The sequence below is a fragment of the Eggerthella lenta DSM 2243 genome, assembly GCF_000024265.1.
GTDB lineage: Bacteria > Actinomycetota > Coriobacteriia > Coriobacteriales > Eggerthellaceae > Eggerthella > Eggerthella lenta.
On record NC_013204.1, the window covers coordinates 230,686 to 288,356 of the forward strand.

Annotated in this window: 44 protein-coding genes (1 of these 44 running past the window's edge); 22 read left to right on the top strand and 22 right to left on the bottom strand. The window is 64.3% G+C overall.

Annotated features, from left to right (window positions below):
- A protein-coding gene (locus ELEN_RS00870; protein ID WP_157666242.1) for a DmsC/YnfH family molybdoenzyme membrane anchor subunit crosses the window boundary here: on the top strand, positions 1–489 show its 3' portion. The gene continues 297 nt to the left of window position 1, outside the view; the window shows 489 of its 786 coding nt (coding positions 298–786); the start codon falls outside the window, past its left edge; it ends in the stop codon at positions 487–489.
- A 107-nt stretch (positions 490–596) separates the two neighbouring features.
- Here ELEN_RS00870 and ELEN_RS00875 read toward each other — a convergent pair whose 3' ends face one another.
- Positions 597–2,342, bottom strand: a complete 1,746-nt coding sequence (locus ELEN_RS00875; protein ID WP_015759853.1) for an FAD-dependent oxidoreductase — start codon at positions 2,340–2,342, stop codon at positions 597–599.
- A gap of 295 nt (positions 2,343–2,637) precedes the next feature.
- Here ELEN_RS00875 and ELEN_RS00880 point away from each other — a divergent pair, with 295 nt between their 5' ends.
- The 4 genes from ELEN_RS00880 to ELEN_RS00895 all read left to right on the top strand — a co-directional run bounded on the left by ELEN_RS00880 (position 2,638) and on the right by ELEN_RS00895 (position 7,224).
- A complete protein-coding gene (locus tag ELEN_RS00880; RefSeq protein WP_015759854.1) occupies positions 2,638–4,119 on the top strand; it encodes a response regulator transcription factor in 1,482 nt (493 codons plus the stop codon).
- Positions 4,120–4,269: 150 nt separating this feature from the next.
- Positions 4,270–5,520 carry an Nramp family divalent metal transporter gene (locus ELEN_RS00885; RefSeq protein ID WP_015759855.1) on the top strand — a complete coding sequence of 417 codons (1,251 nt, stop codon included), beginning with the start codon at positions 4,270–4,272 and terminating at the stop codon, positions 5,518–5,520.
- A gap of 84 nt (positions 5,521–5,604) precedes the next feature.
- Complete coding sequence (locus tag ELEN_RS00890) at positions 5,605–6,387, top strand: protein-ADP-ribose hydrolase (RefSeq protein ID WP_233789526.1); 783 nt, start codon at positions 5,605–5,607, stop codon at positions 6,385–6,387.
- Positions 6,388–6,450: 63 nt separating this feature from the next.
- Complete coding sequence (locus tag ELEN_RS00895) at positions 6,451–7,224, top strand: carboxymuconolactone decarboxylase family protein (RefSeq protein ID WP_015759857.1); 774 nt, start codon at positions 6,451–6,453, stop codon at positions 7,222–7,224.
- Positions 7,225–7,293: 69 nt separating this feature from the next.
- Here ELEN_RS00895 and ELEN_RS00900 read toward each other — a convergent pair whose 3' ends face one another.
- On the bottom strand, positions 7,294–8,748 hold the full coding sequence (locus ELEN_RS00900; RefSeq protein ID WP_015759858.1) for a response regulator transcription factor: 1,455 nt from the start codon (positions 8,746–8,748) through the stop codon (positions 7,294–7,296).
- 223 nt (positions 8,749–8,971) lie between these two features.
- On the opposite strand from ELEN_RS00900, the gene ELEN_RS00905 reads away from it, so the two are divergent.
- On the top strand, positions 8,972–10,654 hold the full coding sequence (locus tag ELEN_RS00905) for an FAD-dependent oxidoreductase (RefSeq protein ID WP_015759859.1): 1,683 nt from the start codon (positions 8,972–8,974) through the stop codon (positions 10,652–10,654).
- Between the two features lie 344 nt (positions 10,655–10,998).
- Here ELEN_RS00905 and ELEN_RS00910 read toward each other — a convergent pair whose 3' ends face one another.
- The 6 genes from ELEN_RS00910 to pxpB form a co-directional block, all read right to left on the bottom strand.
- Positions 10,999–11,763: a LamB/YcsF family protein gene (locus ELEN_RS00910; RefSeq protein WP_009608977.1), complete on the bottom strand. Its 765-nt coding sequence runs from the start codon at positions 11,761–11,763 to the stop codon at positions 10,999–11,001.
- Positions 11,764–11,886: 123 nt separating this feature from the next.
- Entirely contained in the window at positions 11,887–12,726 is an 840-nt protein-coding gene (locus tag ELEN_RS00915; protein ID WP_015759860.1) for a putative hydro-lyase, read from the bottom strand.
- 671 nt (positions 12,727–13,397) lie between these two features.
- Positions 13,398–14,747: an acetyl-CoA carboxylase biotin carboxylase subunit gene (gene accC, locus ELEN_RS00920; RefSeq protein ID WP_009305746.1), complete on the bottom strand. Its 1,350-nt coding sequence runs from the start codon at positions 14,745–14,747 to the stop codon at positions 13,398–13,400.
- A 13-nt stretch (positions 14,748–14,760) separates the two neighbouring features.
- A complete protein-coding gene (gene accB / locus ELEN_RS00925) occupies positions 14,761–15,234 on the bottom strand; it encodes an acetyl-CoA carboxylase biotin carboxyl carrier protein (RefSeq protein WP_009608973.1) in 474 nt (157 codons plus the stop codon).
- Between the two features lie 74 nt (positions 15,235–15,308).
- Complete coding sequence (locus tag ELEN_RS00930) at positions 15,309–16,478, bottom strand: 5-oxoprolinase subunit C family protein (protein WP_009305751.1); 1,170 nt, start codon at positions 16,476–16,478, stop codon at positions 15,309–15,311.
- 1 nt (position 16,479) lies between these two features.
- Entirely contained in the window at positions 16,480–17,208 is a 729-nt protein-coding gene (gene pxpB, locus ELEN_RS00935; RefSeq protein WP_009305753.1) for a 5-oxoprolinase subunit PxpB, read from the bottom strand.
- A 92-nt stretch (positions 17,209–17,300) separates the two neighbouring features.
- Here pxpB and ELEN_RS00940 point away from each other — a divergent pair, with 92 nt between their 5' ends.
- Positions 17,301–18,014, top strand: coding sequence for a sulfite exporter TauE/SafE family protein (locus ELEN_RS00940; RefSeq protein WP_015759861.1), 714 nt, complete (start codon positions 17,301–17,303; stop codon positions 18,012–18,014).
- Positions 18,015–18,085: 71 nt separating this feature from the next.
- Entirely contained in the window at positions 18,086–18,526 is a 441-nt protein-coding gene (locus ELEN_RS00945) for a universal stress protein (protein ID WP_009305757.1), read from the top strand.
- 159 nt (positions 18,527–18,685) lie between these two features.
- Here ELEN_RS00945 and ELEN_RS00950 read toward each other — a convergent pair whose 3' ends face one another.
- Entirely contained in the window at positions 18,686–20,488 is a 1,803-nt protein-coding gene (locus tag ELEN_RS00950) for a helix-turn-helix transcriptional regulator (protein ID WP_015759862.1), read from the bottom strand.
- A gap of 240 nt (positions 20,489–20,728) precedes the next feature.
- Here ELEN_RS00950 and ELEN_RS00955 point away from each other — a divergent pair, with 240 nt between their 5' ends.
- Complete coding sequence (locus ELEN_RS00955) at positions 20,729–22,495, top strand: FAD-dependent oxidoreductase (protein WP_009608969.1); 1,767 nt, start codon at positions 20,729–20,731, stop codon at positions 22,493–22,495.
- A 198-nt stretch (positions 22,496–22,693) separates the two neighbouring features.
- Here ELEN_RS00955 and ELEN_RS16090 read toward each other — a convergent pair whose 3' ends face one another.
- Together ELEN_RS16090 and ELEN_RS00960 are read right to left on the bottom strand one after the other, a co-directional pair.
- Positions 22,694–22,903: a hypothetical protein gene (locus ELEN_RS16090; protein WP_143924729.1), complete on the bottom strand. Its 210-nt coding sequence runs from the start codon at positions 22,901–22,903 to the stop codon at positions 22,694–22,696.
- Positions 22,904–23,502: 599 nt separating this feature from the next.
- A complete protein-coding gene (locus ELEN_RS00960; RefSeq protein WP_015759863.1) occupies positions 23,503–25,281 on the bottom strand; it encodes an FAD-dependent oxidoreductase in 1,779 nt (592 codons plus the stop codon).
- A 196-nt stretch (positions 25,282–25,477) separates the two neighbouring features.
- Here ELEN_RS00960 and ELEN_RS00965 point away from each other — a divergent pair, with 196 nt between their 5' ends.
- Complete coding sequence (locus tag ELEN_RS00965; protein ID WP_226844516.1) at positions 25,478–27,046, top strand: response regulator transcription factor; 1,569 nt, start codon at positions 25,478–25,480, stop codon at positions 27,044–27,046.
- 576 nt (positions 27,047–27,622) lie between these two features.
- Here the strand turns inward: ELEN_RS00965 and ELEN_RS00970 are convergent.
- A complete protein-coding gene (locus tag ELEN_RS00970) occupies positions 27,623–28,051 on the bottom strand; it encodes a DUF2871 domain-containing protein (protein ID WP_015759865.1) in 429 nt (142 codons plus the stop codon).
- 200 nt (positions 28,052–28,251) lie between these two features.
- On the opposite strand from ELEN_RS00970, the gene ELEN_RS00975 reads away from it, so the two are divergent.
- From ELEN_RS00975 to ELEN_RS00995, 5 genes are all read left to right on the top strand, one after another.
- Complete coding sequence (locus ELEN_RS00975; protein ID WP_015759866.1) at positions 28,252–29,433, top strand: pyridoxal phosphate-dependent aminotransferase; 1,182 nt, start codon at positions 28,252–28,254, stop codon at positions 29,431–29,433.
- A gap of 212 nt (positions 29,434–29,645) precedes the next feature.
- Positions 29,646–31,046 (top strand): APC family permease, encoded by a 1,401-nt coding sequence (locus tag ELEN_RS00980; protein WP_009305765.1) that lies wholly within the window; start codon positions 29,646–29,648, stop codon positions 31,044–31,046.
- 162 nt (positions 31,047–31,208) lie between these two features.
- Positions 31,209–32,117, top strand: a complete 909-nt coding sequence (locus tag ELEN_RS00985) for a PfkB family carbohydrate kinase (RefSeq protein WP_015759867.1) — start codon at positions 31,209–31,211, stop codon at positions 32,115–32,117.
- A 173-nt stretch (positions 32,118–32,290) separates the two neighbouring features.
- Complete coding sequence (locus ELEN_RS00990) at positions 32,291–36,592, top strand: EAL domain-containing protein (protein WP_229026876.1); 4,302 nt, start codon at positions 32,291–32,293, stop codon at positions 36,590–36,592.
- Positions 36,593–36,811: 219 nt separating this feature from the next.
- Positions 36,812–38,689: an MFS transporter gene (locus ELEN_RS00995; protein WP_015759869.1), complete on the top strand. Its 1,878-nt coding sequence runs from the start codon at positions 36,812–36,814 to the stop codon at positions 38,687–38,689.
- 532 nt (positions 38,690–39,221) lie between these two features.
- On the opposite strand, the gene ELEN_RS16095 is transcribed toward ELEN_RS00995, so the two are convergent.
- Positions 39,222–40,433 carry an endonuclease domain-containing protein gene (locus ELEN_RS16095; protein WP_157666241.1) on the bottom strand — a complete coding sequence of 404 codons (1,212 nt, stop codon included), beginning with the start codon at positions 40,431–40,433 and terminating at the stop codon, positions 39,222–39,224.
- A gap of 198 nt (positions 40,434–40,631) precedes the next feature.
- On the opposite strand from ELEN_RS16095, the gene htpG reads away from it, so the two are divergent.
- Positions 40,632–42,572: a molecular chaperone HtpG gene (gene htpG, locus ELEN_RS01005; RefSeq protein WP_015759871.1), complete on the top strand. Its 1,941-nt coding sequence runs from the start codon at positions 40,632–40,634 to the stop codon at positions 42,570–42,572.
- Between the two features lie 264 nt (positions 42,573–42,836).
- Here htpG and ELEN_RS01010 read toward each other — a convergent pair whose 3' ends face one another.
- Entirely contained in the window at positions 42,837–44,780 is a 1,944-nt protein-coding gene (locus ELEN_RS01010) for a bifunctional metallophosphatase/5'-nucleotidase (RefSeq protein ID WP_015759872.1), read from the bottom strand.
- Positions 44,781–44,900: 120 nt separating this feature from the next.
- Between ELEN_RS01010 and ELEN_RS01015 the strand changes: the two genes are divergently transcribed.
- The 3 genes from ELEN_RS01015 (at position 44,901) to ELEN_RS01025 (ending at position 47,254) form a co-directional block, all read left to right on the top strand.
- Positions 44,901–45,659 (top strand): MerR family transcriptional regulator, encoded by a 759-nt coding sequence (locus ELEN_RS01015; protein ID WP_015759873.1) that lies wholly within the window; start codon positions 44,901–44,903, stop codon positions 45,657–45,659.
- A 73-nt stretch (positions 45,660–45,732) separates the two neighbouring features.
- A complete protein-coding gene (locus tag ELEN_RS01020; protein WP_015759874.1) occupies positions 45,733–46,524 on the top strand; it encodes an ABC transporter ATP-binding protein in 792 nt (263 codons plus the stop codon).
- Positions 46,511–47,254, top strand: coding sequence for an ABC transporter permease (locus ELEN_RS01025; protein WP_015759875.1), 744 nt, complete (start codon positions 46,511–46,513; stop codon positions 47,252–47,254). Before ELEN_RS01020 ends, ELEN_RS01025 begins: the two co-directional genes overlap by 14 nt.
- A gap of 61 nt (positions 47,255–47,315) precedes the next feature.
- Here ELEN_RS01025 and ELEN_RS01030 read toward each other — a convergent pair whose 3' ends face one another.
- The gene (locus tag ELEN_RS01030; RefSeq protein ID WP_015759876.1) at positions 47,316–47,837 is read right to left on the bottom strand and encodes a gamma carbonic anhydrase family protein; all 522 of its coding nucleotides are present in this window, start codon (positions 47,835–47,837) and stop codon (positions 47,316–47,318) included.
- Positions 47,838–48,070: 233 nt separating this feature from the next.
- On the opposite strand from ELEN_RS01030, the gene ELEN_RS01035 reads away from it, so the two are divergent.
- Positions 48,071–48,856, top strand: a complete 786-nt coding sequence (locus tag ELEN_RS01035) for a glucose 1-dehydrogenase (RefSeq protein ID WP_015759877.1) — start codon at positions 48,071–48,073, stop codon at positions 48,854–48,856.
- Positions 48,857–48,865: 9 nt separating this feature from the next.
- On the opposite strand, the gene ELEN_RS01040 is transcribed toward ELEN_RS01035, so the two are convergent.
- From ELEN_RS01040 to ELEN_RS01060, 5 genes are all read right to left on the bottom strand, one after another.
- Positions 48,866–49,147 (bottom strand): type II toxin-antitoxin system RelE/ParE family toxin, encoded by a 282-nt coding sequence (locus ELEN_RS01040; protein ID WP_015759878.1) that lies wholly within the window; start codon positions 49,145–49,147, stop codon positions 48,866–48,868.
- A complete protein-coding gene (locus ELEN_RS01045; RefSeq protein ID WP_015759879.1) occupies positions 49,148–49,408 on the bottom strand; it encodes a prevent-host-death family protein in 261 nt (86 codons plus the stop codon).
- 166 nt (positions 49,409–49,574) lie between these two features.
- Positions 49,575–50,618 (bottom strand): acyl-CoA dehydratase activase, encoded by a 1,044-nt coding sequence (locus tag ELEN_RS01050; protein ID WP_009305777.1) that lies wholly within the window; start codon positions 50,616–50,618, stop codon positions 49,575–49,577.
- Positions 50,615–51,841 carry a 2-hydroxyacyl-CoA dehydratase gene (locus ELEN_RS01055; RefSeq protein ID WP_035578732.1) on the bottom strand — a complete coding sequence of 409 codons (1,227 nt, stop codon included), beginning with the start codon at positions 51,839–51,841 and terminating at the stop codon, positions 50,615–50,617. Before ELEN_RS01055 ends, ELEN_RS01050 begins: the two co-directional genes overlap by 4 nt.
- Entirely contained in the window at positions 51,831–52,850 is a 1,020-nt protein-coding gene (locus tag ELEN_RS01060) for an acyl-CoA dehydratase activase-related protein (RefSeq protein WP_009305779.1), read from the bottom strand. The genes ELEN_RS01055 and ELEN_RS01060 overlap by 11 nt, the downstream gene beginning before the upstream one ends.
- Positions 52,851–53,519: 669 nt before the next feature.
- Here ELEN_RS01060 and ELEN_RS01065 point away from each other — a divergent pair.
- Complete coding sequence (locus ELEN_RS01065) at positions 53,520–54,632, top strand: LysR family transcriptional regulator (protein ID WP_233946856.1); 1,113 nt, start codon at positions 53,520–53,522, stop codon at positions 54,630–54,632.
- Here ELEN_RS01065 and ELEN_RS01070 read toward each other — a convergent pair.
- Positions 54,595–55,971, bottom strand: a complete 1,377-nt coding sequence (locus ELEN_RS01070) for an FAD-dependent oxidoreductase (RefSeq protein WP_009305781.1) — start codon at positions 55,969–55,971, stop codon at positions 54,595–54,597. The two genes, ELEN_RS01065 and ELEN_RS01070, sit on opposite strands and share 38 nt — an antisense overlap.
- Positions 55,972–56,211: 240 nt before the next feature.
- Here ELEN_RS01070 and ELEN_RS01075 point away from each other — a divergent pair, with 240 nt between their 5' ends.
- Complete coding sequence (locus ELEN_RS01075; RefSeq protein WP_009305782.1) at positions 56,212–56,643, top strand: universal stress protein; 432 nt, start codon at positions 56,212–56,214, stop codon at positions 56,641–56,643.
- A gap of 345 nt (positions 56,644–56,988) precedes the next feature.
- Here ELEN_RS01075 and ELEN_RS01080 read toward each other — a convergent pair whose 3' ends face one another.
- Positions 56,989–57,504: a rhodanese-like domain-containing protein gene (locus ELEN_RS01080; RefSeq protein WP_015759882.1), complete on the bottom strand. Its 516-nt coding sequence runs from the start codon at positions 57,502–57,504 to the stop codon at positions 56,989–56,991.
- Positions 57,505–57,671 lie beyond the last annotated feature (167 nt).

Genomic DNA, 57,671 nt, shown 5'->3' on the forward strand with positions numbered 1-57,671 from the left:
CTTGCGGTGGCGAAGGCGAAGGGCGCCGCGGTGCGTCCGATCCGCTGGGCCGGAGGGCTGGTTGCCGTGGGGCTCATGGTGGTCACGGGACTGGCGTACTACCAGAGTTTGGGCCTGCCGGCTTGGAGCGGCGCTGCGACTGTGCCTCTGTTCCTGGTGGGCGACCTCGCGCTGGGCGCGGGTCTGTGCGCGCTGCTCGACCGGTCGGCGCTGGCGGGCGGCGTCCTGGCTGCGGCGAACGTGGCCGCCGGCGTTGCGTTCGCCGCGGTGCTGGGCGCGTTCGGGCTGCATCTGGCGCGCATCGGCCTGGACGCGACGGGGCTGCTGGTTGCCGCCGGCATCGTGGGGCCGCTGGCCGCAAGCGCCGTGGCTGCGGCGACCCGCGCGGGAAAGCTCCCCGCGCAGGCGGGCGGCGTGGCCGTGTGCGCCCTTGCGATCGTGGGCGTCGTGCTCGCCCGCTACGCCTTCTTCGCCGCGGGCATGATGTAGGTTCGCTGGCGTACCGAGGAAGGGCCCCTCTCGCAGCTTGGCGAGAGGGGCCCTTCGTGTCGGAGGCGTCCGGAGGGGAGGAGGGGACGCCTCGCGGGGGGAGGCGCTTACACCGCAGCGGCGGCGTTCTTGCCGGCCAGGCGGCCGAAGCTGAGGGCGGTGGCCAGGCTGATGCCGGCCACGACCACGGGGTAGTCCACCTGGAGGCGGCGGCCCATCGTGTTGCCGGCCACGTACAGGCCGGGGATCGGGTCGTTCGTGCCGTCCTTCGTCACCTGCAGGTCGTGGTTGCACTCGAGGCCGCCGAACATGACCAGCATGCCCGCGTTGCCGAACTTGCACGCGTAGTACGGCGGGTTCTCGACGGGGAACATGCGCTTCGACATCTTGCCGAAATCCTCGTCCAGGCCGTTGTGGCACAGCTCGTTGTAGCGCTCGATCTCGGCCTTCATCGTGTCGTAGGGCAGGCCCGTCTTCTCGGCCAGCTCCTCAAGCGTGTCGCATTTGACGTCGGCCGCTTCGTCCACCATAGCCTGCGTCGTGTAGCCCAGACCGAAGCCGGACAGCACGGTCTCGTACTCGGCGATCTTGTCGTCGGGAACGAAGTAGGTGGTGTAGCCGTGGCCGTCGGGCATGTGGATGATCTGCTCGGGCCACTTGCTGTCGAAGATCTGCCAGGACTTCACGCCCGCCTTGGCAAGCTCGGGGTCCTTGGCGACCGGCTGGCGCGTGTGCTCGTCGGCGATGTTCTGGCCGGGCACGTCCTCGTTCATGAAGCGCTTGCCCTCCATGTTGAGCTGCAGGAAGCTGTCCACGCCCAGGGCGCCGCCCATGTGGTGCGTCATCGGCGCGTGGGGGCCCAGCTCCATCCAACCGCCGGCCCAGATGCCCATGAGCTGGCCGCGGCCGTCATCCACGCCGCCCATGAACTCTTCGGTCCACGGCGCGTAGTAGTGGCGCATCTCGGTGTTCGCGCCGTAGTCGCCACAGCACAGCACGGTGGCTTTGGCGTTCACCTTGAGGTAGCCGTCCTTCGTCTTGGCGTAGGCGCCCACCACGGCGTCGCCTTCCTTGATGAGCTGCTCGCCCTCGGCCTCGTAGATGAGCTCGGCACCGGCGGCTAGGGCGGCGTTGAAGGCCGCCTCGCACGCCCACTGCATGTTGGGGTTCGTGGTGATGGTGCCGTGGAAGTACGGGTACACTTCTTCCTTGTAGTCGTACGTTTCCAGCTTGGGGAAGCACTTCGGGCGGATGAAGTTCGGCTTGTCGGTCTCGCGGTTGGCGGCCGTGGACTTCAGCACCTCGTAGTCGGCGCCCTCGATGAACCAGTCGAAGTCCTCGCCGGAGTGGTCGTACCAGTAGCTCATCATCCACGTGTCGCAGCGACCGCCGGTCTCCTTGACGTACTCGTTCATGATGTCGGCCTTGGGCGCCCATTCGATGCCCAGGTCCTTCTGGATCTGCGAGCCCACCACGCCGAAGTCGCCGGCCATGGAGATGACGGAATAGCTGTCCTCGGGCTGCTTCTCCAGCACGATGACCTTCTTGCCGGCCTCGGCGGCTTCCTTGGCGGCGGCGGTGCCGGCCAGGCCCATGCCGATGACGAGGACGTCGCAGTCCTTCTCCTCCTTGATGTCGGTGGGAACCTCCGGCGGCGTGAGGAAGTCGGGGGTGTAGTTGGTGGGGGAGACGCTCGACGCTGCGGCGCTGCCCGAACCGCCGTTGCCCTCGGCCGACGCGGTGCCGGCACCCTGCTGCGGTGCGCAGCCGGCAAGCCCGGCGGCTCCGGCGGCGACGGCCGCGGTGGCACCGAGGCCCAGGAATGCGCGACGACTCAGTTTGGTTTCTTTCATGTCCCTCTCTCCTTTCGATGAGAAGCGCGACGGCCCCAGACCGCCCGCTTCATCGTGAGGATTTCCGTGACGGAATCCTCCCCTGCGCCACCAACCATACGTGCCTGCGTGCTCGCCTGCCATACCTCCGCGCGGGTAGTTTTTCGCATTTCCCCCGGTGAACGCCCTACCTGATACGGGTGGGTAGCCGAGGTGGGACGCGAAAAACCGTCGATCGGACGGCAAACCATGAGCAAAAGACGAATTGATGGGGATGGGATATACTGGCAGGGAAACAGACGGAGGGTAGGGGCCGATGAGCTGTTTGAAGGATTTGGTTGCGGGCATGCGGGCGCGCGATGTCGTGTTCATGAGCGGGTATGCGCTGTATCTGACGTTCGGCTACATGTCGTTCGAGTCGCCGACGGTGCTCACCTCGCTGGGCGAGTCGGGCGCCCTCGTGCAGTCGCTGTTCCTCGTGGCGGTGATCGCGGCGCGCATGGTGGTGTACGCGGCGATGATCGCGCTGGCGCGGCGCGCGGGCCGCGGGTTTCCGCCCGCGGTGATTCTCGTGTGCGCGGGCGTTGCGGCCACGGGCTTCATCGTCACGCGCATGGCGTTCCAGTTCGCGGGGTTCGTGCCGTTGGACGAGCTCGTGCCGTGGCTGGTGGCGGGCGGCCTGTGCTTCGGCGCGGGCGACGCGCTGATCAACCTGCTGTGGGCGCGCTTCTCGGGCACGTTCGACCTGCGGCGCGTGTACCTGTTCGTGCTGATGAGCAGCGGGCTCAGCCTGGTGGTGTACCTCGTGGTGACGCTGCTGCCCTCGGCGCTCATGCTGCCGGTGGGCGCGGTGCTGTTCTTCGCGTCCGTGGTGTTCTGCCGCCAGTGCCTCGCCGCGCGCGAGCCCATCGCCGAAGAGTACTCGGCACCGGTGTTCAAGGGCGCGCTGTCCGCGCTGTGGCGCCCCGTGCTGGGCACCGCCATCCTCTCGTTCATGAGCGGCCTCATGCTGCAGCTGTCGCTGTCGGAGGCCATTCCGCTGGGGACGTTCCAGTCCACGTCCCTCATCACGCAGGCCATCGTCATCGTGGCGCTGCTGCTGCCGGCGCTGCTGGTGAAAAGCCAGCCCAGCTTGGGATCGGTGTACCGCATGGCGCTGCCGCTGTCGGCGGCGGGCTTTCTGCTGCTGCCGCTCATCTGGAACGGCGTGGGCGGTCTGGCGAACGCGTGCGCCCAGCTGGGAACGCTGGTGGCGGGCATCATCCTGTGGTGCATGGTGGCGCATACCGTGCACGACACGAAGCTGCCGGCGGCGCTGCTGTTCTCGTGCTCGCTCATCTGCACGAACGCGGCGCAGATGGCGGGAACGCTGGTGGGCATGCTTAACGCGCACACGCTGGGGCAGGGCGACATCACGCTGACGGCGGTGGCGCTCGTGGCCATCTACCTGCTGGCGATGGTGTCGATGTTCCTGTTCAAGGACAAGAACCTGCGCGGCGTCGACGTCGTGCCCGAGGGCGGCGCGCCCACGGCCGAGCAGCAGGGCGATGCGCTCGAGGCGCGGTGCGCGCACGTGGCCGAGACCTACGGCTTCACGCCGCGCGAGTCGGAGATCCTCGTGCACTTGGGGCAGGGGCGCACGGCGCGCGCGATTTCCGAGAAGCTGGTCGTGTCGGAGAACACGGTGAAGTACCACATCAAGTCCATTTACCAGAAGCTCGACGTGCATTCGCGCGACGAGGTGATCGACCTCATCGAGCGGTCGGAATGCGTCGTGCCGCACGACTCGGCCGAGTAGGCCCGCGCGCGCTGCGACCGCCGAAAGCCTTGGCCGCTCTATAAGCCCAGCGTATACGCGGGACCTTTATTCTGCTAAAGTACAGGCATCGTAATGGGGAAATGCGGGCGCGTTCGCGTCCGCTGACTGAGAGTTGGGAAAGGAGTGGGTATGAGCAGTTCTATCGCTCAGAAGTTCAAGAACATCGGACCGGGCGCGCTGGTCGCTGCGGGCTTCATCGGCCCCGGCACCGTCACCACCTGTACGGTTTCGGGTGCGAGCTACGGCTATACCATGCTGTGGGCGCTGCTGTTCGCCACGGTGGCCACCATCATCTTCCAGGAGATGGCGTCGCGCGTGGGTATCGTTTCGGGCAAGGGTCTGGGTGAAAACATCCGCGATCGTATTCCTAACAAGACGCTTATGTGGATTGCAATCGTGATTGTTATCATCGCCATCTTCGTGGGCAACATCGCGTATGAGACGGGCAACATCACGGGCGGCATCCTGGGCATCCAGGCCGTCACGCCCGACATCCCGATGATCCCCATCGTCGTGGTGCTGGGACTGCTGGCGTTCGCCGCCATGTGGATTGGCTCGTACAAGGTGGTCGAGGTCATCCTCACCGGCATCGTCGTGTTCATGGGCGTGGTGTTCCTCGTCACGGCGTTCGCGTCGAGCCCCGACTGGGGCGCCATCGCGCACGGCCTGTTCGTGCCGGCGCTGCCCGAAGAGGGATCGAAGGGCATCCTGACCGCGGTGGGCCTCATCGGCACCACCATCGTGCCGTACAACCTGTTCCTGCATGCCTCCGGTGCGTCCGAGCGCTTCAAGGACCCCGAGCAGGTGTCCGACGCCCGCTTCGACACCATCCTGAGCATCGGCCTGGGCGGCATCATCTCCATGGCCATCCTCGTGTGCGCCGCCGCGAACATCTACGGCACCGAGAACGTGGTGACGAACGGCAAGGACATGGCGCTGGCGCTGCAGCCGCTGCTGGGCTCGTGGGCAACGTGGCTGATCGGCCTGGGCCTGCTGGCTGCCGGCTTCTCGAGCGCCATCACGGCGTCGTTCTCGGCCGCGTACGCGGTGAACGGCGTGCTGGGCTGGAAGAAGACGGTCAAGGACCTGCGCTTCAAGATCATCTGGATCATCGTGCTGGTGGCCGGCTGCGTGATGGCCGTCGTGCTGGGCAAGAGCCCGACCGAGCTCATCCTGGTGGCGCAGGCGGCGAACGCCATCCTGCTGCCCATCATGGCGTTCTTCGTGCTGTACTGCGCGAACGGCAAGGACCTGGGCAAGTGGAGGAACCACGCGTTCGCGAACTGCGCGGGCGTGGTGATCATCGTGATCACGCTGTTCATGTGCTGGCGCAACATGTCCAGCTTCATCTCGTCGCTGCAGGCGCTGGTAGGCGCGTAGGCGCGACGACGGTGCCGATGAGGTTATGAGCGTTCGTGCGCCCGCCGGTTTCGGCGGGCGCACGTGTTTCGAGGGAGGTTGAATGTGGACGAGGCGGCGATGCACGAGGCGGTGGGGCGGCTGGTGTCGTTCCTGGTCGAGGAGCGGGTGGAGCTTGCCGGGCTGGCGGTGCCGGACGACCCTGCCGAGCGCTGGGCGCTCGCGCGCTCGCTCATGAACATGCGGCTTCCGCGTCCGGTGCCTGTCGCGGTGTTGGAAGAGCAGGATGCCGTGCTGCGCGCGCTGATCGCGCGGGCGGGCGTGACGGACGCGAGCGCGCTGGCGCCGGTGGGCGACGGCGGCGTCGACGGGCGGCTGGCGCTGTGGCGCGGCGACATCACCACGCTCGCGGTGGACGCCATCGTGAACGCCGCGAACAGCAAGCTGCTGGGCTGTTTCATTCCCGGGCACCACTGCATCGACAACGCCATCCACACGTTCGCCGGGATGCAGCTGCGCCTGGTGTGCGACGAGCTCATGCGCGCGCAGGGGCACGACGAGCCGGTGGGGCGCGCACAGGTGACGTCCGCGTTCAACCTGCCGTCGCGCTTCGTGGTGCACACGGTGGGGCCGCAGGTTCCCACCGGAGAGCCGACCGCCGCGCAGGAGGAGCAGCTGGCGTCGTGCTACCGCGCGAGCCTCGACGCCGCGGCCGCTGCGGGCGTCGCGTCCCTTGCGTTCTGCTGCATCTCGACGGGCGAGTTTCGCTTCCCGCGCGAGCGCGCCGCCCGCATCGCGGTGGGGGAGGTGCGGGCGCGGGGAGGGGCCGCCGCGCGCTATTCGGCGCGGTTGCTTTCGGTAATATGTTTCTTTATTGGTAACAGTTGACTTGGAGCCAACTCGAAGAGGTACTATGACCTCAATACAACAAGCAGGTGAGAAGGAGCAAGCATGACTACGATCAACGAGCAAGCGCAGGCCTACCGCAAGCGTCTCTTCCCCGGGTTCGATTCGCCGCTCGCGAGCACCGATCCCGAGTTCGTCGAGCGCCTCGATCGCTTCGCCTTCGGCGAAGTGCCCGCCAGCGACGACCTGGACGACCGCACGCGCATGATGGCCATTTTGGCATCGCTCGTCGGCGCGCAGGCAATCGACCTGTTCAAGGCCATGGCGAAAGGCGCGTTCAACGTGGGCCTCACGCCGGTTGAGATCAAGGAGATCGTCTACCAGGCCACGCCGTACGTGGGGATGGGGCGCATGCTGCCGTTTCTGTACGCGGTGAACGAGCTGCTGGAGCATCGCCTCGTGTCGCTGCCGCTGGAGGGGCAGGCCACCACGACCGAGGACACGCGCCTCGAAGCCGGCGCGCAGAAGCAGGTGGACCTCTTCGGGCCGCACATGGCCGACTTCTACCAGTCGGGTCCCGAGGAAACGCGCCACATCAACCGCTGGCTGGCCGAGAACTGCTTCGGCGACTACTACACGCGCACGGGCCTCGACGACGCGCAGCGCGAGATGATCACGCTGTGCTTCCTGGCCGCTCAGGGCGGGTGCGAGCCGCAGCTGGTCAGCCACGCGCAGGCGAACATGCGCGTGGGCAACGACCGCGCGTTCCTCATCAAGGTGGTGTCCCAGTGCGTGCCCTACATCGGCTACCCGCGCAGCCTCAACGCGCTGCGCTGCATCGACGAGGCCGTCGAGGCGCTCGAGGCCGACGCCGAATAGCCGTGCGCTAGCCGGCCCGTCATAGCGCCCGTATTCGCCCGAATACGGGCGCTCGCATGCTTCCGGGCGCTAAGCCTGACGCTCTACCAGGTCGATCAGCTCCTGGTGCGAGTGCACGTCGAGCTTCGCGTAGATGTGGCTGACGTGGGTTTTCACCGTGTTGTACGACACGGTCAGCTCGTCCTGGATGAAGCGGACGTTGCGTCCGCGCGCCAGGTACTCGAAAATCTCCTGCTCGCGATCGGTGAGCCCGGCGGCCGTGCCGATGGCCGCGCACCGGTCGGCGACGGGGGACAGCGGGCCGTCGCCCGCGCTTGACGACACGAGCGGCGTGAGCGGCTTGATGCCCTGGATGGTGTGCGAGAAGCTGAACGATTTCTGCACGAGCACCACGTATGCCACGATGCCGAACACGATGCAGGCCGAGATGATGGACGTCGTGGTGGCGTCGGCCGCCATCTCGTTCGTGAACCGTCCGAAGTTGGCGCCCAGCAGCGTGCCCCATGACGCCATGGCATTGCCCCAGGCCAGCATCGGCAGCGCGCTCACCGTGTTCTTCGCCCCCAGCGCGATGAGCACGAAGTACATGAGAATCTCGAAGAACCCCGTGCCGCACGACAAGAGCGTGCTGATCAGCGTGCCGTTCACCGTGGCGATGGACAGCACGAGGAACCCGGCCACCGAGCACAGGATGGACAGCTGGAAGAACGCGTCGGGCGAGAAATCCTTGCGGCTGAGCATCACGTATCCCAGCACCAGCACGAGCGGCGCCAACGCGCCGAGCGCCAGCAGCGGCACGCGGCCCACCTCGCCGAACGTGAGCGTGTAGCCGTAGATGAAGCGGAACAGCAGCAGCGTGACGAACAGCTGGTGGCCGAACGGCAAGAACGACGACGGCGCCGTGACCGCGGCCTGCGCAGGCGAGCCTTCGGCGTACACCTGGTCGAGCAAAGGGCGCGCGTACGGCGCGACCAGCGTCACCGTCAACAAGGGGATGAAGCAGAACAGCACCAGGTTCGCTTCCCACGGCAGCAAGGCGAACACGCCGCGCAGGGCGTAGGCCAGCACGTACGCCGCCGTGACGCTGATGCCGAGGCGGCGCATGTCCAAACCGATGCACCCGATGCCCACGATGATGTTCGCCAGCCCGGTACCCACGGTAACCAGCGCCGCGCCGCACACCAGCACGGCGGGCAGCGAGGCGAAGATGCCCGCCGTCATCACTAGCGATCCGGCGATCATCGTGGACACGGCTGCCGCGAAGAACCTTCTGCTGGTGAACAGGCCGGGATGCCAGTACGACGCGAAGGCGAGCGCGGTGAGCGTGATGCCGCCCACGACGGCGCTGGCTTCGCGCGTCCAGAAGTACACGGGATCGAACAGGGGGAAGGCGCTGTAGTTGAGCAGCCAGTAGCCGACGAACGAGCCGGCGAGCGCAAGGGTGCACGCGAGGAAGCGCAGGGGATGCGCCGGAGCGGTCGTGCTCGCGCTCGCGGACGCGATATGTGGGAACGCGGCAACCATGCTTGCACCCCTCCCCGGATCTGCATCGTGCGGTGTTTCCGGAGGCTATTCTATCAGGAGCGCACGGCGCATAAGGGGTCGGAAGGCAAAATCACCCGACCCGTATGAGGCGCTTCACTCGGCTCGCGTGACGCTTTTCCGCCGGACGACCCGTAGAGTTGAAAGCGTACCAACGAGGCGTTCCAACGCTTCGACGATATTCGCAACAAGGAAGGGGAGAGTCATGACGAAAGCAACCAAGGGATTGAGCCGTCGCGCGTTTCTGGGTTTGGGAGCCACGGCCGCCGCGCTGGCCGGGGCCGGGCTGGCGGGATGCGCGCCGAGCGCCGCGCCGACGAAGGACGAGGAGGCCGCCGCGGCCGTGAACGACTGGCTGGGCGCAGAGCCGGAGATTCCCGAGGACAAGATCGTCGAAACCATCGACACCGAGATCCTCGTGTGCGGCGCCGGCACGTCCGGCCTGTTCGCCGCTTGCTCGGCCGCTGAGGAGGGCGCGAAGGTCGTCTGCCTCGAGAAGGCCGCCATCGGCGGCGGCGTCCGCGACAACCTGGGCTCGCTCAACAGCCGCCTGCAGAAGGAGGCCGGCTGCGAGATCGACGAGAACGAGATATGCAACGACCTCATGCGCTACGCCGACGGCTACTGCAACCCGCGCCTGTACCACATCTGGGCGCAGAATTCGGGCGAGGCCATCGATTGGTATCAGGATCGCCTGGAGGAAGCCGGGTTCCAGCTGTTCTTCGAGGCGGCGAACGATGCCAAACCGTCCATCTACAAGCACTGGGCCACTGGTCATATTCCCAGCTGGCCGGCCGATGCCGAGTTCGCGGGCCTCAAGGATGTGACGAACGGCAAGATCGTCCTGGGCGATTACGCCAAGAAGGTGGGCGTGGACTTCCGTTTCACCACGCCGCTTGTGAAGCTCGTGCATGAGAACGGCAAGGTGACCGGTGCCATCGCCAAGGGCTCCGACGGCTACATCAAGATCAACGCCAGCAAGGGCACTGTGGTGTGCACGGGCGGTTACGCGCGCAACGAGGACATGTTGAAGGCACTGCAGCCGCAGACGCTGAACAAGTACTCGCTGTCCATCGCCATCGACGGCACCACGGGCGACGGCATCAAGTCGTGCCTGTGGGCGGGTGCGCGCATGGACGAGGTGCACACGGCCATGGTGTTCGACCGCGTTGCCGTGAAGCCCGACGAGTTCGGCGGCGCGCAGACCACGGGGTCGCTGTTCTGGATGGGCTCGAACCCGTGGCTCAAGGTGAACCTCAACGGCGAGCGCTTCGCCAACGAGTCCGGCCCGTACGACTACATCCTGAACGCGGCGCTCACGCAGCCGAACCACACCGTGGTGGACATCTGGGATTCGGATTACGAGACCTACCTCGAGCAGTTCGACATCCACGGCTGCGCGCGCGTGTACCCGTTCGAGAACGGCGCGCCCACGAACATGACGCTCGAGACGGTGAAGGGCATCAACGAGGGGCTGCTGGCCGACGGCTACATCGTGAAGGCCGACACCATCGAGGAGCTGGCCAAGGGCTTGGGGCTTCCGGTCGAGAACCTCAAGAAGACGGTCGATCGCCAGAACGAGAACTACGACAACCAGGTTGATCCTGACTTCGGCAAAGAGGCCTTCCGCCTGTCGCCCGTGCGCAAGGCGCCGTTCTACGGCGTGCGCACCTCGGGCTACATGCTGTGCACGCTCGACGGCATCACCATCAACGAGAACTTCCAGGCCGTGAACGAGGAGGGCGAGGCCATCGAGGGCCTGTACGTGACCGGCGTCGACTCGGGCTCGTACTATGCGCACACGTACCCGAACATGTCCACGGGCAACTGCTGCGGCCGTTCGGTGACGTTCGCCCGCATGATCGGCAAGGCGCTGGCCGCCAAGTAGCGCCAGGCGGCGCGATGCCGCCGCAATCGACTATCCCGGGGCCGTTCGCCGCACGGCGCGGCCCCTCATTCGCCCGGCCCCGCGCAACCCTTCCCTCTCTTGCGCGGGGCCGTTTTGCGCAATCGAGCTCGGATTCCGCTGTTTGGCGGCGGGGTGCGGTCGCCAAGGCGAAACGTGGCAAGTCCGCGTCGAAATGTGCATGTCGAGAGGGGTCGCGAAGCGTTCATCTTTGCCTCGATATCCGAACGACCAGGTCAAACGAACGCATCGTTGCTTTATTTTCATGTGAGGATAGCCATGGCGATGCGAACTTGCCATGTTTCGTCCAGCGGTAGGAGCAGGGCTTATTCAGCTCCCACTGCTTTGATGGCGATGTCGTCTTGTTCCAGCTCCTGGCGGATGCGGCTGACGAAGGCCAGCGCGCTGGGGGAATCTCCGTGCACGCACAGCGTGTCGGGGTGGAGGTCCACCAGCTTGCCCGTGACGGACAGCACGGCGCCTTCGCGGATGGCGTTCTTGACGCGCTCGATGGCGTGTTCTTCGTCGCGTATGAGCGCGGCAGGATCGTTGCGGCTGACCAGGCGGCCCTCGTCGGTGTAGTTGCGGTCGGCGAAGAACTCTTCGGCCGTGACCAGCCCCAGCTTGCGGCCTTCGTCCACAAGCGCGCTGTTGGCCAGGCCCACCAGCACTAGCTTGGGGTCCACGTCGCGGACGGCCTGCGCCAGCGCAGCTGCCAACTCGGAATCGATGGCGGCGTGGTTGTACAGCTGGCCGTGCGGCTTCACGTGCGCGAGCTGCACGCCCTGCGCCGAGCAGAACGCCTGCAGCGCGCCGATCTGGTACAGCATGTAGGAGTACGCCTCGTCGGGCGACAGGTGCATGTCGCGGCGCCCGAAGCCCTGCAGATCGGGATAGCCCGGATGCGCGCCGATGGCGATGCCGGCGTCCTTCGCCATGCCCACCGTCTTGCGCATGACCACCGGATCGCCCGCATGCTGCCCGCACGCGATGTTCGCGCTGGACACAAGCGGGATGATCTGGTCGTCGAGCCCCAGCGTGTAGCGCCCGAAGCTCTCGCCCAGGTCGCTGTTCAAGTCGATGCGGTACATAGGCAGCCTTCTTTCCTGCGTGGTTTCAACCTATTGTAAAGCAACGCCCCGCGCCAGGTGAAGAGCGCGGGGCGTTGGGTGCGAGTGTTTCACGTGAAACACTCGTTCGTGGGGTGAACGAGCCTATTCCTTCAGGTTGATGTTCTTGGTGTCGGTGATGAGCATGCAGCCGGGAGCGTGGGTGATGGCGAAGGGCGGCTTGCTGTTCATGACGATGGACTGGGGCGTGACACCGCAGGCCCAGAACACGGGAACTTCGCCGTCGCGGATTTCCACAGGGTCGCCGAACTCGGGATGCATGATGTCGCGCACGCCGATGGCATCCGGATCGCCGATGTGGATAGGGGCGCCGTGCACCTTCGGGATGGCACCGGAGATCTGCACCGCCTTCACCACCTGGTCGTAGGGGATGGGGCGCATCGACATCACCATGTTGCCGCTCATGGAGCCCGCCGGGGTGCACGGCACGCCCGTCAGGTACATGGGCACGTTGCAGCCCATGGTGTTGTGGCGGATCTCGATGCCGGCCTCGATGAGCTCGGACTCGAACGAGAACGAGCAGCCGATGACGAACGATACGAGGTCGTCGCGCCAGTAGTCCTCGACATTCTCCACTTCGGCCACCAGCTTGCCGTGCTCGTAGATGCGGTAGCGCGGGAAGTCGGTGGCGATGTCGCAGTCGGTTGCGCAGATGGCAGCCTCGCGTGCGCCCACCTCGGTCACTTCCAGCAGCGGGCACGGCTTGGGGTTGCGCTGCGCGAACAGCAGGAAGTCGTAGGCCTGCTCCTTCGGCAGCACGATGAGGTTCGCCTGCGCATACCCGGGACACAGCCCGCTCGTCGGCGCCGTGAACTCCCCCGAGCGAATGAGATGCCGCGCCTCGACCGGAGAAGCGGAAAGCATCTGCGCCCAGACGTCGTCAGCCACGCCCTCGGGCTTGACGGGAACTTGAGCATCCATCATAAGAGAACCCCTTTCCTCGGTGTCGCCATAATTATGGCACGTTGATGATCGCTTTCGAGCAGCGTCTTTATGACCGCCATGTTGTTTCCGAGTCACGTGTTCCGTGCCTTGGCAGAGATCGCACGCTATGCACGATTTTGCGCGCGAATCGCAGAAGCCGACCAGCGATTTCTCCGAGATGACGGACTGGTTACCCGAAAAAATCGTGCATAGCGTGCGATCTCTGCCAAGGCGGGGTGTGGCCGATGCTTTTCCGTTGCCGAACCGGGTGGCCGATCGCGGGTTCGAGGGGTTGAGGACGGCGGCGCCTTTTGCTGGCGCCACACGGGATCCTTCGACTCTGCGCCTGGCGGCGCTCCGCTCAGGATGACAACCTGCGGGGCTCGGCCTCTGCTCAGGATAGCAACCAGGTAGCCCATCCCTTCCTCTCTCAGAACGGCGAACCTCGCGCCCCGCACAAAAGGGCTTTTCGAGCCTACGTCCGACGCCGCCCTCGCCGCCCGCAAGCCCCTCGCCGGTCCATGAAGGGCGACATCAGACGTGCGAAGGATCCGTTCGGGGCGTGCCCACCAAGCGAGTTCCGCACGAGCCAAACAGCCCAGTGGGCTGTTTGTGCGAGCCAGGACTGTCTGAGCGACTGGGCATGCCCCGAGCGGATCCGCCAGAAACCCCTACACTTCGCCCTTCATGAAGCGCTCGATGAAGCTGGTGTCGGCGTGGCCGGCGGCGAACGTCTCGTTCTCCATGATGGCGTACTGGAAGTCCAGGTTCGTCTTCACGCCCACCACCACCATCTCCTCCAGCGCGGTGCGCATCTTCGCGATAGCCTCGGTGCGGTCGCGTCCATGCACGATCACCTTGGCGATCATGGAGTCGTAATACGGCGTGATCTCGTAGCCGTCGTACGCCGCCGTGTCCACGCGCACGCCGTTGCCGCCGGGCAGGTGCATCTGCGAGATGGTGCCGGGCGACGGCAGGAACCCGCGCTCGGGCTGCTCGGCGTTCACGCGGCATTCGATGGCGTGGCCGCGGTACGTGATGTCGTCCTGCGTGAACGTCAGCGGGTCGCCCGCCGCCACGCGGATCATCTCTTCCACGAGGTCGGTGCCCGTGACCATCTCGGTGACGGGGTGTTCCACCTGGATGCGCGTGTTCATCTCCATGAAGTAGTAGTTCAGCTTATCGTCCAGCAGAAACTCGATGGTGCCCGCCGACGTGTAGCCCACGGCCTGCGCCGCGCGCACGGCGGCTTCCAGCATCTCGTCGCGCACGCGCTCCGTCATCACGGGCGAGGGGCTTTCCTCGATCATCTTCTGGTGGTTGCGCTGCACCGAGCAATCGCGCTCGCCCAGGGCCACCACGGTGCCGTACGTATCGGCGATGATCTGCACCTCCACGTGGCGCGGGCTCAGCACGCAGCGCTCCAGGTACATGGTGTTGTCGCCGAACGCGCCCACGCTCTCGCGCTGAGCGATGGAGAACTGCTCGGAGAAGTCGTGCTCGTCGTGGCTGATGCGCATGCCCTTGCCGCCACCGCCCGACGACGCCTTGATCATGATGGGCCAGCCGATCTCGCGTGCCATCGCCAGCGCTTCCTCCGGATGGTGCACGGGCTCCTTCGTGCCGGGAACCACGGGCACGCCCGCCTCCATCATGGTCTTGCGGGCCTGGCTCTTGTTGCCCATGCGGTCCAGGACCTCGGGCGCGGGGCCGATGAACACGATGTCGTTCTCGCGGCACAGCTTCGCGAACGTCGAGTTCTCCGACAGGAAGCCGTAGCCGGGATGGATGGCCTGCGCGCCGGTGCCCTTCGCGGCGGACAGGATGGCGGCGATGTTCAGGTACGAGTCGCGCGCGGCGGGCGGGCCGATGCACACGCTCTCGTCGGCCAGGTACACGTGCAGCGAATGCTTGTCGGCCGTGGAGTACACGGCCACCGTCTTGATGTCCATGGCGCGGCAGGCGCGGATGATGCGGACGGCGATCTCGCCGCGGTTGGCGATGAGTATCTTGTCGAACATGGCGCGCGCCGCCCTAGTGCGTTTCGCCGGCGGCGGTGGCCACGCGGAACAGCGGCTGGTCGTATTCGACCTGCGTGCCGTTGGCTGCCAGCACCTCCACGACGATGCCGGGGGCGGGCGTGGTGATCTCGTTCATCATCTTCATGGCCTCGACGATGGCCAGCGTCTGGCCGGACAGCACTTCCTGGCCCACCTTCACGAAGGGATCTTCGTCGGGGCTGGGCGAGATGTAGAACATGCCCACCATGGGGCTGCGCACGAGGATGGAGCTTTCGTCGGCGTCCTCGACGGCGGCCGCTTCGTGGCTTTCGGTCTTGCCGGCCAGCAGCGCGCTCACGCGATCGGCCATGAGCGGCAGCGCGGTAGACGAGAGCGGGCCGTGGTTGCGCTCCAATTCGATTTTCGTTTCGCCGTCATCCACGCGCAAGGCCGTGAGCTCGGCCTTGTCCATGATGGCGATCAGTTCTTCGATGGCTTTCGTATCCATGGCGGTTCTCCTACGTTTGTGACGGGGTTCTGTGACGGCCGGCTTCGGCGAACCCCTACCTACTTCTTCTTCGTCTACGTCGTTGCGCGTTCGGTGGTGTCGGTTGCGTCGGGCGGTTGTTTCTTTGGCGGGACGGTTCCCAGGGCGTTGCGGTTGCCGACGCGCTGGGAGCGATCGGCTCGGTCGATCCACAACATGTCGGCCTGCGACTTGCGTGCCTGTTCCTCCAGGATGGGGGTCAGGCGCCGCGCCGTGCGCCGGGGCGATATGCCGTCGGCGCTGGGCCGCCTCACTTTCAACGCCAGCATTTCGAACAGGTGCGCCTCTTCGCGCAGCAGCGCTTGGGCCTCCTGCACGCCGATGGACTCGAAGCGGATCTTGCCGCCCGGCGGACGTTGCACCAGCTTCGGGATGTCCACGCTGGCGATGGTGCCGATTTTCGCGTAACCGCCGGTAGTTTGCCGGTCGGCCAGCATGATGATGGGCCGTCCGTGCGACGGTACCTGCACGGCGCCGAACGCCACGCCGTCGGAGATGATGTCGGACCCGTGCTTCGTCTCGATTTCCGGTCCGTCCAGGCGGTACCCCATGCGGTCGCATTTCGTGGTGGTGGTGTACGCCTGCCCGTAGAACGTAGCCAGGCCTTTGTCGGTGAACATGTCCTGCTGAGGCCCGGGCACCACGCGCACGGTGATTTCGTCGCGGTCGAAGCCGTAGAACTCGTTGTCGCCGTCGATGCGGTGCGACCCTAGGTTGGGCAGGAAGTCCACGCTCTTCGTGGAAAACGGCAGGTAGTCGCCGACGATGAGCGTGCGACCCTTCCATCCGCCGAACTCGCACTTGAGGTTCGTCGAGCGACTGCCCATCACTTCGGGCACGCGCACGCTGTTGCCCGCGATGGCCAAGTAACCGTAGCAGCCGGTGCGCGACGCCTTGAAGCGCAGGATGGAGCCGCGCCGCACCATGACGGCCGCGTACATGGGCACGGGTTCGCCGTCCAGCGTCGGCGCGAAGTCGCCGCCCGTGATGGCGAAGCAGGTGTTCGTGGTGAAGCGCACCGTGGGTCCCGCCAGCGCGAATTCCAGCACGGGTGCGCCGGGGTCGTTCTCCACCAGGAGGTTCGCGATGGCGAACGCGCGATGATCCATCACGCCGTTCGTGGAGAAGCCGCTGCCCTGATAGCCGAAGCGCCCCACGTCCTGGATGGTGGTGATCACACCGGGTTTTTTGACGACCAGACCCATGCTACTCGCCTTCCACGAAGATGCCGTACGAATACGTGCCCGCGGCCAGCTGCGCTTCGATGGCGGTGTACTCGTCGGGCGTGATGGGCACGAAGCGCAGGTACTCGCCCGCTGCGTACAGGATGGGTTCCTCACGATCGGGATCGTAGGGTTTGAGCGGCGTGCGCCCGATGATCTGCCAGCCGCCGGGGGAGGCCAGCGGGTAGATGCCCGTCTGCGCGCCGCCTATTCCGACGCTGCCCGGCTCGATGCGCGTGCGCGGCACGGCCAGGCGCGGCGTGTGCAGGCGCTCGTCGAGGCCGCCCAGGTAGGCGAAGCCGGGAAGGAAGCCCAGCATGTCGATGAGGTAGTCGCGCTCGGTGTGGATGGCGATCACTTCGTCTTCGGAAAGGCCTGCCAGTTGCGCCACGTTCGCTAGGTCGGGGCCGAACTCGCCCCCGTAGCACACGGGGATGGGCACGATTTTGCGGATGCTGAGGTCGGCCTCGCCCACGTCGCGCAGCTTGGAGCGCAGCTTCGTGGACAGCTCGTCGAACGTGATGACCAGGGGGTTGTAATACACCATAAGCGAGCAGAACGTGGGCACCAGCTCGGTGATGCCCCGAATGGGATCTGCGGTAAGGTTGTCTGCGGCCATGCGGATCTTGGCGCTCGTCTCCGCGGATATCGCATGGGCGAATTCCAAGTTGAGCGCCGAGTCTCCTGCGATGGTGATGGTGAATCCCGCCATGCAATTCCGTCCTCTGGCGTGTGCGTCGTCTTATGATGTGCGCCCCGTGCTACACTTGTAGGCTGGTCACATAGATAAGGATTGTAGCATATATGGAAAAAGCGCTTTTCCTGGCCGCGTTCTTTTTCGCATACACGGTCCAGGCCATCACGGGATTCGCAGGGAACATCTTCGCCATGCCGGTGGGCACGACGCTGCTGGGCCTGGAATCTACGGTGTCCATCCTCAACGCGATGGGCTTTTTCGCCTGCGGCTTGCTGACGGCACTCAACATCAAGAGCGTGAATTGGCGCGAGCTTGGCAAGATCCTGGGCGCGATGATCGTGTTCATGGTGCTGGGCATTTGGCTGGATACCCTGGTGCCCCTGCATATCCTGTTGAAGATCTACGGCGTGATCATCGTGATCATCGGTATCAAGAACCTGGCGGTGCCCCAGCAGAAGTTCATGCCGGAATGGGCGCTGTGGATCATTCTCGCTCTGGCCGGCCTGATCCAAGGCATGTTCGTGTCGGGCGGCGCGCTGCTGGTCATCTACGCGGTGCAGAAGCTGCGCGATCAGCAGCAGTTCCGCATCACGCTGTCCGCCGTGTGGACCGTGCTCAACCTTATTTACGCAGGCATCGCGTTTCAGCAGGGGCACTTCACGGGCGACGTCGTCCAGATCATCGTGTTCTGCGTGCCGTTGGCCGTGCTGGCCACGTTTCTGGGCAGCAAGCTGCAGAAGAAGATCAGCCAGGAAAGGTTCCTCAAACTCACGTACGTGCTGTTGTTGTGCGTCGGCGTCATCTTGCTGGTTACGTCGTAGCGTTCGGCGGCGCGCGGAGGTGCTGCTTGGGGTACAATGACCCCAGATGCAATCGAGGGAAAGGAACGACCATGGCGCAGGAATACGCTCGTATCTTCGCCGCGCTCGACGGCGCGTCGACGCAGGAAGCGGTCGCGCAGCGCGCGGTGACGCTTGCGGCGGACAACCACGCGAAGCTCATGTTCGGCCACGTGATCGATTCGGTTCCCTACGAGGCTTCGGGCGTCGATTTCGAAGCGTTGTGCGCCGAGGGCAAAAAGCGCATCGAAGCCGACCTGGCCGACGTGCTGGCTGCGGCGCGCCAGAACCCGGACATTCCGTCCGTGGAAGTGTCTGTGCACGCGGGGCGCATCGCCGACACGCTGGAGCACGAGCTGATCGAGCCGTTCGAGCCGAACCTCGTGGTGTGCGGCGAGCGCGGGCTGTCGAACATCAAGTACGTGTTCGTGGGCAGCGTGTCCACGTTCCTCATCCGCAACCTCCGCTGCGACGTGCTGGTGGTGAAGCAGTAGGGAACGAGGCAGAATGAGACAGGTGAACGGGGCCGATGGCTCGCTCCGTTTTCTGCGAGAAGAAGCGAATCGCCCGATCGGTTGAAGCCGGTCGGGCGATTCTCGTTTTAGCCCGCCGAAAGGGGGGTAGGGCTTGACGACGGCATCGTGCGCTGTCGGCTACCCCTCGCGGCACAGGTCGATGATGTCCTGCTTGGAGTGGACGTCGAGCTTCCGGTACACGCGCTTCGTATACGTCTTCACGGTGTTCTCCGAGACGTCGAGAGCGCGCGCGATGGCGGCCACCGTTTCCCCGAGGGCCAGCAGCTCGAGCGTTTGACGCTCGCGGTCGGTCAGGCCGTGTTGGAGGGCTAAGCGCTCGCACGGGTTCGCGCGGGTGACCGCGAGGGGCGCTGATGCCGGCTGGTCGTCTCCGACGGCGCATTGTCGCCCGAAAGCCTCGGTTTCGGGTGTAAAAGCGCGGCTTTCGGGCGACAACGCGTCCGTGGAGCGCGCGGGCGCGACGTCGGCCAAGCGAGGCTGGCGCATGAAGGCCGCCAGTTCCGCACGGGTATGCACGTCGAAGGCTCGGTAGATCTTCTGCGTATGGTATTTCACGGCGCTCGGCGAGAGGTAGAGATCCTGCGCGATGCGCGCGATGGTGCGACCCTCTAGAAGCTGTTTGAAGACGGTAGTCTCCAGATCGCTCAGCCCGTAGGCGGCGGCGACGAGATCGGGTTCGGGCGCGGCGACGATCTGGATCGGCGCGGAGGCAAGCCGGGTTGCGTCGGCGGGTTCCGAGGCGGCGCCGCCGGATGGTCGCGCGTCTTGCTCGGGCGGCGGTGAAGGCTGCGGATCGCTGCGGCGCGGGATGCGCTCGCGGCCAAGGAGCCAGGAAGCACCCAGCATGACCAGGTACAACGTTCCCAACCCGATGAGGGCGAACCCGGCGTTCGTCCCCGGAAGGTACACGCGGGTCAGCGCACCCGCTTCCGTTCCCGCCAGCAGGCACAGCAGCGAAACCGTATCGCTTGCGGCGAATAGCGGCATGACGGGTATGCGCGCAGCCTTTCCCACTTCGGCGATGGTGCAGGCCAGCACGATGCCGCACATCATGTAGCCCGTGGTGGCCAGCGTGCCGGCAATAGCGGGAGGGACGGCTTCCGTCAGCCCTGGCAGCACCAGCAGGCCCAGCGCGGAAAGCGGCAGGGCCACGCGGTAGCTGCTTTCCAGCTTGAACGGCTGGCGAAACAGCAGCGCGGGCACCGACATGATAACCAGCACGCAGGCGGAAATCCCCAGCACGAGGTACTGCATGAGATCGGGATCGATGTCGGGTTGCCCCGATAGGCTGGTGACGAACCCGCTGAGCAGGGCGAACAATCCTACGGCAAGCACGCCTTTGCCCACGAGCGGCGCGACGTCGGCTATCTGGCTGGAGAAGGTGCGCTCGATGGGCCGTGCGACGCGCAGCCGGGTGGCGCAGGCGCATGCCGCCAGCAGCGATGCCAGGGTGATGGGGATGTACCATTCCTGCGGGCATTGCAGCACGATCGCGCACAGCGCGGTGGCGGCCGCATGGCTGCCCAGCAGGAACAGGTAGCTGGTGCGGTAGGAAAACATCGGCAGCGCCGACAGCCACAGCAAGCTGAGCACCGCCTGGCCGACGCCGATGAGCACCGTGCCCGCCACGAACCCGGGCTGCATGCCTACGCTGCATGATCCCAGCACCAGCGCGAATCCTATGCACAGCGCTACGGCGGCGAAACCGGCCGCCTTTGAGCCAAGGGGCTCGTGCGCGACGTTGCGGTACCGCAGGGCGACGGCTACGAACGCTGCTGCGTGCGTCGCGCCGAGCACCGGCATGTACGTGCCGTCGTCGAATGAGGGCACGCTGGCGAACGCGGTGGTCGCATGGTAGCTGAGGATATTGGCAAGCAGGAGAAACGCATATCCTGCGTAGCATGCTGCGCGCGTAGCCATGTTCGATCTCCCCTCCACGCCCCGAGCGATCCGCTTCCCGTGCGGATGCCGCGCCCTGCCCTACATGATACCCGTCGCGAAGCGCTGCGCTGCTCATTTTGGCCGTTTCGGGTGACAGAAAACCGGGTCTTGGCGGCTCTGGGTGATGCCCGTTTGCCTGCCGCTTCGTATGCTGGAGGCGTGGTTGGCGGCCTTTCGGCGGTCGGCCATTTCGTCAAAGGAAGAGGGAAGGGGATCATTATGAGAGAGCAGAAACTCACCCGTCGCACGTTTCTCGGCTTGGGCGCGACAGCTGCGGTGGCCGGGGCGGCCGGCCTCGCGGGATGCGCGCCGGGTGCGAAAAGCGATGCGGGCGCGGACGCTGGCGCGGCCGAGGGCGGCGCGGCAGGTGCGGGCGGCGCAGCGGCGGGCGGCAACCCTACGGAGTTCGTGCCGTCGTTCATGAACCCGCCGGCGCCCGTCGACGAGTCGAAGGTGACCGAGACCGTCGACGTCGATGTGTGCGTGGTGGGCCTCGGCCTGGCGGGCGTGTGTGCGTTGCGCGAGGCCGCGGAGTCGGGCGCGAAGACGTTCGGCTTCGATAAAGGTTCCGACGTGGGCTACCGCTCGGGCGAGTTCGGCACGTTCGGCAGCGAGATCCACAAGCAGCTGGGCATCGAGCAGCCTGAGACGCAGGAAGTGGTCAACGAGCTGATGAAGGTCATGGGCAACCGCCCCAATGCGCAGCTGCTGAACTATTGGATCGCGAACTCCGGCCCGGACTTGGACTGGTACATCGGCACTGCCGAGCACGAGCTGCTGACCAGCGATCACGACGTGCCCACCGACCCCGAGAAGCCCTACGTGTTCCCTGAGCGCTTCCCGGTGAACGAGAACTACAATTGGCGCGAGGAGAACTACCCGTGCTTCCCCGGCATGGTGCACCTGCTGCCCGACCACGGCTGGGCCATGCACGGCACGCTGGAGGCCGCGCAGAAGGCCGGCGCCGAGGCGCGTTTCAACCTGAAGGGCGAGCAGCTCATCAAGGAAGGCGACAAGGTGGTGGGCGTGTACGCGTCCGACGAAGACGGCAACATCGTGCGCATCAACGCGAAGAAGGGCGTCGTGCTGTCGTGCGGCGACATGTCCAGCGACACCGAGATGCTGACGTACTACGCGCCCCAGGCCACGAAGTACGGCTGCTTTTTCAGCACCATGGACAAGAGCGGAAAGCCGGTGAACACGGGCGACGGCCACAAGATGGCCATGTGGGCCGGCGCGGTCATGGAGGACGGCCCCTATGCCCCGATGACGCACAGCCTGGGAACGAACTCCGTCGGCATCGACCCGTTCCTCATGGTGAACCAGGACGGCAAGCGCTTCGCCAACGAGGACGTGGGAGCGCAGGAGCTGCAGAACGCCATCAAGCGTCAGAAGGGCGGCGTGTCGTACCAGATCTTCGACAGCAAGTGGAAAGAGCAGCTGTCGGCGATGCCCCAGTGCTTCGGCGGCGTGACGCACTACATCCCGCCCGAGCAGGAAGCCGAGTACGAGCACGCCATCAACCACTTCGCTGCGGGCTACGCCTCCGACACGTACTTCCAGGGCGAGATCGAGCAGGGCTCCATCATCCCGGCCGATTCCATCGAGGAGTTGGCGAAGGCCGTGAACATCCCGGCTGACGCGCTGGTGGAGACGGTGGAGCGCTACAACGAGCTGGCGCACGCGGGCAAGGACGCGGACTTCTCCAAGGTGTCCACGCGCCTGTTCCCCGTGGAGAACCCGCCGTACTATGCGGTGCCGTTCGGCGACTCGGGCATGTTGGTGCTGATTGGCGGCATCGACTGCGACGTCGACTGCCGCGCGCTCGATGCCGAGAAGAACCCGGTGCCCGGCCTGTTCGTGGCGGGGAACACCATGGGCGGCCGCTTCCTGGTGGACTATCCCGTGACGGTGGCCGGCGCCAGCCACTCGATGGCCATGTCGTTCGGTCGCCTGGCCGGTCGCAAGGCGGCAGAAGGCAAGTAGCGCGAAGCCCTGCGGCGCGCATCGCGCGCGCCGCAGGGTGCCGGGCGGCGTTGCCGCCCGGCACCCTCGCGCGGCTGCGCTGCGCGAGGCCTCCTGTACCGTACCGCCCAAGGCCGCTCGCCTCCCTCCCCGAGCGGCCTTGGTCTTGCACGGCGCTACTGCGGCAGCGCTGCGTGAAGCTTTGCAATCGTCCAAAATCTACCGAGGATCTACCAGAATCTGCCAAAATCTACCAATCGGCACATAACGAGACAGGGGGCGGGGTTGATGGCTGTTTTTGAAAGCAGGATGAGGCAGCAGCCATTTTTTTTCTCGCCGATCTTCTGTTCCGTTCTTGTTGCGGTTGCTTGCGGCGGTCTCGCCTGCCTTCGTAGCGCGCTCCTGAAATTCAATAAGCAAAACCATCATGGACAAAAAGTGCCTCCATTCAGTAGTTTTTGACCCCGAATTCCGCAAGCCCGGAATGGCGTTTTTTATAATGCCAGGTGAGAGGCTTGTCATTCGATCTATCCTCGGAAAAGATTACTGAATCGAGGCGGTTTTTGTCCATGACGCTATCGGTAATGGAAAGCTGTCGCCAAGCGGAAGGAGCATGAGGCAGGGGACGGGCGGTCGGTCGGCGACCCGTTGGGGGCAGGGGGGCGGCCGGTGACTCGTTGGAGCCAGGGGGCGGGCGGGCGACGGTGACTCGTCGGAGGCAGGGGGGCGGCCGGTCGGCGATCCGTCGGGTCTCGGCCGTACCGAACCAAAAGCCGGCGGGGCGTCCGATCCGGCGGAGCCGTTGCGCTCCGGCCGCGTTCGATCCGGCGAAACCGTCAAGCTCCGGCTGCGTCCGATTCGGGCCGGTTCCTACCGTAATGGGCTGTCAGCCCCGTTCCCCCTGCCGCGCTCCCGTTTCCTGCGAGAAGAGGGAACCGCCCGATCGGTTGGAGCCGGTCGGGCGGTTCTCGTTTTCCAGCTCGCCAAGGGGGAGGGGAGGTCGGCGAGTGTGGACGGGGTTGTTCGGTTTACAGCTGCGCCAGGATGCGGCCGACCAGCATGCCGTGCGTCAGCGCCATGCCATGGCTGATGCCGGGAGCCGGCAGGGGGTAGTCGACGAGGAAGCGGCCGCCTTGGGCGTTGCCCACAGCGTACAGGCCCTCGATGACCTCGTCCTCGGTGTCCATCACGTTGAAGTCCACGTCGGTTTGCAGGCCGCCCATGTTCACGAGGATCACCGTGTCGGTGAGCGGGTAGGCGTAGAACGGACCTTCCTCTACGGGGAACAGACGGTCGGCGCGCTTGCCGAAGTCCTCGTCGTTGCCGGCGGCCGCCAGCTCGTTATAGCGCTCGATGGTGGCGGTGAGCGCGGCTTCGTCGACTTCCATGAGCTTGGCCAGCTCGGCGATGGAGTTCGCCGTCACGCCCAAGGCCTTCTCGCCCTCGAAGTAGCTCAGGAAGCCCGGCGTGTTGCCGTCTTCGTTATCCTCGTCGGAGATGTAGGCGTTTTTGCCGTACGAGCCGTTGGGCACGTCGGCGCCCGACTCCACGTACCAGTTCACGTTGCCGTGGCCGGTGTCCATGTACTTGATCTGGTCTTTCCACTTGCTGTCGAAGATCTGCCAGGCCGTCTTCTTCGGCAGGCGCGAAAGCTGGTTCTGGAACGGCTGGCCTCCCACGTCCTCGTTCATGAAGCGCTCGCCGTTGATGTCCACCAGCAGGAACGCATCCATGCCCAGAGGCCCGCCCAAGTGGTGCGTCATGGGAGCGTGCGGGCCATCCTCCATCTTCGCGCCGATCCACATGCCCATCTGCTGGCCGTCGCCCGTGTTCGTCTTCTCGCCCTTGGCATCGACGTTCGGGAAAATGCTCATGAAGCGGTCGGACCACGGCACGTAGTAGCTCATCATCTCGGCGTTCGAGGCGTAGTCGCCCGTGGCAAGAAGCACGGCCTTGCTAGCGGTGATCTTCTTGTAATCGCCGTTCTCGTCTTCGACGATGACGCCTTCCACGCGTCCTGCGTTGTCCGGACGCACCAGCTGGCGGGCGAACGTGGAGTACAGGAACTGCACGCCGGCCTTTTCGCAAATGTCCACCATGTTCTGGATGTAGGGGCCGTTGTCGGGCAGGCAGATCTGGCAGTCGTCGAAGATGGGGTAGAAATCGTCGGCGATGTTGGCCTCGGCGGGATGCGGCCAGTGCATTTTGCGGACGCTCATGGACTTGCCGTCGTAGGTGTCGGATTCCGCCTCCACCACGTACTGACCCTCGCTGGCGGCCAGGAACCAATCGAACGCCTCGCCGGAGTTGTCGGCCCACAGGTTCAGGATGCGCTGGTTGGGGCGGTAGCCGCACTCTTTCATGATCTGGCCGACTGCGGCGTTCTTGTCGATGTGGATGCCCAGGTCCTCTTGGATTTTGCCGCCGATGCAGCCCACCTGGTTCGAGCGGTACTGCCACGTGGTGGCCTTCTCCACGACGACGATGTTCTTCGCGCCGCTTTCCACGGCTGCGCGAGCCGCGCTGATGCCGGAGAGTCCGGCGCCCACGATGACGATGTCGGCTTCGACGGTCTCTTTGATGTCGCTTTCGGCAATGGGACTCGGCTCGGTCAGGAAGCTCGGTCCGCCGGCGGCGGTGGAGCCGGATGCGGCGCCGGCGTCCGATGCGCCTGCGCTTGCCGCGTCGCTGCTGGCTTGCGGCGAGCAGCCGGCCAGCCCTGCGGCTCCGGCGGCCATGGCGGCTGTGGCGCCCAAGCCTAGAAACGCGCGGCGGGACAGCCCTCGTTCATTGCGTGACATGGTCATGTCGTCCTCCCTGTTCGAAGTGTTCTCGCGTCATCCCTCATGTGACGCTGGCATGACGATACGTCGCAGCGCGTGGTTTGCCGCCGACCCAAAGGGTTGATTCCGAAGGAGGTGGGTTGATATCGTCTCAAAGGGTTGATGCTGGCGTGCGTTCGCGCTCCGGGTGAAAAAGTCCGGTACAATGACGGAAGTTTTCATGGACGTGCGAGGGGCAAGTGGTCGCCTGGAGGGAGGAGGGTCGGTGAAGGCTACGTTCTCGTCGACGGATCGCGGGTTCACTTTGCGCTACGTCGGTCTGAGTTTCTACTACGCCTGGGTGTTCTTGTCGTTCAATTCTCTTGATATCGTGGGAGGAGACGGACGGGCTATCTCGATGGTGCACATCGTGTCGTCGGCCACCGCCATGGTGATGTTTGCGGCGTGCGCGTTAAATTGGCGCTCGGTGATGGGGTGGGCGGCCGGGCGCGTTCGGTCTGTGCTGCTGGCGTGCGGCGTGACGGCGCTTGCCGGAACCTGCCTGTACGCGCTTCCCGCGTTTTCTGCTTTGCCTGCGGTCATGGGCGTGGGTGCGTTTGCCACGGGATTCGCCTGCACGCCCATCGTCTTGGCATGGGGCGTGATATACCGCGATCTCGATGCCCGGCGCGCTGTGCTGTTCACATCCATGACGTTTCTGGGTGCGGCCTTGCTGCACGGGGCGATCATGCTGCTTGGTCCGACGCTGGCACCGGTGGCGGTGTCGCTGTTGCCCTTGGCTGCGGCGGTTGCCGCAACGGCCAGCCTGCGTGATTGGAAGGCCGAGCGCGTGCCGGATGCCGAAACGCGCCGTCGCGCGCGGGGCGAGATACGCGATCTGGTTCGTACGGCGTTGTCGTGGCGCGTGCTGGCGGGGCTGATCGCGGCGTTGTTCGCGTATGGCGGGTTGCGGGTGTATTTCGGCTCGGTTGCGCCGAGCGTGTTCTCGAATCCTGCGCTTATGGCGGGCACCATTGCGCTGGCAGCGTTCGTGTTCTTCGTATACGGCGCTTTGGTGTCGCGCACGAGCCTCAACCTCGGCGTGCTGTACCGTATTGCCATGTCGGTATGGGCGTTGGCGTTCGTGTTGATCGCGCTGGTGGGGCACGACAACATGACGATGGTGTTCTTCATGGCATCGCTCAGCTCGGTGTTGTTCGAAGTGCTCACCTGGGCGCTGCTGGTCGAGATCGCGCGCACGACCCATTTTGCTGCGCTGCTGGTGTTCGCGGTGGGCCGTTTGGCCGTGCATGTGGGAATAGTAGTCGGCGAGGTGGCTGCGTTCGCGTTGATCGACGATATGCTGCTGTTTGCGGTCGTGGCCGTGTTCGTGCTGGTGGCTTCGACGGGCTTCGCGTTCGCCGACCGCGACACCACGTTCGCATTTGAGAGCCCGACGCCGGCCGAGTTGGAGCGACTTTCCGGTGGGGACGGGCGTTCGCATGCCGACGAGCCGGTTTCGTCTGGCTCGGGGGTTGCGGGCTCTGCGGTTGAGCCGGCGGATGCGAGCCTTGTTCCTGTCGCCGCGGACGTTGGGGCGCGCATCGAAGCGCTGGCGAAAGCGTATCAGCTATCGCCGCGCGAGAAGGAGGTGTTCGCTCTGTGGGTGACGGGACATGGCTCGAAGTACATCCAGGAGAAGTTCGTCATCTCGCCGGCAACGGTGAAAACCCACGTGCGCCATATTTACGAGAAGTGCGATGTCCACAACCGCGCCGAACTTATGCGCAAGCTGGAAGAGGCCGGTTAAAAGAGCGACGTGCGTTTAACCGAGGTTCATCAACCATTTTCTCGCCGATCTTCTGTCCCGTTCTTGTTGCGGTTGCTTGCGGCGGTCTCGCCTGCCTTCGCAGCGCGCTCCTGAAATTCAATAAGCAAAACCATCATGGACAAAAAGTGCCTCCATTCAGTAGTTTTTGACCCCAAATTCCGCAAGCCCGGAACGGCGTTTTTTATAATGCCAGGTGAGAGGCTTGCCCTTCGATCTATCCTCGGAAAAGATTACTGAATCGAGGCGGTTTTTGTCCATGATCCTATCGGTAATGGAAAACTGTTGCCAAGCGGGCGGAGAATGAGACAGGGGACGGGCGGTCGACGGCGACCCGTTGGAGCCAGGGGGTGGCCGGCGATCCGTCGGGTCTCGGCCGTACCGGATCAAAAGCCGGCTGGGCGTCCGATCCGGTGGAGCCGTCAAGCTCCGGCTGCGTTCGATTCGGGCCGGTTCCTCCCGTAATGAGCCGTCAGCCCCGTTCCCCCTGCCTCATCCAAAAACGACGAAGCCCTCCGGGTGTCGGAGGGCTTCGCGGCGGTCGCAGGGGGCGTGCTTTTAGGCGCGGGCGGCCGCCTTGCGGTTCACCACGCGCTTGAACATCACGGTGAGCAACACGAGGCCCACGCCGATGAGGATGTGGCCGATGCCGGCGATGCCCGAGATGGCGGCGTCGGGCATCGCAAGCGGTGCGCCGGTGACCTCCACGACGCCGCGCACCAGCATCATGCACACGGTGACGACCAGGCCTACGTTGTACACGATGTAGAACGGCTTGAACAGCTTGTCGCCGGTGAAGTCGTCCTGCAAAGCGAACAGCGTGGCGATCAGGAATACCGCGAACCCGAGCACCAGCAGGTGCGGGTGCATAAGTCCCAGTGTGGTCTGCCCGGTGAACTGCGCGAAGTTCGTGAACTCGCGGAAGAATACGCCTGCCGCCGCCCCGGCGATAAGGTATACGAGCGCGGTGTTGATCAGTTTCTTCATAAGGATCCTCCCTGGTCCGTATGGTCAAATATGAACGTTGTTCATTATCCGAGGTTTCTTTTTCCGAAGGGGATATGTCACCAAATCGTCATCAATTGCCGTTTCCCTGCGGGCGATCCACGAGCGCGAGCGGTTGTGCTACTCTGTTCCTCATCGAAATCAACGGCGGAGCCGGGCGACAAGACGAGGACGTGGTGCATATGGTGAACGAGAGAATGTACGGCTTGGGAGCCGAGCCGAGCGCGATTCGCGAGTTGTTCGCGTACGGCATGGTGCGCAAGGCGGAAATCGGCGCCGAGAACGTGTTCGACTTCAGCATCGGCAACCCTAGCGTGCCGGCGCCCGATGCCGTGAAGCAGGCGGTGCTCGAGCTCATGGACGAGGAGCCTAGCGCCTTGCACGGCTACACGCCGGCAGCGGGCGATCCGCGCGTGCGCCAGGCCGTGGCCGACCATATTCGCCGTCGCTACGACGTGCCCGCCCAGCCCGAGCAGGTGTACCTCACGGCAGGTGCCGCCGCAGGCTTGGCCATCTCCATCTCGGCCGTCACCGAGCCTGGCGACGAGGTCATCATCATCGCCCCGTTCTTTCCCGAGTACAAGGTGTGGATCGGCACGGCGGGATGCACGTGCGTGGAGGTGCCGGCACATGTGCCCGACTTCCAGCTGGATATCGACGCGCTTGCGCAGGCTATCGGGCCGAAGACGGCCGCTATCATCCTCAACTCGCCGAACAACCCGGTGGGCGCCGTGTACTCGCGCGAGAACCTGGAGGCGTTCGCCGCGCTGCTTGCCCGCAAGGAAGAAGAGCTCGGCCGCAAGCTGTACGTTATCAGCGACGAGCCGTACCGCGAGATCACGTACGGCGCCGAGGTTCCCTACGTGCCGTGCGTGTGGCCGCGCACCATCGTGTGCTACTCGTACTCGAAGTCGCTGTCGCTGCCGGGCGAGCGCATCGGGTATCTGTACGTGTCCGACCTGATGGACGACGCGCGCGAAGTGTCCACGGCGGTGGCCGGCGCGGGCCGCGCGTTGGGCTTCATCTGCGCGCCAGTGCTGTTCCAGCGCGTTATCGCGCGCTGCATCGACGAGCCGTCCGACGTGGCGGCCTACGCGGCCAACCGCGAGCTGCTGACGACGGGCCTCGGCGAGTTGGGATACGAGTTCGTGGAACCGCAGGGCGCGTTCTACCTGTGGGTGCGCGCGCTCGAGGACGACGCGCAGGCGTTCAGCGATCGCGCGAAGGCTCATGAGCTGCTGCTGGTTCCATCTGACAGCTTCGGCGTCGGCGGCTGGGTGCGCGTGAGCTACTGCGTCTCGCGCGAGGTCATCGAGCGCAGCATGCCCGCGTTCAAGGCTCTCAAAGAATCGTACGAAGGCTAAGGGCTTGCCGTGAAGGGCCGGCGACGCGGCTTCGGCCGTCGTTGCCGGTTTTTTGTTTTGCCGAACCGGAAAGGTCGGGAAAAAAGTGTTGCCCTCCTCGAACTAATGATGGCGCTCTCGTCCTCGACGCGCGATAATATCGCTAGATCGCTTTGCTGCGATAAAGCAGCATAGCGGTGCAGACGGTATAGGTTCGAACAAGGGGACACACGATGGCTCAGCAAGACGGTTCTCCGGCGAAGGCGTCCGGAGAGAACATCGAGCAGTTCGGCTACAAGCAGGAACTGCGAAGAGGTATGGGACTATGGGACGTGGTATTGTACGGCGTCCTGTTCATGGTGATTATCGCGCCGCAGTCCATTTTCGGCACCATCCAGCAGAACAGCCACGGCATGACGCCGCTGGTGTACATCATCGGCTTCGTGGCCATTCTGTTCACGGCTATGAGCTACATGCGCATGAGCAAGCGGTTCCCCATTGCGGGTTCGGTGTACTCCTACGTGCAGCGCGGCATCAACCCGCACGTGGGCTTCATGGCGGGCTGGCTGATCCTGCTCGACTACGTGCTAGTTCCCTCCTTGCTCATCGTCATGGTGATGAACTGGGGCGTGGCGCTGGTGCCGGGCAGCCCGGCCTGGCTGTGGGCTGTGGCGTTCATCGCGTTCAACACGTTCGTCAACATTCGCGGCATTCAGATGAGCCGCGGCGTTGACTGGGTCATCTTCATCGTCGAGATTGTGGCCGTGGTCGCGTTCATCGCTCTTGGCACCAACTTCGTGTTGGGCGGCGGCGGCGCGGGCGGCTTCGTCCTCGACCCGATCTACCAGCCGGGTCAGGTGGACGCGCACTTCGTGGCGGCGGGCATCTCCATCGCGGCGCTTTCGTTCCTGGGCTTCGACGGCATGTCCACGCTGGCCGAGGAAACGCACGAGCCTGAGAAGAACATCGGCAAGGGCATCATCATCGCACTGTCCATCATCATCGTCGTGTTCGTGGCGCAGACCTACATCGCCGCCATCGTGCAGCCCGATTGGGCGGCCACCGATCCCGACATGGGCTTCTTCGATTCCGTCTACCTAGTGGGCGGGCCGGTGTTCTACAAGATCATGTTGCTGGTCAACATCGTCGCGGTGGGCATCGCCAACATCATCAACGCGCAGATGGCATCCTCGCGCCTGCTGTACAGCATGGGCCGCGACGGCGTGATCCCGCGCGTGTTCGGCAAGGTGCATCCGAAGTTCCAGACGCCGTGGTTCGCCTCCATCTTCTTGGGCGCGATCACGCTGTGCCTGGCGCTTCCGCTGCAGGACTACATGGGTACGCTGGCGGGCTTCGTGAACTTCGGCGCCCTGTCGTCGTTCATCCTGCTGAACTTCGCCGTGTTCTGGTTCTTCTTCGTGAAGGAAAAGAAGCGCGCGTCGTTCAAGGACATCCTGATGTACCTCATCTGCCCGTTCATCGGCATAGCCATTTTGGGCTACGTGTTCACCGGCTTCGAGTGGGCCACGTATGCCGTGGGCGTCACCTGGCTGGTCATCGGCCTGATCATCGGCGCGGTGAAATCCAAGGGTTACAAGGAAGTGCCCGAGGCGTTCAAGAACCTGGAAGTGTAAGGACGCATTCGTTGATTGAAGGGACGGCCGCGGCGTATTTGCCGCGGCCGTTCGCGTTTTCGTTCCCCGCAACGCATCATCGCCCGAAAAACACGCCTCAGCTTCGATTTCCGTGTTTTTCGGGCGATGATGGTGCGCAAGCCGAATGAGAAGGAGATGACGATGGGCGAAGGAAAGGCCGTGCTGGCCGTCGGAGCCATCATGGTGGACATGCTGTGCCAGGTTCCGCGCCTGCCCCGATCGGGCGAGGGGATCGTGGTGGAGGAGTCGCGCGCGGTCGTGGGCGGTTGCGCGTTCAACGCGGCGAACGTGCTGCGGCAGCTGGGTGCTCCGTACGAGCTGTTCGCGCCGGTGGGGTGCGGCATCTTCGCCGGGTTCGTGGAACGCGAGCTGCGCGAGCGCGGGCTCGAGGCGCCGCGGTTCGATGATCGCGACAGCGGCGGCTGCATGTGCTTCGTGGAGCCGGGCGGCGAGCGCACGATGGTCACGCTGCCGGGCATCGAGCGCCATTTCGTGCGCGCATGGTTCGACCGTGTCGAGGCCGCGCGCTTCGGTTGCGGGTTCGCGAGCGGCTACGAGGTGGAAGGGCCGGGCGGCGACGCCATCATCTCGTTCTTCGAGGATCATCCCTCTATAGAGCTGTATTATGCGCCCGGTCCGCGCGTCTGCGGCGTAGGCGCGCAGAAGACGGCGCGCATCAACGCGTTGCATCCGGTATGGCACCTGAACGACCAAGAGGCGCTTGCGTATACCGGGAGCGCCACGCTTGAAGAGGCGGGCGCCGCCATCGTCGAGGAGTGCGGCAACGCAGTGGTGATCACGGCGGGCAAGGACGGCGCGCATCTGTTCGTCGATGGGCGGCATGCGGTGATTTCTGCCGGGCTTGTGGATGTGGTGGACACCGTCGGCGCGGGCGATGCGCATCTGGGCGCGCTGACCGCGGCGCGCGCGGCTGGACGCTCATGGGAAGACGCGCTGGCGTTGGCGAACCGCGTGGCCGGAGCGGTGTGCGGCGTGGAAGGGTCGACGCTGGCCGACGAGGCGTTCGCGAGGACGGGTGCGCGGCTGTAGGGCGCGTTGTCTGATGGCGTAGTCGTTCGTTGAGATATTCTCGGACGAAACTGTTATCTATACGTAAACTTGTCGTACAATTGAAGTTACTTTTGAAGTTACTTTTCCCTAACGGCTAGGAATTGTCGTCGGTGCTTGCCCGTGCGATCTTCCCGGATGAAAGTGGTATGCTCATGGAGGCGATGTTCGGTGAAGTCGAAACTCTTGCCTACGTGATAGACAGTGAATGCCGCGTCGTCTACTTCAACAAGAAGATGGAGGTTGCGTTTCCTCATCTTGAAACGGGCATGCTTTGCTATCAGGTCTTGCGCGGCGAGCCCGCCTCTTGTCCGGATTGCCCGCTGATTCTTGACCACGCCAGCAAGAGCCGGGTCTACAACCAGCGCATCCGGAGTTGGATAGAGACAGAGGTGAGCGACATAGACTGGCCTGGCTCGGGCGCGTGCCACATTTTCCTGAGCCGTGTCATCGATCGGCCTGATTTGGGCGCGGCCGATCCGAAGCCTTTCGATGCCCTGACGGGCCTGTATACGCGCGAAGCGTTTTTCTCGGCGGTCTCCACTGCGATCCAAGCATATCCGGAGCGCTCGTATTGCCTGATGGCCGTTGACATCGAACATTTCAAGCTGTTCAACGAATGGTACGGCGAAGAGGCCGGAGATTTGTTTCTGGAAGAGGTGGGGAGGCTGCTCGGCGAGGCTGCAGCCGAGAGCGGCGGCGTTTCAGGCTATCTGAGCGGTGACGACTTCTGCATGCTGCTACCTTGCGACGAGGGCATGATCGAGACTCTGCGAGCCCGCATTACTCAAAGCGCGCTTCATCACGGCAAAGGCATGGGCTTTCTTCCCGCGTTCGGGCTGTTCCGCATTGACGATCGGTCCCTGCCCGTCGGCATCATGTACGATCGCGCGTTGCTGGCTTTGGCCTCGGTCAAGGGGAATTACGCTCAGCGTTTCCGATGGTACGACGATGGTATGCTCAGAGAGATCAAGGACGACCATTCGCTTTTGCTCGAAGTGCAGCAGGCTTTGGAGAAGGGCGAGATCACGTTCTACGCTCAGCCGAAATGCAACCTCGACACGGGCAAGATCGTGGGCCTCGAGGCTCTGGTTCGCTGGATGCACCCTGAGCGCGGGCTCATCCCGCCGATCCAGTTTATCCCCATGCTGGAGCGAAATGGGCTGATAACCGCGCTCGATCTGCATATTTGGGAGGAAGTGTTCCGCGCTCTGCGCGCGTGGGTGGACGCCGGCCAGGCGCCCGTGCCCATTTCCGTGAACGTGTCGCGCCGCGACCTGTATGCGCTCGATGTTTTGGGCACGTTCGAGGGATTGATCGAAAAGTATGATATTCCCCCTCGTCTGCTCGCCGTCGAAATCACCGAAAGCGCGTACGTCGAGGATTGCGAGCTGATCGTGGACATCGTCGAGGGTTTCCATGACCTGGGCATCTCCGTTCATATGGACGATTTTGGCAGCGGGTATTCGTCGCTTGGCATGCTGAAGGACGTGAACGTCGACGTCTTGAAACTGGACATGAAGCTGCTGGACGCGATAGACGCGCAAAGCCGCAAAGCCCGTAGCATTCTGGAAGCCATCATCGGTATGGCGAACTTGCTGGACATCCGCGTGATCGCGGAGGGGGTGGAAACCGAATCCCAACGGCAATTGCTGGTGAAGATGGGGTGCCTGTACGGGCAAGGGTACTTCTTCTACAAGCCCATGCCGAAGGCGGAGTTCGAGCCTTTGATTGCGAATCGGACGAAGGTTGATTTCCGCGGCATCCATGCGGACTCCATCGAGAGGTTCCGTATTCGCGACCTGATAGAGAGCAGGGTGCTCAGCGATGCCATGCTCGACGATATCCTGGGTCCCTTGGTGCTGTACGATCTGTACGATGGCGAAGTGGAGCTTCTGAGCGCCAACGAGCATTACTGTCAGCTGAACGGGGTTAACGCCGTTGACCTGCACGAGCTGCGTTCCACGTTCGCGCGTCGAGCGTTCGAGTCGGATTGGGACGAGGTCATGGAAGCGTTCGAGCAAGCTCGCGAGAACGTCCCGAATGGCGCGGTCGTCGTAGTGCGTCGTATGCGCCCGGACGGGTCGACCGCTCACCTGCTCGTCCATCTGCTGTTCCTGCGCGAGCACGAAGGCCACTACCTGTATCTGGGTTCGCTGAGGGATGTGACTCGCGAGCGGCAGCAGGCGCGTCAGCTGGAGTCCTCTCGTCGAGCGTTATCGGCTGCCACGGATGCTTCCCCGCGCGATCCGCTGCTCGTAGCGTTGGGGGAAGAGAACCGGCGAACCGCCCTGGCGCTTTCCGCCGAGCTTTCGCCCGGAGGCATGATCGGAGGATACTGCGAGCCAGAGTTCCCGCTGTACTTCGCCAACGCTGCTATGGTGGAGCTTCTGGGTTACGACACGTACGAGGAACTGGCTGCGGGCATCGATTGGCGCGTGGGAAACACCATACATCCGGACGATCTGGCCTCGGTTGCGCTCGACATCGGGCCCGAGTATTACGTGGGGCTCGAGTACACTACCACGTACCGCATGGCTCGCAAGGACGGGACGTGGTTCTGGACGCTCGACAAAGGCCGGGTGGTCGAAGCGGAAGACGGCAGGCTTGCCATCGTGAGCGCTTGCACCGACATCACCGAAGTCATGGCAGTGCAACAGCAGCTTGCCGAGCGAAACAAATTGTTGATCAGTCAAAACGAAGAGCTTGCATTCCTGAATGAAGATATGCCCGGTGGCTATCATCGCTGCCTCGACGCTCCCGGGTGCGATTTCCTGTACATGAGCGACCGCTTTCTGGACATGTTCGGCTACACGCGCGAAGAGATAAAGGAGCTGTTCGACGACAAGTACATGCTCATGGTGCACCCGGACGACCGCGACAGCGTGGCCAAAGGCGTGACCGCGCTCAGGGAGGGCACTGCGGGGTCGGATCCGTTGGAGTACCGCATGAGAGCCAAGGACGGCTGGCGCTGGGTGATCGACCAGAGCCGTTTCTTGGAATACGATGACACCTCGTTCCTGCAGGGCGTCGTAGTGGACGTGACGGAAACCGTGGAGCTGCGCGACATGATGAGCATGCTGATCGAGCACACCTCGAGCGACATCGTGCTGCTGTCATGGTCCGACAAAGAGGACGTCCGCGTGAACGTGGTGGCGTGCGGTGCGTCGAAGAAGTACGGGCTCTCGCCCGAGCAGTACGAGGATATCATTCGCGGCCAGCTGTACCTTCCGAGCGGAGACGGGGGCGGGCGCCTGGTCGACGAGATTGTCGACAAGATCGATCGAGGCGAGAGCTTGGCGATTGTGGATCGACCGCGCTTTCCCGGGCGCGAGAACGTCTGGATGCACATTGAGGCTCGCCGCGTGGGCCTCGAGTCCTTTGAGCGTATGGCGTTGTGTTTGGTCACCGATGTGTCTTCTATGAAGAACCAGCAACAGGAGCTGTGGCTCACCAAGCGAAAGCTGGAGGGGGTTCTGGATCAAGCCGGCGTCCAAAGCTGGGACTGGGACATCAACAGCAATCGCTTGGTGCTCTCGCGCAGCGAGCTTATGGATCGTATATTCGCAGGTCTGAGCCGCTTCGAGGACGATATGCTGGTCGTGGACGGGTTCGACCCCGAGACTATGGAGTTCCGCTTCGTGCCGCCCGACTACCAGCAGGCGTTCAGGGACTCGTTTCGGGGCGTGCGCACTGCTCGCGATCGACAGCGCTCGGTGTTTGAGATCCCGTTCACGTTCGAAGGCGAGGCGCCCTTGTGGATCGAAGTCTCGTGCGAGACGGTGCGCGACGAGCAGGATCGGCCTGTCCGTGCGGTGGGATACTACCTTGACATGACCGATCGCAGAAACGAATCCTTGCAGAACAAAGCGAACTCCGAGGCGTTGCGGCAGCTGCGAAAAAAGAGCTTCCAGCTGCTCAAGATGGCGAAGACCGATGCGTTGACCGGGTTGCATAACCGCCAGGCGGCCATCCCGAAGATAGAGGAGCGCCTACGCGCGGTCGAGGCGGGCGAGCTGGGCGATGCTTCGTGTGCGCTGATCATGTTGGATCTGGACTCCTTCAAGCTGGCCAACGACGTGTTCGGGCACGCGTACGGCGATCAGGTTATCGTGCATGTGGCCGAGGCTCTGAAGGAGTCGTTCCCTGGCGACGTCGTCTGCCGTATGGGTGGGGACGAGTTCCTGGTGTGGTGCGAGGACGTGGACGAGGGAGCGTTGGAGGATAGGATCGCCTCTGCGCTGCGTGCCATGGAGGTCGAACGCGTTGAGGACGGTCGAACGTTCCTGTTCTCGGCGTCGGCCGGTTACGTGCTGGTTCCGCAGGAGGGCTTCTCGTTCGACGACTTATATCAGAAAGCGGATTCGGCGCTGTTTTCGGTCAAGATGGACGGCAAGCGCTCCTGCTCGCGATTCTGGTCTGGGATGAAGACCGTTCGCTGCGAGTTGGCCGAGTGACGGGTGCTGCCGGCTCTCTGTCTGCGGCCGCTTCGGCTCGCTTGCTTGCGCGATCATGAAAACAACACTTACGAGAATGCTTGAGATTCGCTAGAATCGAAGATGCCGCGGCGCGCTTCAGCGCGCCCGGCGTGTCTCGTTTCCCCGAAAGGCGCCTTCTGCGCTGGTAGGTTCGATGGGGCCAATCAAGACAACCGAAGACGAAAGGACGATTCCTTTATGCAAGGGAAACCTCTTGTGCTGCTGCTGTCCGTCTTGTACGGCAGCGCGTTCATTGCGGGGTTCAACGAGAACCTCGTCAACATGGCGCTCGTGTCCATCATGGCGGAGTACGGCGTCGACTCCGTGACGGCTCAGTGGCTGGTCACCGGCTATATGATCGTGGCCACCGTCGTGGTCACGTGCATGGCGTTTCTCTATCGGCGCTTCCATGTGCGCACGCTGTTCTTCGGCGCGGCCGGCTTGAGCATCGTCGGCTCCGCGATGGGGCTCGTCGCTCCCAGCTTCGAGCTGCTGCTGGTCGCGCGCCTCGTGCAGGCGGTGGGCACGGGCATCTTCATCCCGCTTATGATGAACACCATCCTCGTGGTCACGCCGAAGAACAAGCTGGGCACGTACCTGTCCGTCGGCGGCTGCATGATCACGTTCGGCCCCGCGTTCGCCCCGGTGGTGTGCGGCGCGCTGGTGACGGCGTTCGGATGGCACAGCATTTTCGTCGTGCCCATCGTGGCGATGGCGGTGCTGGCCGTGCTCGGCTTCTTCTACATGAAGAACCTCGAAACGCACGAAGCGCATCTCGACGTGCTGTCGGTGGTCCTTTCCGCCGTGGCGCTGACCGTGTTGTCGTTCGGTTTGACGCAGCTGACCACCGACGGTGTTCTGGCTGTCGCCGCCCTTGTGCTGGCGGCGGCCATGGTTGCAGTGTTCGTGGTGCGCCAGCTGCGATGCGCGCATCCGCTCATCGATTTGGCGCCGATGAAGAATCGCGCGTTCTGGCCGGCGATCATTCTGGTGACCATCGCGATGATGAGCATGTTCTCGATGAGCGTGCTGCTGCCGCTGTACTTCGAAGGCGCGGCGGGCATGACCGCCTTCGCCGCTGGTCTGGTGATCCTCGTTCCCGTGCTGGCGAACGCGGGCGCCACGCTGCTGGGCGGCCGCATCATGGACAAACGAGGCGAATGGCCTTTGCTGCCTCTGGGCTTCGGCGGCATCGCCGTCGGCTTCATCGCGTTGGTGGCGGTTGCGCCGCAGCTGTCCGTGCCGGCGGTGTTCGCGGCCATGCTGGTGATGTACGTGGCGGTGGGCTTCATCTTCTCGCCCTCGCAGACGGCGGGCCTGCGTGCGCTGCCGCCTCGGCAGAATCCGTTCGGCGTGGCGCTCATGACCACGTTCGTGCAGATCGCCGCCTGCATCGGGCCATCGCTGTACATCGGCATCATGTCGTCGGGCCAAGCGGGCGCTGCGGCTTCGGGCGCGTCTGCAGCGCAGGCGACCGCAGACGGGTTCGCGCTTGCGATGGCAGTGGCCGCGGCCATCGGCGTCGTTGGGTTCGCCTTAGCGCTGGCGTATGCTCGCGCGGCGCGGAAGCGTGCGGCCGTGCAGGCCGTGGAACGCGCGGCGCAGCCCCAGGCGCTGTCGGTGCTTGCGTCCATCATGGAGGCTGACCCCTACACGCTGCCGGCCGCCACGCCGGTGCGCGAGGCGATGCGCGCGTTCGTGGATTTGAGGGTCGGCGGGTTGCCGCTGGTGGACGAGCAGGGGCATCCGGCGGGCTTCGTGTCCGACGGCGACGTGATGCGCTACCTGGCCGACAAGCATCCGCTGATCACGGGATCGTATTCGCTGGTGGAAGCCGCCAACAGCCAGACGTTCGACGAGCGCCTGCGCGAGCTCATCGAGCTTCCGGTGAGCGCGATCGCCACCGACAAGCTGGTGGCCATCGAGGCCGGATCGTCGCTGGAAGAGGTGTGCAACCTGTTGGCCACGCGCCGTTTGAAGAAAGTGCCGGTGGTGCGCGACGGCGCGATCGTGGGCACCGTCAACCGCTCCGACGTGCTGCGCTACGCGATGGACACCTGCCTGCAGGGAGTGTAGGGGAGACGTCTGGCTTCGTAGGGCGCTGCAGGGCGCCGGCCGGCTTCGCAGGGCGCTGCAGGGTGCTGCAGGGCGCCGGCCGGCTTCGCAGGGCGCTGCAGGGTGCTGCAGACTGCCGGCCGGTTTCGCGGGGTGCTGCAGGATGCCGGTCGGCTTCGCAGGGCGCCGGCTGGCAGAGATTGCACGCTATGCACGATTCTAAGCCGCATTTTTAATGCGGTCGGGAAGAAAGCCCAGGTCGTAAAAAACTAACGATGAAAAAATCGTGCATAGCGTGCAATCTCTGCCAGCTACGGCTCGGTCCGCCGTTAAACCAGGATTGGCATAGCCCGGATCGGCCCGTCCCGCGAAAGCTCGCCGGCGGCTCGGAAGCCCTCCTCGGCCATCGGCCAGGCGCTCGTCCCGCCCGATCGCCAGCCGCCCGACAGGGGAAGCGGCGTGCGGCGGTGCATGTCGATCCCGGTTTAGCAGCGGACGACCTCGCTTCGACTGCCAAGGATGAAGCGGGTTCGCTGCCGGCTTTCGATCGCATTCAGAACCCGAGCAGATCGCGGCGAAGCTGTCGGTTGGCGCGCGTGAAATCGGGATCGACGTAGCGAAGGCGCTTTCCGGTGTGTTCGGCAACGGTGTGCGCGATCGCGTTCATGCTTCCGCCGTTTTCGAGTTGCCATTTCGTGACGGTCAGCACGGTGATTCCCATCGACACCAGGGCATCTCGTCTCATCGAGTCCTTCAGCATCTGCTCTGGATCCTCGTGGTTTCCGCCGTCGTATTCGACGTCGAGTTTCGCTTCAGGCCAGTACAAATCGCACACGAGGTAGTTCTTGCCGGCAATGCGCCGTTCCCGCCTGCCCAAGTCGATGCGATGGTTGAGCAGCGGCTGCTTCAGGCCGTAACCTCCCATTCGGTACGGCAGCGTGAGAAGCATCGTCAGGATCGTCTCGCGCGATGAGGCCGATCCGTTCGCCACATAGCGAAGCGCCTTGATTGCCTTCCTTTTGCCGTGCGTCTTGTCGAGGCTGTTTGCATACGCGGTAAGCTTTTCGACGCTGGTCAGCGGCGCGCACGTTCGGTAGGAGTTGTCGGAGAGGTCGTAGGCTCCGCATAGCTCGAAGCCCAGTTCGATAAGCTTCGGAAGATTCCATAACGTGGCCATTTGCACGAAACACAACTCCGGGGAGCATACGCGGAAGCCGTTCATAGAGTCGAGGGTCGAGCGTGGCGGCAACGTTCCGCCTTCCACATGACTGACGGCCTCGTTCGAAGCTCGACGAACGGAGTTGTGCGGTACGAGCACGTGCAAAGGACGTTCGAGCCACCATGGCCCCGGTTCGGCAAGCGATCCTTTTCGGGGAGGTTCGTCGAGAAGCGGTCGGGTATCTTCGATGGCGCGAAAACTTCGCTGGCCGATGCGAACCGATCTCCAGTATTCAAGTGCGGATGTATGACATAGGGTTGGCTCCATTGGCTCATGATACGTGGTCGATAGCAAGATGGGAAGCCGGTTGGCAGAGATTGCGCGGTATGCACGATTATTGAGGCTTGTTATCGGAAGAAAAGAGAGAAAGCCCAGGTCGAAAGAAATGGCAGTGTCGAAGAATCGTGCATAGCGTGTAATCTGTGCCACGCCGAGGACGATCTGCTGTAGAACGGGAGCCGGAGGTGCGCGCGTCGGCCCGCGCGCGGCGGCCGGGGTCGCGTGCTCGGCCGGCGCACATGCGGCGGCCGCTGCCGCGTACGGCATCCGGCACCCGTGCATGTCGGCCGCTGCCGCGTGCGGCATCCGGCGGCGCGTTGCCGGTCGCCTGTGCGCGTGTTCTGCAATCGGGGTGCGTTCCGCTTGACATCGTACCGCGTCGTACTAAAATCCCGTTTAGCACTCGAAGTCCGAGACTGCTAAACGGGCAGACCGGCAGGTACGAAAAGGAGAGCGACGCCAACTATGCGCAAGTTCAAAACCGAGAGCAAGAAGCTGCTCGACCTCATGATCAACTCCATCTACACGAACCGCGAGATCTTCCTGCGCGAGCTCATCTCGAACGCGTCGGACGCGGTGGACAAGCTGTACTTCCGCAGCCTCACCGACAAGGACATCCAGCTGAGCAAGGACGAGCTGGGCATCCGCGTGGCGTTCGACAAGGACGCGCGCACCGTCACCGTGTCGGACAGCGGCCTGGGCATGACGAAGGACGAGCTCGACCGCAATCTGGGCACCATCGCGCACTCCGACAGCATGGAGTTCAAGGCCGACAACGCCGACGCCCAGGGCGACGACGTGGACATCATCGGCCAGTTCGGCGTGGGCTTCTACTCCGCGTTCATGGTGGCGTCGAAGGTGCGCGTCGTGTCGAAGGCGTACGGCAGCGACGAGGCCTGGGCCTGGGAAAGCGACGGCGTGGAGGGCTACACCATCGAGGAGGCCCAGCGCGAGGGCCACGGCACCGACGTCATCCTCACGCTGAAGGACAACACCGACGACGACAACTACGACACGTTCCTCAGCGAGTTCGGCTTGCGGAACCTCATCAAGCGCTACAGCAACTACGTGCGCTACCCCGTGCAGATGGAAGTGTCGAAGACGCGCGAGCTGCCCAAGCCCGAGGACGCCGGCGACGACTACAAACCCGAGTACGAGGATTACACCGAGGTCGAGACCATCAACTCGATGATCCCCATCTGGAAGCGCAGCAAGTCCGAGGTCACCGACGAGGAGTACAACGAGTTCTACAAGACCGACTTCCACGACTTCACCGACCCGGCGCGCACGTTCAGCATCCACGCCGAGGGCGCGCTCAGCTACGACGCGCTGCTGTTCATCCCCGGCCGCGCGCCGTACGACCTGTACAGCAAGGACTTCAAGAAGGGCCTGGCGCTGTACAGCTCCAACGTCCTGATCATGGAGAAGTGCGAGGAGCTGCTGCCCGACCACTTCAACTTCGTGCGCGGCGTGGTGGACAGCCAGGACCTGCAGCTGAACATCAGCCGCGAGACGCTGCAGCACAACAGCCAGCTGCGCGCCATCGCGAAGAAGATCGAGAAGAAGATCACGTCCGAGCTGAAGAAGATGCGCGACAACGATCGCGAGGAGTACGAGAAGTTCTTCGAGAACTTCGGTCGCGGCCTGGAGTTCGGCATCTACAACAGCTACGGCATGCTGAAGGACCAGCTGGCCGACCTGCTGCTGTTCTACTCGGCCAAGCAGGAGAAGCTGGTCACGCTGGACGAGTACCTGGAGGCCGCGCCGGCCGACCAGAAGGCCATCTATTACGCCGCCGGCGAGAGCGTCGAGCGCCTGGCCAAGATGCCCATCGTGAAGACGGTGCTGGGGAAGGGCTACGACGTGCTGCTGTGCACGAAGGACGTGGACGAGTTCTGCTTCCAGTCGATGATGACGTACGGTGCGCCCGCGGCCGACGGCGAGGATGCGCCGGAGCCGTTCGAGCTGAAGAACGTGGCGTCGGGCGACCTCGACCTGGCCTCCGAAGAGGAGAAGAAGGAAGCCGAGGAGACGACGAAGGACAACGAGGCCCTGTTCGCCGCTATGAAGGACGCGCTGGGCGACTCGGTGATGAAGGTGGCGGTGTCGTCACGCCTGACCGATGCTCCCGCTTGCATCACCGCGGCCGGTCCGGTGTCGCTGGAGATGGAGCGCATCATGGCACAGATGCCCGACGGCGGCGAGGGCATTAAGTCCGAGCGCGTGCTGGAAGTGAACGCGAAGCACGCGGTGTTCGACGTGCTGCGCGCCGCGCAGGAAGCCGGCGACGCCGACAAGGTGAAGCTGTACGCCGAGCTGCTGTACAACCAGGCGCTGCTGGTTGAGGGCCTGCCCATCGAGGATCCGGTAGCGTATGCGAACGCGGTGACCAAGCTGATGGCGTAACTTGGTTCCGGCGGCTTGCCAGCCGCCGGAACAGCTCGACGCTGCGGTCCGCTGCGGCACCCCGTCTTCGCGCGATCCCGGAAGCTCGCGTACCACAGTATCCCCTACGGGGACTTCCTGCGGGGCGCGCTTCGCCTCCGCGATCCCACGAATGCGAGGCACCGCAGCGGCCCTCGCTGTCTTACTACGCCAACCGGGGCGCGCATTATGCGTCCTGCGGACGCATAGACGGGTCGCTTCGCTCCCGTCTGTCATCCTGAGCGGCTAGCGGCGCGCGCTTGCGCCGGCGCTTACGGCGACGGCTCCTGCGACTGTGGCGACCGCGGCGGCTCCAACGACTGCGACGCCGAAGGGATCGCCGGTGCTCGCCAGCGGCTTGCCGCCGGGGGCGGCGGGCTCCTCGACGGGCTCGTCGGTCGGCTCGGGCGTGGGTAGCGGCGTAGGCTCGGGGTCGGACCCGCCCTTGATCACGATGCGCCCTTGGCCGTCCGGATCGGCGTATTCGCCGCCGATCGTTCCCTTCAAATCGTACTGGATGTACTCGATGAGCGCCTTGTTGTCCAAATCCAGCAGCACGGCTTCGTCGTTCATGAACATGGTGAGGCCGTCGCCACCGTCCACCAGCAGGAACGTGTGCGACACCAGCTTGTAGCGCCGGTTCACGTCGAGGGGCTCGCCGTTCACCAGCACGTTGCGGACGCGGTACTCGCCCGCCACGCCGCCGAATTTGCCGCCCGGCATCTGCACCGACGACGGAATGTCCGTGCGCACGGTGTACGTGAGGCCCGCCGCATGCTGCAATCCTCCGCTGGGCTCGGGCAGCTTCGACGCGCCCACTTCGAGGGCGTCGAGGATGTTCTGGCCGAGGGTGTCCACGTAGGCCAGCTGGTTGTTGAACGGTTGCACGTCGATGAGGTTGCCGTACGTCACGTCGCCCGGCTCGATGTTCGCGCGGATGCCGCCGCCGTTCACGAGTCCGATATCGGCCATGATGCCGCCATGCCATGCCAGCGCGAGGTACGCATCGGCCACGAAGTCGCCGAGGTTCGTCTCGTGCGCGCGAACGGCCCAGGTGTAGTCGTCGTCCTCGAGGGCGACCAAGCGCACGTCCGAGCGCCCGATGACGCGCCCGGTGATCTTCGCGAGATCCGCTTGCAGCCCTGCGATGCAGGCGGCCGTGTCGGCATCGACGCCGTCCCAAGCCTTGATGATGCTGGCGGTGCCGTTCGTCGTGGATGCGGTGACGGTTTCGGTGCCGTCCGACGCGTAGGCGGCGATGGTTCCGGTCGCGGGGTTGATGACCACCTGGCCGATGCCCACCAGCTGGGTGCCCGTCTGCGTGACCAGCACCGGTTGGCCGTTCTTGTTGAGCGGGGTCTGAACGTACAGCTCGTGCGAATGGCCGTCGATGATCACGTCGATGCCGCTCGTGTTCGCCGCCACGGCCGCGCTGGTCCAGCGCGGGGTCACGCCGCCTTGGCCCAGGTGCGCCAGCGCCACCACGTAGTCGGCACCGTCGGCGCGCGCTTGGTCGACGGCGCGCTGCACGGCGTCGTACAGCTTCGCGCCGGAGTCGTCCTCGCAAAAGCCGTAACGGTAGGTTCCGCCTTCCTGGAAGTGGGCGGGGGAGGACTTCGTCAGCGACTCGGGCGTGCAGATGCCCAGGAACGCGACCTTTTTAGTGTCGGCGCCCGTGCCGTATTCGCGCATGGCGTACGCGTCGAACATGAGGTTGCCCGTGCGCAGGTCGGTGAAGTTGCAGGACAGGTACTTCGCGTTCGCGCGGGCGACTAGCGTGTTGAACTGGGCCATCCCGTAGTCGAACTCGTGGTTGCCGGGGATGGCGAAGTCGTAGCCGCACTCGTTCATGATGTCGACGAGGTACTCGCCGTCGGTCAGCGTGCCCATGGCCTTGCCCTGCACGGCATCGCCCGCGTCCACAAGCGTCACGTTGTCCGCGCCGTAGGTCGAGCGCATGGTTTTTGCGTAGTTGACGAGCTTCGCGTATCCCAGGTTGTCGTCCACGGCGCAGTGCACGTCGTTCGTGTGCACGATGACGATGGCGCCGGGCTGCGTCGCAGTGGCGGCGGTTGCCGCTTCATCGCCGAACGCGCGGCGGGCGGGAAGCGCGAGCGAGGCCAGCGCAACGGCGGACAGCGTGCAGAACGATCGGCGGGTTATCCGATGGGGAGCGGGCAGGTGCGTCATGGGTGCCTCCTCGAAACGAGCGCGAAAACGCGGTTCGTTCAGTATACCGTGCGAGGTGCGCGAGCCGGAATCCCCGATTTCGAGCGTCCGCGAGCGGCGCTCGTCGGCTATACTCGGCGCATGGACCAGCCTCGCACTTACACCACCTCGCGCATCGCGAGCGCCGTCGGCATCCACCCGAACACGGTGCGCCTCTACGAGCGCATCGGGTTCATCACCGCGCCCGAGCGCCTTGCGAACGGCTATCGCGTGTTCACGGACCTGCATCTGCTGCAGGTGCGGCTCGTGCGCGCTGCGCTCAACGTCGAGCTGGTGCAGAACGGTCTGCGCCGGGAGGTGCTCGCCATCGTCGAAACGATGGCGAGCCAGCGCTACGACGAGGCGATCTCGCTGGCTCGGCAGCGTATCGACCACCTGCGGCGCGAGCGTTGTGCCGCCGAGGATGCCCTGCGCCACGTGCGCGATCTGCTCTCGCGCTCTGACGGTTCCGCACGCGCCGAACGGCTTATGCTGACGCGCAAGGAGGCGGCTGACCAGCTGGACACCACCATCGATGCGCTGCGCAATTGGGAGATGAACGGCCTGTTGCAGGTCAAGCGCAAGCAGAACGGCTATCGCGTGTACAGCGCCGCCGACCTCGACCGCCTGGCCATCATCCGCGCGCTGCGTGCCGCGAACTATTCGCTGGCCGCCATCCTGCGGCTGCTCGACGCGCTTGACCGCGATGCGACCGCCGACATCGGACACGTGCTGGACCATCCCGATCCCGACGATGACATCCTGTCGGTATGCGATCGTTTGCTGACGTCGCTCGATGCGGCGGAGCGCAACGCCTTCGAGATGATCGAGCTGCTCGAGCGCATGAAAAAACTCGCCTGAACAAACCCTCCACTTTGCCACCAGAGTTGGCGCGTCTTCTAGTATCTTCGGCGACCGAAAGATAGGAGGACGTATGAACGACGTTGTACACGTACGTGATCTGGTGAAAACGTACGGAGGCGTGCCTGCGGTGGACGGGATCGGCTTCGACGTGGCCATCGGCGAGACGTTCGGGCTGCTGGGTGCGAACGGAGCGGGGAAGACCACGACGCTGGAATGCCTGCTGGGCGTGAGTTGCCCCGACGCGGGGAGCGTCACGATCTTGGGCTTGGATCCGCGAACCCGGCGCAAGGAGCTGTTCCAGCGGGTGGGCGTGCAGTTCCAAGAAGCGCGCTACCAGGACAAGATTACGGTGGACGAGCTGTGCCGCGCAACGCGCGCGCTGTATCGCGAAGCCGACGACCCGGCGAAGCTGCTCGCGCGATTCAGCCTGACCGAGGTGCGCAAGCAAGCCGTCGAGTCGCTGTCGGGCGGCCAGCGCCAGCGCCTGTTCGTGGTGCTGGCGCTCATCCCGCGTCCTGAGGTGGTGTTTCTCGACGAGCTGACCACGGGGCTGGACGTGAAAGCCCGCCGCGACGTGTGGAATCTGTTGGACGAGATGCGCCAGCAGGGTATGACCATCGTGTTGACCAGCCACTTCATGGATGAGGTGGAAGCGCTGTGCGATCGCGTCATCATTCTGCGCAAGGGGCGCATCGTCTTCGAAGGCACCGTTGCCGAAGCTGTGGCGTCCGGTCCGTTCGCCAGCTTCGAGGACGCGTACCTTGCGTACGCGGAACCTGCCGAACACGCTGAGTCCGTGGAAGCTGCCGAGCCTGCCGCAACCGCCCATTTCTCCGAGGGAGGCGCCCATGAAAGCCTTTAGCACCCTGTTCCGAGTCGAGTTCCGCCTGTCGCTGCGCGACATGAACATGCCCATCTTCGCCGTGATCATGCCTGTGGTGGTGATGTTGGTCGTCGGCATGATGTTCGGCGATCAGCCTGCCTACGAGGGCGCGAGCTACACGTTCGTGGCGCAATCGGTGGGCGCGGTGTCTGCCATCGGCATCTGCGCCGGCGGCGCGATGGGCCTGCCGCTCGTGGTGTCGAACTACCGGCACCGCAAGATTCTCAAGCGCTACTTCGTGACGCCCGTCAGCGTGCACACCATTCTGGCGGTGCAGGTGGCCATCTACACCGTGTACGCGCTGATCTCGGCCGTGCTCGTGTTCGGGGTGGCGGCGCTGTTCTTCGGCTACGCGTTCACCGGGTCGTGGCCGGCGTTCGTCGGGTCGTACGTGTTGGTGCTGGCGGCTATGCTGGCGCTCGGCATGATGGTGGGCGGCCTCGCGCCGAACGAGAAAGTCGCGGGCGTGCTGGCAAGCCTCCTGTACTTCCCCATGCTGCTGCTGTCGGGGACGACGCTGCCCTACGAGATGATGCCCACGGCCGTGCAGCGCGGGGCCGACCTGCTGCCGCTCACCCAGGGCGTGAAGCTGCTGAAAGCCACGTCGCTCGGACTGCCCGTCGACCAGGCCGTCGTGCCGGTGGCGATCATGGCGGTGTGGGCCGCGGTATGCACCGTGATCGCCGTGCGTTTCTTCAAGTGGGAGTAGGCATACTGGGATTCGTTGCGTCCGGCAAGGCATAGAATCCCATCGCCATCCCCGATGTTTCCTACCCCACCATGCGGGCGCGGGCGTATTCTTGGGCGTCGGCTATGTAGGCTTCTTGGGAGTGCTCGATGTTGCGGGCCACCGTCTGGGCGTCGAGCGTGCGGATCACCTTGCCGGGCACGCCCACGACCAGCGAGCACGGCGGGATCACGGAGCGCTCCTTCACCAGCGCGCCGGCCGCGACCATCGATCCCGCACCGATCACGGCGCCGTTCATCACGGTGGCGTGCATGCCCACGGTCACATCGTCCTCGATGGTGGCGCCGTGCACGATGGCATTGTGGCCCACCGACACGCGATCGCCCAGCGTGACGGGGCAGTCGTAGTCGCTGTGCAGCATGGCGTTGTCCTGCACGTTGCTGTTCTTGCCAATGCGGATGGGCGCCACTTCGCCGCGGATGACGGCGCTGAACCACACCGAGCTGCCCTCGTCCATCGCCACGTCGCCGCAGATCGCCGCATTCGGCGCGATGAACGCGGCTTTCTCCACGTCGGGGAACATCCCCTTGAATTCAACGAGCATGCCGGTTCCTTTCCTTCGGGTACGCCGTCCAGTATCCCGAAGGAACCCCCGCCCCGCATCGCAAGTTCCATGCGATTTAGGGAGGGCGACGTAGTTTGAACCGGCATCGTCAAAGCAAGCGTAACGCGTCCGCCACGGGCGGGCGACGGCGGGGGCTCGGGCGGCTTGGGACGCGACCGGGTGCGTTATGGTCGCGGGATGATACGACGACCCTGCGCGGAAAGAAGGCTCCCATGTACGACGATCTCAAGGGCAAGACGGTGGTGGTGACGGGCAGCTCGAAGGGGCTGGGCGCCGCCATGGCGCGGCGCTTCGGCGCCGAGGGCATGAACGTGGTGGCGAACTACCGCTCCGACGAAGAGGGCGCGCGCGAAACGGTGCGAGCCATCGAGGAAGCGGGCGGAGCGGCGGCCGCGGTGCAGGCCGACGTGAGCAAGAACGAGTGCGTGGACGCCCTGTTCGACGCTGCGATGTTCTCGTTCGGCGGCGTGGACATCTGGGTGAACAACGCGGGCATCGAGGTGGCTTCGCCGTCCGATCGGAAGTCCATCGAGGAATGGCAGCGCGTCATCGACGTGAACCTGACCGGCGTGTTCGCGGGCTGCCGCCGCGCCATCGATCACTTTCTGGATCGCAAGATGCCCGGCGTCATCATCAACCTGTCGTCGGTGCACGAGATCATTCCGTGGCCGCATTTCGCCGACTATGCGGCCAGCAAGGCAGGAGTCGGCATGCTGACGAAGACGCTGGCGCTCGAGTACGCCGACCGCGGCATCCGCGTGAACGCCATCGCGCCCGGAGCCATGAACACGCCCATCAACGCGGAGAAGTTCGCCGATCCCGAAGCGCGCGCCGCAACCGAACGGCTCATCCCGATGGGGTACGTGGGCGCCCCCGAAGACGTGGCCGCCGCCGCGGCCTGGCTCGCGTCCGACCAGGCCAGCTACGTGACCGGCACCACCCTGTTCGTCGACGGCGGCATGACGCTGTACCCCGGCTTCCAGTTCGGGCAGGGCTAGGGCGACGGCTCAGAAGAGGTCGTCGTGACCGCCGGTTCGCGCGAAGCCGACCACGCCATCGACTATCTCGTACATGATCAACCAGTCACTGGTTCGTCCTTTGACGTGAAGCTCTCGTTTTCCTTGGAGGTTGCCGCTTAAAGCGTGGTCGTTGTATTTCAAAGGTATGGGTTCCTCGTCGGAATGAAGAATGGCGGATATAGCCGCCTTGAAAGACCCCATGTCCCAGTGCTTCTTCATGCATTTTTTGACATCGCGCTCGAATGCCGGGGAGTTGATGGAGCGATACATTTATATCCCTAAGGCAGCGAAGAGCTCATCTGCGTCTTCGTGCGTCCTGTGCGAGGGATCTTTTCTTATCTCCTCCAACTCTCGGAACGCTTCGAGGGTTTCCTCGTTGGGCTCCTTGGCAAGAGGGGCGGGGCTTATGACCAAATAGGGCGTTGAACCCTTGAAAACGGTGACCGACTTGCGCGTTTCGCTTACTTGGCGGCCAATTTTGGTGAAGTTCGCTCGAGCTTCCGATACGCTCACGGTATTTGTGATGGACATAGCGTCTCCTTTCGATCGGCTGAATCAAAAATAGCATAACTATAGCTATAAATCTAGCTATAGTTATGCTACAGATATTTGCCCATCATGGTCCTGATGCGATTTGGGACGAGTTGGTGGAGATGGCGCAAGCTCGCCGCAGCGCGTCCGCATGGCGTTGCGGCGCTTACCCGGCCTTCACGGCGCCTTTGTCACAGCGGTTGCCCCAGGAGTCGATGATCTTCCCGTCGCGGTAGACGCAGATGATCTCGCAGTGGTTCGCGCACTTCTGGCACTCCACCTCGCGGGTGACGAACTCGAACGTGCGCAACGCGTCGAAGTCGAACGCCTCGCCGTCGCCGGGCTCCCCGGCGCGCGGAGCGGCCTCGGCGGCCAGCAGCGCCACGCCGAACGCGCCCATGAGGTGGCCGTCCTCGTCCACGACCACGTCCATGCCCAGCTCGTCGCGGAACGCCTGCACCACGCCGGCGTTCTTGCTCACGCCGCCCTGGAACACCACGGGCGCGGCGATCTGCTTGCCTTTGCCCACGTTGTTCAGGTAGTTCGTGGCCACCGCGCGGCACAGGCCGGCGATGATGTCCTCGCGCGCGTAGCCCACCTGGATCTTATGTACGAGGTCGCTCTCGGCGAACACGGTGCAACGCGCCGCGATGTTCGCGGGCTTCTTCGAGGTCAGCGCGATGTCGCCGAACTCTTCCACCTCCACGCCCAGCCGATGCGCCTGGCTCGACAGGAATGCGCCCGTGCCCGCCGCGCACAGCGTGTTCATGGCGTAGTCCACGGCGATGCCGCTCTCCACGCAGATGATTTTCGAGTCCTGGCCGCCGATCTCCAGGATGGTGCGCACGTCGGGATGCAAAAACGTCGTGCCCACCGCGTGCGCCGTGATCTCGTTCTTCACCACGGTGGCGCCGCACATGGCGCCCACCAGCCGCCGCGCGCTGCCGGTGGTGCCCACGGCGCGCACGCGCACCGCGTCGCGATCCACCTGCGAGCCCAGGTCGGCCACCACGCGGCGCGCGGCATCGGCCGGGTTGCCCTCGGTCCACAGGTACGTGCGCGCGATGATGCGCCGGTCGGCGTCGATGATCACGCCCTTCGTGGAAATCGACCCGATGTCGATGCCGAGGTAGCAGTCCGTTCGCCCTGACGGGACGGGGCGTCCCTCGCTGGCGTTGGCGGTCGTGTGAGTTTCCCTTGCTTCGGTCATCGGGCCGTCTTCTCCTTCTTCATGGCGATCATGTCGTAGAACGCTTCGAGGCGCGTGTCCAAACCGGTGTCGCTGGTCTGCGAGTCGTAGCTGAGGTACAGCACGGGCACGCCGGTGTCGCGGCTGATGCGCTGCAGCACGGGCATGCAGTCGACCTCGGGCGTGCAGCCCGACGACTTGAGGTGCACGATGCCGTCGAACCCTTCCTGCGCGTACTTGCGCGCGGCCGCGATGGTCATGCTGGACGTGGGGCCCATGTCGTACTGCACGTACTCCGAGATGCCGGCGCGCAGGTTCTTCTCGTTGTAGCGCAGGTTGCGGTTCGTCATGTTCAGCGCTCGGTGCAGTTCCACGCCCATGTCCAGGAACTTGCGCTCCAGATCAAGGTTGCTGGCTGGGTCGGCTGCGGTGAAGTACTCGCCCACGATGCCCACGCGCAAGGGGCGGGCGGGGCGATGCTGCGGCAGCGCGCGCAACGCATCGAGGCCCTTCCGCTGCGCTTCGGCGATCTCGCGCTCGTTCGTGGCCGCGCGCATGTCGGCGAAGTACGCCTCCCGCGCGCGCTCGAACGACCCGGGCTCGGCTTCGAACCCGGCGTTCGCCAGGTAGAAATCGTTCACTTCGTCCAGGTGCTCGATCATTTTAAACACGGCCAGCATGTTACGCACGCCATGCGGCACCGACAGGTCTGGGTTCACCTTCTTCTTGCATACCGAGATGTACTCGGTCAGGGGCTTGCCGGTGAGCATGGCGAAGTTCAGCATGTCGAACTCGTAGCCCAGATCGCGCATGATGGATTGCTGCAGCTCGCCGTAATACCCCAGGCGGCAGGGCCCGGCGAACTGCACCAGCACGTCGGCGCCCAGCTCCAGCGCCTCGATGTAGTCGCCCAGGATGTGCTTGAACGGCGCGCACACCATGTCGCTGGAGTGGCGCGAGCCCAGCTCGATGGTGCGCTTCGTGGGCTTCGGCAGTGCGACGAAATCGGCGTCCAGCACGTGTTCGACGAAGAATTTGAACGCGATGTCGTAGTAGCTGTAGCGGAAGAACGCCACGCGCGTGCGGGCGTGGCGTTCGCGCTTGGCGCGCGGCTTCTTCGGCAGCGAGGGCAGCAGCTTGAACGGGCCGCGCCGCGTGCCCACCACCACGCGGGCGCCGCGCACCTCGCGGTCGCCGTCGGTGTGCAGCGGGTTCACCGCGTCGCGTTTCGTCTCAGGCGCCAACGTAGCCCCCTTTCTTCTGGTAGCGCAGGATGTCGATGAAGCTCTCGACGCGCGTCTCCAACCCGGCGGTGCCGCTTTGCGCGTCGATGGTGAGGTTGAGCACCGGCTTGCCCTGGATGCAGCGCACGATGGCGTCGTCGGTCATGGAGTCGGGCCCGCAGGGGAACGCGCTGACCAGCACGATGCCGTCCACGCGGTGGTGCAGCTGCGTGATGGCGCCGATGATCTCGCGGTTCACGATCCACGGCAGCGTGTCGGAGAAGTCGAAGCTGGCCTGCAGCGAGCGCTCACGGTCGGCCTCGTCGGCGAACAGCACCACGGCGTTCATGCTTTCCAGCAGGTCCGTCAGCGCGCCGCCCATGAACGCATCGTGCGCGAGGTAGGGGTGCGCTGCCAGCAGGATGGCAAGCGGTGCGTCCTCGGGGCGCCGCGCCGCCGCCCGCGCGGCTTCCAGCTGGGACAGGGCGCGCGTTTGCCGCAACGTCGCGGCGCGTTCGGCCTGCTCCTGCGCGCGGGCGGCCGCTTTCCAGGCGCGCTTCGCCTCGCGCGGGCCCGTGTAGCGCTGCGTGGCCAGCTCGATGAGCGCGTCTTTCATGCTTTTGTGTTCATCCACCTCGTTCACCAGGCACGACAGTACTTCGATGCGCTGGTCGGCGAAGGTATTGGCCACGAGGTCGGGCAGCGCCTGGAACTTCGTGCAGAACCCGCGCCGTCGTCCCACGTTGGCGATGCTGGGCACGAACACGGCATCGCACGCGTCCGAATCCACCAGCGAGGCCACGTGTCCCAGGTAGATCTTCGAGGCCAGGCAGCACTCGTCGTTCGACAGCGCGTCCCCGTGCGCCACGGTGGAGCGGTCGGTGGGGTCGCTGAGCACGACGTCGCAGCCCAGCGCCTCGAAGAACGTCGTCCACAGCGTGCCGTAGCGGTAGTGCAACAGCGCGCGCGGCATGCCGATGCGGCGCGGGCCGTCGGCGGCGGCGCGGAGGGGGAACCCGGGTGATGCCATGCGTGCTCCTTGGGCGAGGTGGTTTGATCTGCAGAGCCGGAGCCCGATGACGGCGCCGTTCTTGCCTAACGCAGCTTACACCAACAGTCGCGCGGCGCTCGAAGGCACGCCCAAGCGACATGCTTTCTTCGCGGGGAGGGGTGTTGCGTTGGTGGCGGGTTGCTTGGGGGGTCGCGTTGGGGACGGCGGTGGGTCGGCGGCGGGTTGCTTGGGGTCTTGCTGGCGACGGCTCGCCGGCGGGTTGAAGGCGAGCTGGTGGCGGGTCGTTCGAGGGGGCCTCGCCTCCGGTTGACTCGCGCGTGGCAGAGATCGTACGGTATGCACGATTCTCCGCCGCCGCCGTTTCTCGCGACCTGGGCTTTTCCTTTCCGCCTCCGAAAACGACCACCTGAAATCGTGCATAGCGCGCGATCTCTGCCACGGCGTTCCTCCGTTCGCCGTCGGATCGATGCGGATGCGAGTCTGCCGGGCTCCTGCGGCGAGCCGCTCGAGCGGCTCGCGTCTTTATAGGCGCTGCGACGGAGGGTGCGCCCCTCCGCCACTCGGTTTTTCCGCAGGAGGTGGGATTTGCGGAAAGCGCGTAAAACCACCCGTCCCTGCGACGCGCTGTGACGCAGCTTGCGCCGATGGAGCCCCTTTCGCAAAGCCCGTAAGCGACGCGCGCCCTTCGTGCGATCAGAGGCGCTCTTCTCGCGCGTTTTGTGCTCAGGAACTGCTGTTCAAAAGATAGTTGAACGGGGCGCGTCTCGGATGCAACGACCTAGGAGCGCGGTAGAATCTCAAAAAGGATCGGCGCGCGATAGGTTCGAGGTAGACTTTTTGAATATCAAGCAAGTAAGATACTTCGTCGCTGTGTTCCAGAGCGGCAGCTTGTCAGCGGCCGCAAAGGAGCAGTACGTAACCGTCCAAGCGGTCTCGAAGGCTATCGCTGATCTGGAGCGAGAACTGAAGAACGAGCTGTTCGTGCGCGAAAGCCGCGGCGTGCATCCCACCCTGTTCGGAAAGGCCTTCTACGTCAAAGCCGAGCCGGTGCTGAGAAGCTTCGACGAGTTGGAGGCGTTTGCGCACAGACGACGCTCTGCCGAATCTCCGTTGTTGCGGTTGGGGCTGTGCGCGTCTCCGCTCTATGGATACGAGCAAGCATGCGCCAGCATTGCATCGTTCGTCTACAAGAACTCGGGCATCGAAACCTCTATACGGCTTGAGGCGGGGCTTCGCGGCTTCGGGGCGCTGCAGGCGGGACACCTGGATGCGCTTATCGTGGTTGGCGCATGCCGTCACCCCGATATGGATTGCCTGAATCTCGGCAAGGTGATGCTGGGCGTGATTATGTCGTATCGGCACCCCTTGGCGCAGCATCAAACTGTCAGCTTGGACGATATAAAGCCGTACCCCGTCTCCATATCGGAAGACTTCGACCGCTTCAACGATTCCGTTGCGGAGTTCTATCGTGAGCGCGGGGTCGATATTCTCGTCAGCGCGACTACTGCCGCGCAGTTCGAGCGCTATCTGACGCGAGAGAACGGGTTGGCGCTCACCGTTGGCGTTCCTGCGCTCGGTCAGTTCAACCCCCTCACCGAGTTGAAACCCATGGCGGCCAAGGATTCCGTTTCCGTGCCTATCTGCCTCGTCAGCCTCAAAGGACGCAAGGCGCCCGCCTATGCGGGCTTCGAGCGCTGGATGACGAACGAGCTTGCCGTCAAAGGCGGCGATCCGGTCAGGAGGTTCGTGTCCACGACGGCTTCTACTCCTGCATGTTCTGAGGCAGGAACAGGTTGTTGAACGCCTCGGTCATGGACGGGTGCGTGAATACGGCGCTCTGCAGCACGGAGGCGGGAATGCGTGCATCCATGACCAGTTTCACGGTGTTCACCAGCTCCTGCGCATCTTCGCAGAACAGATCCATGCCCAGCAGCACTCCTGAGTTCGCGTCTACCACGGCCTTCATCAGACCCACCGGGTCTTGCAGGATGCGCGCTTGCGAGATTTTTTCAGCGGGCAGTTTGTATACCTGTACGGAATAGCCGGCTTTGCGCGCCTCGTCCGCGGTCATGCCGACGCGCGCGAACGGCGGGTGCACGAACGTGCAATAAGGGATGGCGCCGCGGTTCTTCGTCGTGCGCGATCCGTCGCCCAGCAGGTCGGATGCGACGATGCGGAAGTCGTCGTAGGCGATGTAGGTGAATTGCATGCCGCCCGTCACGTCGCCCATGGCCCAGACATTGTCGGCCGTGGTGCGCAGGTGCTCGTCCACCTTGATTCCGCCGCGGTCGTTCAGCTCGATGCCGGCGGCTTCCAGGTTGAGGCCGGTCGTGTTCGGGGTGCGGCCGACCGCGACCAGCACGGCATGGCCGGGATAGCGCTTCTCCTCGCCGTTCACCTGGGCGAACACCAGCACCTGGTCGTGCTCGTCGTCGATGTGCGTCACGTGCGCGTCGTACACGATGGTGACGCCGCGGTCTTCGAGGCTCCTCCGCACGGCTTCGGCCGTCTCGGGATCCTCGTGGGCGAGGATGGCGTCGCTGTTTTGTAGGATGGTCACCTGTGCGCCGAAGTCGGTGTAGAACGAGGCGAACTCGAGGCCGACGTAGCCGCCGCCGATGATGACGAGCTGGCGCGGCAGGGTGGGCAGCTCGATGAGCGAGCTGCTGACGAACACGCGCGGGCTGTCTATGCCGGGGATGGAAGGCAGCTTCGGCAGCGAGCCGGTGTCGATGAAGATGCGCTTCGCCTCGATGCTGCGCGTGCCCGACGCGGTGGCCACCGTCAGGTGCGTGGCGTTCGCGAACGATGCGCGGCCGTCGATGACGTCGACGTTCTCGCGATCGGCCAGCGCGCGGTAGTTGCGTTCGCGCGAGGCGGAGCGCAGTTCTTTCATGTCGTCGACGGCCGCGGTGTAGCGCTCCTCGCGTTCAACGATAGAGCCGCCTACGGCCGCGGTCAGTCGTGCCGATTCCACGAGTGCCTTCGTGGGGATGCATGCGTTGTTCACGCAGGCGCCGCCGTACATGGTGTCGGACTGCTCCACGACTACGATGTTCTGGCCATCGTCGGCAAGCGCACCGCCCAGGGCGAGGCCCGCCGTTCCGAACCCGATGATCGCTGCGTCGAACTGTTCCATGGTGCGTCCTTTCGTCGAGACCCTAAAGGGGGCCGCTCTATTCGGGGCATGTTGCACGCTGCCGAAGATGTTTATCGTAGGGCACCCGACCGCCCGGCTGGCGATGGCCGGCGATCCGCGCGAAAGCGGTCATGAAAGCGTGGACAACTTGTTTCCCTGCCCGCGCTGAAAGCCCTATACTGGAGGTAGGACGTTTTCAGGCGGCGCACCGCGCTCGCCGCGACCGAGAGGAGGCCCACCATGGCCGTTAACAAGTTGCTCGTGGCGTTCGACGAATCCGAGGGTGCCGACCGCGCGCTCGCCATGGCCGCCAGCCTGGCTGCAGTGAATCCCGAGGCGCATGTGGACGTCGTGTACGTGGTGCCTATCCCGCTGCTCGACGAAACGCAGATGGCGAACTTCAAGGACATTCTCGACATGATGATCTCCGACGGCGAGGATCTGCTGGCCGAGGCCGAGCAGAAGATGGGCGAGGACGTTGCCGCGCGCACCGACTCGCTGCTGCTAACCGGCACGAATCCGGCCACCGAGATTGTCAAGCTGATCGGCCAGCGCGACTACGACCTGCTGATTGTGGGCAACCGTGGCCTGAGCGGGCTCAAGGAGTACATGGGCAGCGTCAGCCACAAGCTGTTGCACGCATCGCCCATCCCCGTGCTGATCGCGAAATAACCTTCCGAACGCGAAACGGCCCCGGGCAATGAGGCCGTTTCGATGAGACAAAGGGACGGGGCTATTGTCTCATTCGCGTGATTCGCGGGCGTTTCGTGCGGGTGCGGCGGAGCTTGGACAGGGATCCGCCGCATCCGCACGGCTTTGACGCGTGCGCCGACGGCTTGCGGCGCACGTTCCCCTCCCGTTCTACGCATGTTCGCGGACGCTCGGTCTGACGAGCGTTTCGGTTTGTCGCCTTGGAGATCCGTGCGCGTTCCGCAGTTGGCTTAGCGGAGCGGTTGCCCATACCTGTCCACGTGTCGTTTCCGGCGGGACACGCACGGACCTCCAAGGCGACAGATTCTACTGCGCGTCGCCTGCGAAGCTGCCTGGCTCGGTTCCGGCCACCTTTTCGCCGTTCCAGTCGACGATGCCGCCCAGGTCGAACACGTGCTTGTAACCCAGGTTGAGAAGCATGTTCGAAGCGTGTTCGCTGCGCACGCCGGTCCGGCAGTAGACGATGATGGAGGCGTTTTCGTCCACGCCTTGAAGGCCGGCGGGTTTGACGGAGCCGATGGTTTCGACGGGTATGTTGATGGCTCCGGGGATGTGCCCGTCAGCATATTCGCGTGCGGTGCGGACGTCTACAAGGGTTGCGGAGTTTTCGCTCATCATGGCAACCGCCTCGTCCTCGGAAATTGTGGCGTACCCGCCGTTGCGTTCGTTTGTCATGGATTCCTCGCTTTTGCTTTGGTTTTGAATTGCGGGCGCGTCGGATGATGCGGCGGGCGTTTCCGCGCATGCCGCCAGGGTGAGCGCTCCGGCTGCGGCCAGCGTGACGACGGCCAGCGCCGCGTGTTTTCTCATACGGCTATTCATGAGCTGCAACGTCCTCCTAAGGGGAGCGCTAGGGTCGACGGTAAGTAACTGTAACGCTATTGCATACAGATTACAAAGTCAAGCATAGTATTAGAATTTTACGAACATGCGATATCGTCTTCACAAGGCACCGCGCTGTCTGCTTGACGGCCCTTCGTGCCCCCCGG

Bases quoted from the DNA above. Each gene is read 5' to 3' on its own strand.
- ELEN_RS01080 (WP_015759882.1), bottom strand. From the start codon at position 57,504: ATGAATAGCCGTATGAGAAAACACGCGGCGCTGGCCGTCGTCACGCTG.
- ELEN_RS01070 (WP_009305781.1), bottom strand. From the start codon at position 55,971: ATGGAACAGTTCGACGCAGCGATCATCGGGTTCGGAACGGCGGGCCTC.
- ELEN_RS00980 (WP_009305765.1), top strand. From the start codon at position 29,646: ATGGCTCAGCAAGACGGTTCTCCGGCGAAGGCGTCCGGAGAGAACATC.
- ELEN_RS00885 (WP_015759855.1), top strand. From the start codon at position 4,270: ATGAGCAGTTCTATCGCTCAGAAGTTCAAGAACATCGGACCGGGCGCG.
- accB (WP_009608973.1), bottom strand. From the start codon at position 15,234: ATGGATACGAAAGCCATCGAAGAACTGATCGCCATCATGGACAAGGCC.
- ELEN_RS01025 (WP_015759875.1), top strand. From the start codon at position 46,511: ATGAAAGCCTTTAGCACCCTGTTCCGAGTCGAGTTCCGCCTGTCGCTG.
- ELEN_RS00960 (WP_015759863.1), bottom strand. From the start codon at position 25,281: ATGACCATGTCACGCAATGAACGAGGGCTGTCCCGCCGCGCGTTTCTA.
- ELEN_RS00900 (WP_015759858.1), bottom strand. From the start codon at position 8,748: ATGGTTGCCGCGTTCCCACATATCGCGTCCGCGAGCGCGAGCACGACC.
- ELEN_RS00930 (WP_009305751.1), bottom strand. From the start codon at position 16,478: ATGGGTCTGGTCGTCAAAAAACCCGGTGTGATCACCACCATCCAGGAC.
- ELEN_RS00970 (WP_015759865.1), bottom strand. From the start codon at position 28,051: ATGAAGAAACTGATCAACACCGCGCTCGTATACCTTATCGCCGGGGCG.
- ELEN_RS00940 (WP_015759861.1), top strand. From the start codon at position 17,301: ATGGAAAAAGCGCTTTTCCTGGCCGCGTTCTTTTTCGCATACACGGTC.
- ELEN_RS00990 (WP_229026876.1), top strand. From the start codon at position 32,291: ATGGAGGCGATGTTCGGTGAAGTCGAAACTCTTGCCTACGTGATAGAC.
- ELEN_RS00895 (WP_015759857.1), top strand. From the start codon at position 6,451: ATGACTACGATCAACGAGCAAGCGCAGGCCTACCGCAAGCGTCTCTTC.
- ELEN_RS01040 (WP_015759878.1), bottom strand. From the start codon at position 49,147: ATGTATCGCTCCATCAACTCCCCGGCATTCGAGCGCGATGTCAAAAAA.
- ELEN_RS16095 (WP_157666241.1), bottom strand. From the start codon at position 40,433: ATGCCGTACGCGGCAGCGGCCGCCGCATGTGCGCCGGCCGAGCACGCG.
- ELEN_RS00950 (WP_015759862.1), bottom strand. From the start codon at position 20,488: ATGGCTACGCGCGCAGCATGCTACGCAGGATATGCGTTTCTCCTGCTT.
- ELEN_RS01075 (WP_009305782.1), top strand. From the start codon at position 56,212: ATGGCCGTTAACAAGTTGCTCGTGGCGTTCGACGAATCCGAGGGTGCC.
- ELEN_RS00875 (WP_015759853.1), bottom strand. From the start codon at position 2,342: ATGAAAGAAACCAAACTGAGTCGTCGCGCATTCCTGGGCCTCGGTGCC.
- ELEN_RS01010 (WP_015759872.1), bottom strand. From the start codon at position 44,780: ATGACGCACCTGCCCGCTCCCCATCGGATAACCCGCCGATCGTTCTGC.
- ELEN_RS00965 (WP_226844516.1), top strand. From the start codon at position 25,478: ATGGACGTGCGAGGGGCAAGTGGTCGCCTGGAGGGAGGAGGGTCGGTG.
- ELEN_RS00975 (WP_015759866.1), top strand. From the start codon at position 28,252: ATGGTGAACGAGAGAATGTACGGCTTGGGAGCCGAGCCGAGCGCGATT.
- accC (WP_009305746.1), bottom strand. From the start codon at position 14,747: ATGTTCGACAAGATACTCATCGCCAACCGCGGCGAGATCGCCGTCCGC.
- ELEN_RS01015 (WP_015759873.1), top strand. From the start codon at position 44,901: ATGGACCAGCCTCGCACTTACACCACCTCGCGCATCGCGAGCGCCGTC.
- ELEN_RS00910 (WP_009608977.1), bottom strand. From the start codon at position 11,763: ATGTACCGCATCGACTTGAACAGCGACCTGGGCGAGAGCTTCGGGCGC.
- htpG (WP_015759871.1), top strand. From the start codon at position 40,632: ATGCGCAAGTTCAAAACCGAGAGCAAGAAGCTGCTCGACCTCATGATC.
- ELEN_RS01020 (WP_015759874.1), top strand. From the start codon at position 45,733: ATGAACGACGTTGTACACGTACGTGATCTGGTGAAAACGTACGGAGGC.
- ELEN_RS00915 (WP_015759860.1), bottom strand. From the start codon at position 12,726: ATGATGGATGCTCAAGTTCCCGTCAAGCCCGAGGGCGTGGCTGACGAC.
- ELEN_RS01035 (WP_015759877.1), top strand. From the start codon at position 48,071: ATGTACGACGATCTCAAGGGCAAGACGGTGGTGGTGACGGGCAGCTCG.
- ELEN_RS16090 (WP_143924729.1), bottom strand. From the start codon at position 22,903: ATGATGGTTTTGCTTATTGAATTTCAGGAGCGCGCTACGAAGGCAGGC.
- ELEN_RS01030 (WP_015759876.1), bottom strand. From the start codon at position 47,837: ATGCTCGTTGAATTCAAGGGGATGTTCCCCGACGTGGAGAAAGCCGCG.
- ELEN_RS01060 (WP_009305779.1), bottom strand. From the start codon at position 52,850: ATGGCATCACCCGGGTTCCCCCTCCGCGCCGCCGCCGACGGCCCGCGC.
- ELEN_RS01050 (WP_009305777.1), bottom strand. From the start codon at position 50,618: ATGACCGAAGCAAGGGAAACTCACACGACCGCCAACGCCAGCGAGGGA.
- ELEN_RS00945 (WP_009305757.1), top strand. From the start codon at position 18,086: ATGGCGCAGGAATACGCTCGTATCTTCGCCGCGCTCGACGGCGCGTCG.
- ELEN_RS00905 (WP_015759859.1), top strand. From the start codon at position 8,972: ATGACGAAAGCAACCAAGGGATTGAGCCGTCGCGCGTTTCTGGGTTTG.
- ELEN_RS00995 (WP_015759869.1), top strand. From the start codon at position 36,812: ATGCAAGGGAAACCTCTTGTGCTGCTGCTGTCCGTCTTGTACGGCAGC.
- ELEN_RS00955 (WP_009608969.1), top strand. From the start codon at position 20,729: ATGAGAGAGCAGAAACTCACCCGTCGCACGTTTCTCGGCTTGGGCGCG.
- ELEN_RS00985 (WP_015759867.1), top strand. From the start codon at position 31,209: ATGGGCGAAGGAAAGGCCGTGCTGGCCGTCGGAGCCATCATGGTGGAC.
- ELEN_RS00880 (WP_015759854.1), top strand. From the start codon at position 2,638: ATGAGCTGTTTGAAGGATTTGGTTGCGGGCATGCGGGCGCGCGATGTC.
- ELEN_RS01045 (WP_015759879.1), bottom strand. From the start codon at position 49,408: ATGTCCATCACAAATACCGTGAGCGTATCGGAAGCTCGAGCGAACTTC.
- pxpB (WP_009305753.1), bottom strand. From the start codon at position 17,208: ATGGCGGGATTCACCATCACCATCGCAGGAGACTCGGCGCTCAACTTG.